Source organism: Phyllobacterium sp. (assembly GCF_037994405.1).
Classification (GTDB): domain Bacteria; phylum Pseudomonadota; class Alphaproteobacteria; order Rhizobiales; family Rhizobiaceae; genus Phyllobacterium.
The window spans coordinates 57,672-111,190 of record NZ_JBBNAN010000120.1; the positions used below are offsets into that span (position 1 = coordinate 57,672).

The 53,519-nt window shown below is 56.5% G+C and carries 44 protein-coding genes and 5 pseudogenes; 23 read left to right on the plus strand and 26 right to left on the minus strand.

Annotated elements, in window-relative coordinates; translation table 11 throughout:
- Positions 1–18: 18 nt before the first annotated feature.
- Together AAAC48_RS07315 and AAAC48_RS07320 are read left to right on the plus strand one after the other, a co-directional pair.
- Positions 19–330, plus strand: coding sequence for a type II toxin-antitoxin system prevent-host-death family antitoxin (locus AAAC48_RS07315; protein WP_340653552.1), 312 nt, complete (start codon positions 19–21; stop codon positions 328–330).
- A 320-nt stretch (positions 331–650) separates the two neighbouring features.
- The gene (locus tag AAAC48_RS07320) at positions 651–926 is read left to right on the plus strand and encodes a hypothetical protein (RefSeq protein WP_340653553.1); all 276 of its coding nucleotides are present in this window, start codon (positions 651–653) and stop codon (positions 924–926) included.
- Between the two features lie 195 nt (positions 927–1,121).
- On the opposite strand, the gene ptsN is transcribed toward AAAC48_RS07320, so the two are convergent.
- The 6 genes and pseudogenes from ptsN to lptC all read right to left on the minus strand — a co-directional run bounded on the left by ptsN (position 1,122) and on the right by lptC (position 6,570).
- On the minus strand, positions 1,122–1,586 hold the full coding sequence (gene ptsN, locus AAAC48_RS07325; RefSeq protein ID WP_340653554.1) for a PTS IIA-like nitrogen regulatory protein PtsN: 465 nt from the start codon (positions 1,584–1,586) through the stop codon (positions 1,122–1,124).
- Positions 1,587–1,670: 84 nt separating this feature from the next.
- Positions 1,671–2,261: a ribosome-associated translation inhibitor RaiA gene (raiA, locus tag AAAC48_RS07330; protein WP_340653555.1), complete on the minus strand. Its 591-nt coding sequence runs from the start codon at positions 2,259–2,261 to the stop codon at positions 1,671–1,673.
- A 215-nt stretch (positions 2,262–2,476) separates the two neighbouring features.
- On the minus strand, positions 2,477–4,126 hold the full coding sequence (gene rpoN / locus AAAC48_RS07335) for an RNA polymerase factor sigma-54 (protein WP_340653556.1): 1,650 nt from the start codon (positions 4,124–4,126) through the stop codon (positions 2,477–2,479).
- 167 nt (positions 4,127–4,293) lie between these two features.
- Positions 4,294–5,022: pseudogene (lptB, locus tag AAAC48_RS07340) on the minus strand (LPS export ABC transporter ATP-binding protein); the annotation flags it as partial.
- Between the two features lie 118 nt (positions 5,023–5,140).
- The gene (locus AAAC48_RS07345) at positions 5,141–5,776 is read right to left on the minus strand and encodes an LptA/OstA family protein (protein WP_340653557.1); all 636 of its coding nucleotides are present in this window, start codon (positions 5,774–5,776) and stop codon (positions 5,141–5,143) included.
- A gap of 56 nt (positions 5,777–5,832) precedes the next feature.
- Entirely contained in the window at positions 5,833–6,570 is a 738-nt protein-coding gene (gene lptC, locus AAAC48_RS07350) for an LPS export ABC transporter periplasmic protein LptC (RefSeq protein ID WP_340653558.1), read from the minus strand.
- A 239-nt stretch (positions 6,571–6,809) separates the two neighbouring features.
- On the opposite strand from lptC, the gene sppA reads away from it, so the two are divergent.
- From sppA to AAAC48_RS07425, 15 genes and pseudogenes are all read left to right on the plus strand, one after another.
- The gene (sppA, locus tag AAAC48_RS07355) at positions 6,810–7,796 is read left to right on the plus strand and encodes a signal peptide peptidase SppA (RefSeq protein WP_340653559.1); all 987 of its coding nucleotides are present in this window, start codon (positions 6,810–6,812) and stop codon (positions 7,794–7,796) included.
- Positions 7,797–7,888: 92 nt separating this feature from the next.
- Positions 7,889–8,173: an integration host factor subunit beta gene (locus AAAC48_RS07360; RefSeq protein ID WP_340653560.1), complete on the plus strand. Its 285-nt coding sequence runs from the start codon at positions 7,889–7,891 to the stop codon at positions 8,171–8,173.
- Between the two features lie 44 nt (positions 8,174–8,217).
- Positions 8,218–8,550 (plus strand): LapA family protein, encoded by a 333-nt coding sequence (locus AAAC48_RS07365; RefSeq protein WP_340653561.1) that lies wholly within the window; start codon positions 8,218–8,220, stop codon positions 8,548–8,550.
- Positions 8,551–8,573: 23 nt separating this feature from the next.
- Complete coding sequence (locus tag AAAC48_RS07370; RefSeq protein ID WP_340653562.1) at positions 8,574–9,548, plus strand: ornithine cyclodeaminase family protein; 975 nt, start codon at positions 8,574–8,576, stop codon at positions 9,546–9,548.
- Between the two features lie 186 nt (positions 9,549–9,734).
- Positions 9,735–10,715, plus strand: coding sequence for a class I SAM-dependent rRNA methyltransferase (locus AAAC48_RS07375; protein ID WP_340653595.1), 981 nt, complete (start codon positions 9,735–9,737; stop codon positions 10,713–10,715).
- Positions 10,712–11,581 (plus strand): RNA methyltransferase, encoded by an 870-nt coding sequence (locus tag AAAC48_RS07380; protein WP_340653563.1) that lies wholly within the window; start codon positions 10,712–10,714, stop codon positions 11,579–11,581. The genes AAAC48_RS07375 and AAAC48_RS07380 overlap by 4 nt, the downstream gene beginning before the upstream one ends.
- An 11-nt stretch (positions 11,582–11,592) precedes the next feature.
- Positions 11,593–12,096 (plus strand): signal peptidase II, encoded by a 504-nt coding sequence (gene lspA / locus AAAC48_RS07385; RefSeq protein WP_340653564.1) that lies wholly within the window; start codon positions 11,593–11,595, stop codon positions 12,094–12,096.
- 212 nt (positions 12,097–12,308) lie between these two features.
- Positions 12,309–13,094: pseudogene (locus tag AAAC48_RS07390) on the plus strand (GNAT family N-acetyltransferase); the annotation flags it as partial.
- A 182-nt stretch (positions 13,095–13,276) separates the two neighbouring features.
- Positions 13,277–15,937 carry a DNA mismatch repair protein MutS gene (gene mutS, locus AAAC48_RS07395; protein ID WP_340653596.1) on the plus strand — a complete coding sequence of 887 codons (2,661 nt, stop codon included), beginning with the start codon at positions 13,277–13,279 and terminating at the stop codon, positions 15,935–15,937.
- A gap of 82 nt (positions 15,938–16,019) precedes the next feature.
- Positions 16,020–18,833 (plus strand): [protein-PII] uridylyltransferase, encoded by a 2,814-nt coding sequence (locus tag AAAC48_RS07400; RefSeq protein WP_340653565.1) that lies wholly within the window; start codon positions 16,020–16,022, stop codon positions 18,831–18,833.
- A gap of 7 nt (positions 18,834–18,840) precedes the next feature.
- Entirely contained in the window at positions 18,841–20,427 is a 1,587-nt protein-coding gene (gene murJ, locus AAAC48_RS07405) for a murein biosynthesis integral membrane protein MurJ (RefSeq protein ID WP_340653566.1), read from the plus strand.
- Between the two features lie 14 nt (positions 20,428–20,441).
- Positions 20,442–20,814 (plus strand): annotated as a pseudogene (locus AAAC48_RS07410) (VOC family protein).
- A gap of 108 nt (positions 20,815–20,922) precedes the next feature.
- The gene (gene trpS / locus AAAC48_RS07415; protein ID WP_340653567.1) at positions 20,923–22,002 is read left to right on the plus strand and encodes a tryptophan--tRNA ligase; all 1,080 of its coding nucleotides are present in this window, start codon (positions 20,923–20,925) and stop codon (positions 22,000–22,002) included.
- A 44-nt stretch (positions 22,003–22,046) separates the two neighbouring features.
- Positions 22,047–22,535, plus strand: coding sequence for a universal stress protein (locus AAAC48_RS07420; RefSeq protein WP_340653568.1), 489 nt, complete (start codon positions 22,047–22,049; stop codon positions 22,533–22,535).
- Positions 22,536–22,635: 100 nt separating this feature from the next.
- Entirely contained in the window at positions 22,636–23,214 is a 579-nt protein-coding gene (locus AAAC48_RS07425; RefSeq protein WP_340653569.1) for a NifU family protein, read from the plus strand.
- Positions 23,215–23,266: 52 nt separating this feature from the next.
- Here the strand turns inward: AAAC48_RS07425 and AAAC48_RS07430 are convergent, their stop codons facing one another.
- The 3 genes from AAAC48_RS07430 to xylF all read right to left on the minus strand — a co-directional run bounded on the left by AAAC48_RS07430 (position 23,267) and on the right by xylF (position 26,497).
- Positions 23,267–24,046 carry an ATP-binding cassette domain-containing protein gene (locus AAAC48_RS07430; RefSeq protein WP_340653570.1) on the minus strand — a complete coding sequence of 260 codons (780 nt, stop codon included), beginning with the start codon at positions 24,044–24,046 and terminating at the stop codon, positions 23,267–23,269.
- A 13-nt stretch (positions 24,047–24,059) separates the two neighbouring features.
- Positions 24,060–25,367, minus strand: coding sequence for a sugar ABC transporter permease (locus AAAC48_RS07435; RefSeq protein WP_340653571.1), 1,308 nt, complete (start codon positions 25,365–25,367; stop codon positions 24,060–24,062).
- Between the two features lie 86 nt (positions 25,368–25,453).
- Entirely contained in the window at positions 25,454–26,497 is a 1,044-nt protein-coding gene (xylF, locus tag AAAC48_RS07440; protein ID WP_340653572.1) for a D-xylose ABC transporter substrate-binding protein, read from the minus strand.
- A gap of 206 nt (positions 26,498–26,703) precedes the next feature.
- On the opposite strand from xylF, the gene AAAC48_RS07445 reads away from it, so the two are divergent.
- From AAAC48_RS07445 to xylA, 3 genes are read left to right on the plus strand one after another with little or no spacing between them, the layout of a single operon-like run.
- Complete coding sequence (locus AAAC48_RS07445; RefSeq protein WP_340653573.1) at positions 26,704–27,951, plus strand: ROK family transcriptional regulator; 1,248 nt, start codon at positions 26,704–26,706, stop codon at positions 27,949–27,951.
- 24 nt (positions 27,952–27,975) lie between these two features.
- Positions 27,976–29,430 (plus strand): xylulokinase, encoded by a 1,455-nt coding sequence (gene xylB, locus AAAC48_RS07450; RefSeq protein WP_340653574.1) that lies wholly within the window; start codon positions 27,976–27,978, stop codon positions 29,428–29,430.
- Positions 29,427–30,737 (plus strand): xylose isomerase, encoded by a 1,311-nt coding sequence (gene xylA, locus AAAC48_RS07455; RefSeq protein ID WP_340653575.1) that lies wholly within the window; start codon positions 29,427–29,429, stop codon positions 30,735–30,737. The genes xylB and xylA overlap by 4 nt, the downstream gene beginning before the upstream one ends.
- Positions 30,738–30,779: 42 nt before the next feature.
- Here xylA and AAAC48_RS07460 read toward each other — a convergent pair whose 3' ends face one another.
- A complete protein-coding gene (locus tag AAAC48_RS07460) occupies positions 30,780–31,529 on the minus strand; it encodes an SDR family oxidoreductase (RefSeq protein WP_340653576.1) in 750 nt (249 codons plus the stop codon).
- Positions 31,530–31,650: 121 nt separating this feature from the next.
- On the opposite strand from AAAC48_RS07460, the gene glpK reads away from it, so the two are divergent.
- Entirely contained in the window at positions 31,651–33,141 is a 1,491-nt protein-coding gene (gene glpK, locus AAAC48_RS07465; protein ID WP_340653577.1) for a glycerol kinase GlpK, read from the plus strand.
- An 8-nt stretch (positions 33,142–33,149) separates the two neighbouring features.
- Here the strand turns inward: glpK and AAAC48_RS07470 are convergent, their stop codons facing one another.
- The gene (locus tag AAAC48_RS07470; RefSeq protein ID WP_340653578.1) at positions 33,150–35,345 is read right to left on the minus strand and encodes a transglycosylase domain-containing protein; all 2,196 of its coding nucleotides are present in this window, start codon (positions 35,343–35,345) and stop codon (positions 33,150–33,152) included.
- A 663-nt stretch (positions 35,346–36,008) separates the two neighbouring features.
- Here AAAC48_RS07470 and AAAC48_RS07475 point away from each other — a divergent pair.
- On the plus strand, positions 36,009–37,124 hold the full coding sequence (locus tag AAAC48_RS07475) for an acyltransferase family protein (RefSeq protein WP_340653579.1): 1,116 nt from the start codon (positions 36,009–36,011) through the stop codon (positions 37,122–37,124).
- A gap of 5 nt (positions 37,125–37,129) precedes the next feature.
- Here AAAC48_RS07475 and AAAC48_RS07480 read toward each other — a convergent pair whose 3' ends face one another.
- Together AAAC48_RS07480 and AAAC48_RS07485 are read right to left on the minus strand one after the other, a co-directional pair.
- Positions 37,130–37,747 (minus strand): ribonuclease D, encoded by a 618-nt coding sequence (locus AAAC48_RS07480; protein ID WP_340653580.1) that lies wholly within the window; start codon positions 37,745–37,747, stop codon positions 37,130–37,132.
- Positions 37,748–37,764: 17 nt separating this feature from the next.
- On the minus strand, positions 37,765–39,153 hold the full coding sequence (locus AAAC48_RS07485) for a dipeptidase (RefSeq protein WP_340653581.1): 1,389 nt from the start codon (positions 39,151–39,153) through the stop codon (positions 37,765–37,767).
- Positions 39,154–39,574: 421 nt separating this feature from the next.
- Here AAAC48_RS07485 and polA point away from each other — a divergent pair, with 421 nt between their 5' ends.
- A complete protein-coding gene (gene polA / locus AAAC48_RS07490; RefSeq protein WP_340653582.1) occupies positions 39,575–42,535 on the plus strand; it encodes a DNA polymerase I in 2,961 nt (986 codons plus the stop codon).
- Between the two features lies 1 nt (position 42,536).
- Here polA and AAAC48_RS07495 read toward each other — a convergent pair whose 3' ends face one another.
- The 13 genes and pseudogenes from AAAC48_RS07495 to ubiA form a co-directional block, all read right to left on the minus strand.
- Positions 42,537–44,123 (minus strand): FGGY-family carbohydrate kinase, encoded by a 1,587-nt coding sequence (locus AAAC48_RS07495; protein ID WP_340653583.1) that lies wholly within the window; start codon positions 44,121–44,123, stop codon positions 42,537–42,539.
- Positions 44,120–44,806, minus strand: a complete 687-nt coding sequence (locus tag AAAC48_RS07500) for an HAD family hydrolase (protein ID WP_340653584.1) — start codon at positions 44,804–44,806, stop codon at positions 44,120–44,122. Before AAAC48_RS07500 ends, AAAC48_RS07495 begins: the two co-directional genes overlap by 4 nt.
- Entirely contained in the window at positions 44,806–46,284 is a 1,479-nt protein-coding gene (locus AAAC48_RS07505) for a mannitol dehydrogenase family protein (RefSeq protein ID WP_340653585.1), read from the minus strand. Before AAAC48_RS07505 ends, AAAC48_RS07500 begins: the two co-directional genes overlap by 1 nt.
- Positions 46,285–46,348: 64 nt before the next feature.
- On the minus strand, positions 46,349–47,125 hold the full coding sequence (locus tag AAAC48_RS07510; protein ID WP_340653586.1) for an L-iditol 2-dehydrogenase: 777 nt from the start codon (positions 47,123–47,125) through the stop codon (positions 46,349–46,351).
- Between the two features lie 18 nt (positions 47,126–47,143).
- Positions 47,144–48,142 (minus strand): ABC transporter ATP-binding protein, encoded by a 999-nt coding sequence (locus AAAC48_RS07515; protein WP_340653587.1) that lies wholly within the window; start codon positions 48,140–48,142, stop codon positions 47,144–47,146.
- 16 nt (positions 48,143–48,158) lie between these two features.
- On the minus strand, positions 48,159–48,989 hold the full coding sequence (locus tag AAAC48_RS07520; RefSeq protein ID WP_340653588.1) for a carbohydrate ABC transporter permease: 831 nt from the start codon (positions 48,987–48,989) through the stop codon (positions 48,159–48,161).
- A gap of 4 nt (positions 48,990–48,993) precedes the next feature.
- Complete coding sequence (locus AAAC48_RS07525) at positions 48,994–49,866, minus strand: sugar ABC transporter permease (protein WP_340653589.1); 873 nt, start codon at positions 49,864–49,866, stop codon at positions 48,994–48,996.
- Positions 49,867–49,967: 101 nt separating this feature from the next.
- Positions 49,968–51,278 (minus strand): sugar ABC transporter substrate-binding protein, encoded by a 1,311-nt coding sequence (locus AAAC48_RS07530; RefSeq protein ID WP_340653590.1) that lies wholly within the window; start codon positions 51,276–51,278, stop codon positions 49,968–49,970.
- A 121-nt stretch (positions 51,279–51,399) separates the two neighbouring features.
- Positions 51,400–52,356: a sugar-binding transcriptional regulator gene (locus tag AAAC48_RS07535; protein WP_340653597.1), complete on the minus strand. Its 957-nt coding sequence runs from the start codon at positions 52,354–52,356 to the stop codon at positions 51,400–51,402.
- An 82-nt stretch (positions 52,357–52,438) separates the two neighbouring features.
- Positions 52,439–52,711, minus strand: a pseudogene (locus tag AAAC48_RS07540) (SelT/SelW/SelH family protein); the annotation flags it as partial.
- Positions 52,708–52,992, minus strand: a complete 285-nt coding sequence (locus AAAC48_RS07545; RefSeq protein ID WP_340653591.1) for a hypothetical protein — start codon at positions 52,990–52,992, stop codon at positions 52,708–52,710. The pseudogene AAAC48_RS07540 and the gene AAAC48_RS07545, both read right to left, overlap by 4 nt.
- Positions 52,993–52,998: 6 nt before the next feature.
- Positions 52,999–53,166 carry a hypothetical protein gene (locus tag AAAC48_RS07550; protein WP_340653592.1) on the minus strand — a complete coding sequence of 56 codons (168 nt, stop codon included), beginning with the start codon at positions 53,164–53,166 and terminating at the stop codon, positions 52,999–53,001.
- 210 nt (positions 53,167–53,376) lie between these two features.
- Positions 53,377–53,519, minus strand: a pseudogene (ubiA, locus tag AAAC48_RS07555) (4-hydroxybenzoate octaprenyltransferase); the annotation flags it as partial.

The window sequence follows — 53,519 nt, forward strand, 5'->3', positions numbered from 1 at the left end:
TTCAAAGGGAGGGCTATTATGCTGACATTCTCGTCAATCGAGCTTCAAAAGCAAATAGGTGATGTTCAAAGGGCTGCGTCTAGAGACGCTGTCGTCATCACTTCACACGGAAAACCGCGGAACATATTGCTGTCCGTGGAAGAATTCCGTCGCCTGAAAGAAGCTGCCGGCGAAGTGGTTCCGAGCGACTTAAACACTAAACGAGCTGCAACGGTCCGCCATCTCCCCGATCCGCTTGGATATGACGTATCCGATCTGAAAGCGGCCGCCCGAAGAATGGCAGATGATGTTGCGTCTGGCAGAACGAGAGATGCAGTCGATCAGGAATAGCAGCCGTACGCGCACGCTTTCCTAAGTTGAGAGCGAAATGATCGATAATCCAGATCCTGAGGATGTACGGTCTCCAAAATTTCTTATAATGGACAACACACCGTTGTCACTGCCCGGGGCTATTGAATCTCTCGACTGGTTGTTTGTCCCAGGCTGCGAAGTCTCGATCACGGATCTCGTTCTGGAAGAGGCAACACGCGAGCCTGGCGAAGGGCGCGATCAGCGCCGTGGAACAAGGAGTGATATCTCTGGCTGGATAAACTAATCGTCATCGCTTGAATGTTTTGGTTACGCCAAAGGGCGAGAGATATCATCGCGACATGGAACTTTGGGAACTGGCTGGCCGACCAGAACAACTTCGACCGGCTTGGAAAGATAGAGGCGAAGCGAGTCGTCTGCAGAGCGTACAAACGATCAAAGCCGCACTTCAAAGGGACGAGGCAATTGTCGTTCTAGTCGATGACAAAGATGCCCGGGACGCCATCCGCGCTGTTCGAGCTGACATTGATATGATGGGCACTCAAACATTCATTGCGTGGATGTCTGAAGATTTCGGAATTGCTCAAGCTGAAACGGCGTGTGGGCATCTATATTAATGGCTACTGGAAACACTGCCGATCCTGGCGAGGATGAAGATCCGGTATATATCAGAAACGTCCCCTAACCTCCAACCTGCATTGGTCTAACCGCCAACGATGCTAGCCAATACGACAGCGACGACATCCTGACCCTAAGCCATCCCAATGAAAAAGCCGCTCTGCGGCGGCTCTTCATAGGGGAAACGGCAAATGTCAGGCCGCGTTTGACGTCGGCTGAGCTGTCAGCAATTCATAAATCAGGCTCGCATCATGAGCGGTCCGCAATTTTGCAATACGCTCCGGATCACGCAACATACGCGCGATGCGTGACAATGCCTTCAGATGATCGGCACCGGCATTTTCGGGCGCCAACAACAGAAACACGATATCGACCGGCTGGTCATCAAGCGCTTCGAAATCAATGGGTGTTTCGAGCTGTGCAAACACGCCTGCAATACGTTTCACGCTATTAATCTTGCCGTGGGGGATGGCAATGCCATTGCCGACGCCAGTCGAGCCCAGTCGTTCGCGTTGCAAGACAGTATCAAACACCTCCCGCTCGCTCAGACCCGTCAAGGCAGCAGCCTTTTCCGACATGATCTGCAGAAGTTGTTTTTTGGAATTGACTTTCAATGCAGGCAGGACAGCGTCGGGCTGAATGAGATCACCCAGATCCATTATCTCTCTTCCTTCCAGTTACCGTCCGCGCCCCTATTTTAGCGCGAACGGCAGTTCAATTTGGCTATGAATCCGTTTCGTTCATTACCGGGCAGCGCTTTGGCCTTCTACCGCCGATGGATCGATCCAGCCGATGTTTCCGTCAGGGCGGCGATATACAATATTAACCTGCGTACTTCCAGAGTTACGGAAGACAACCACAGGACTATCTTTCAGGTCGAGTTCAACGACCGCTGAAGCTACACTCATGCTCCTGAGTGCCATGGACGTTTCCGCAACGATGGTTGGCGCATAGTCTTCCGGAAAATCCTCATCATCATCCGGTGCAGGCGCCATGACGCGGTAGGAAATGTCATCAAATACCCCGTTCGATCCAGGAGCCTGATGCGATTTGAGGCGACGCTTGTAGCGGCGAAGGCGCTTGTCTACGCGCTCACCCGCGGCGTCGAAGGCAAGCAAAGGATCCTGCGCCTCGCCTGCTGCCTGGAGTACCGTGCCGGTATCCAGGCGAACAAGACAGTCTGCGATAAATCGAGATCCCTGCTTTTCCACCGTGACGTGGCCGGTATATCCGCCATCGAAATACTTGGTCACCATCTCCCCGATCCGCTCCTCAATCCGAATGCGGAAAGCGTCACCAATGTCCATATGTTTCCCAGATACACGCAGACTCATGATACCTCACCTTCATTGTGATTTTCATTGCCCGACCCAATCTACACTGTTGTTGGGAGACGAGCAAAGACATCCCGCACAAACAGTGCGAGCGCCTCATCACATTTCGCCTTCTGATTCTTCATGTCCAAACGCGCGCTTTCGCTGCAATTGTCGCAAATTACCGGCGCTTCTCTCTCCCCGACCGAGCTTCTTTGGCCCGGTTCATTGCCCACTCAAAACGATTCTACACCCGCGTGACGGATGAATCTAGACTTTCCCTCGCCCTTGCGCACAGAAGCCTGAGCTTTCTTCTCCCGCCGCCGTTGCACTGAGGAGGCGATGTTCATTGCTTCCCGATATTTAGCAACCGTGCGACGCGCTATATCAACGCCTTTCTCCTTCAACAGATCGACTATCGTATCGTCCGACAGAATGTCGTCCGGTGTTTCGGCATCTATGAGCTGCCTGATCTGATGACGTACCGATTGTGACGAATGCTGCTCAGCGCCCTCAGTTGCTGCGATGGCTGCGTTGAAAAAATAGCGCAGTTCGAAAACGCCGCGCTTGGTCAGCATGTACTTGTTTGCGGTAACGCGGCTTACAGTCGATTCGTGCATTCCGATCGCATCGGCGACATTGCGAAGATTGAGCGGTTTCAGGTAAGCAACCCCATGCACGAGGAACTGCTCCTGTTGACGCACTATCTCGCTGGCGACTTTCAGGATCGTCTGCGCGCGCTGATCGAGGCTGCGCGTGAGCCAGTTGGCATTCTGCAAACAGTCACTGAGAAACGTCTTTTCCGCCGCGGATGTCTTCGCCTTCGAAATGGTTGCATAATAGCTATTGTTGACAAGCACACGCGGTAGCGCATCTGGATTGAGTTCAATCCTCCAGGTCCCATCTGATGCCATTTCCACCAGCACGTCCGGAATAATGCTATCAGCCATGCCTGACGAAAATGCGGTTCCAGGCTTGGGATCGAGAAGTTTTATCTCCTGCAGCATGTCGAGAATATCGCCGTCTGCCACTTGGCATAGTTTCTTCAAACTATGGAAGTCCCGCTTCGCCAGGAGTTCCAGATGCTCCAGCAGAACTTTCATGGCTGGATCAAGGCGGTTCTTCGCACGCAGCTGAATGGACAAACACTCTGCCAGATCACGCGCGAACAGGCCGGCCGGCTCAAACCCCTGCATGATTGCAATCAGCTTTTCAATATGGGCGATCTCAACGCCAAGCCTTTCGGCCATTTCGCCCACATCGGCGCGCAGGTATCCCATCTCATCGAGATGATCCGCGAGCTCGGCTGCAATCAGGCGATCGGCTGCCTTTTCGAAGGCAAAAAGAATCTGCTCGCCCACGTGATCCCGCATGGTGAGCGGAGATGCTGTAACCTGTTCGAGATTATACCCTTCGCCTCCAGAGGAAACATAGCCATCACCTGACGACGATTTCCATTGCGAAGCGAGATCGCCTGCAATGAAATCGTGCGTACCGGGATCGTCTGGAAAAATATTCTCGAGCGAACTGTCGAAAGTATCCGACATGGAATCTGAACTGGTCGCTTCACCGCTTTCAAGCCAGTGATCACTTTGGCCGCTCGAGCTGGAGTGGTCTTCCCGCGCGTCAGTATCGCCTATTACTCCTCGACTGAACTCGCCCTCATCGCCGGAATTGCGGTCAGCGTCGAAGCCCCTTTCATCAAACAGGAAGTGCTCATCATTGGCTTCATCACGCTCAAGAAGGGGGTTTTTTTCGATTTCCTGCTCGATAAATTGCTCCAGCTCCACATGTGTCAGTTGCAACAGTCGAATCGACTGCATAAGCAACGGCGTCATCACCAGTGCCTGGGTTTGCCTGAGATCGAGTTTTGGCGACAAGGCCATGATGGATGCGGATACTCCTGTACGAAATTCCTTGGAATGTACAGAACTGGCCCAATCCTTGCTTGTCAATTGCAGGACGGCAAAAAACCACTAGCTGCGGCAATTTTCAACCAAACCGCGCCCGGAAAATGCACTTTCTTACCCACAGGCAGCTGAAAATTACAAATTCAGAGCCTGAACTGATCCCCGAGATAAAGGCGGCGGACATCAGGATTAGCAATAATTTCATCCGGTCGGCCATGGGTGAGTACCTGGCCGGCATGAATGATGTAGGCCCGGTCAATGAGCTTGAGGGTCTCGCGCACGTTGTGGTCCGTGATGAGCACACCAATCCCGCGACCCGTCAAATGTCTCACCAATTGCTGGATATCAGCGACTGCAATCGGATCCACGCCAGCAAAGGGTTCGTCAAGCAGCATGAAATTCGGCCGCGACGCCAAAGCACGGGCAATTTCAAGACGCCGACGCTCGCCGCCGGACAGGGACATCGCGGGCGCTTTGCGCAAGTGAGCGATATGAAATTCCTCAAGCAGAGAATCGAGTTCCTGAGCCCGAGCACCCCGATCTTTTTCGACCACCTCGAGAACGGCCTTGATGTTGTTTTCAACAGATAGACCGCGGAAAATCGAGGCCTCCTGCGGCAGGTAGCCGATGCCCAGCCGTGAACGGCGATACATCGGCATTGTCGTCACATCGAAGCCGTCGATTTCAATGGTGCCTTTGTCGACGGGCACCAGACCTGTCACCATGTAAAAACAGGTCGTTTTGCCTGCTCCATTTGGCCCAAGAATGCCAACAGCCTCACCCGAGCGTACTCCGAAGGAAACGCCGTTGACGACCTGCCGGCCATTATAGCTCTTGGTGATCCCGCGCGCGACGAGCGTCCCTTTCATGCGATCTATGGCTGCCGGATCGGCGGGCCGCATCTCATGCGAAAGGCTGGAATCTGGCCGTGCGGCGATATTGCTGGGTGAGCGACGTGAAAACAAGGACACTTAAAGCTTTTCCGCCCGTTCAGTTCTTAGGTTCATTCTTAGGCGAGACGACAATAGAAACACGACCTGTCTGTCCGCTCTTGCAGCTTTCAAGCTGGGCTTCGCCCGTTTTGAGCTGTGCGGTCAGTTTGCAGCCGACAGCGACATTGTCGCCCTGGGTCAAAACAACTTTATTACCGGTCAGAACCAGCACTTCGGTTTTCATGTCAAATGTACCGTGATCCCCGGTCGCGACCTGATCCTCAGATTTGACGTAGACCTTGTCATTGACCTCGAGATGATCAATATCCTGAGCTCCCGCCCCCGCAACGCCCGTTGTTTTCGGGGCATCAGCCGCTTTCGTCGCGTCAGGCGCCGTCGTGTCTTTGGCGTCCTTCTTGGGAGCCTTGACATAATAAACGATCATGGACCCGGCCTTCAGGAGCGTTCCTCCCTGCACAACCGTAACATTTCCAGTAAACGTTGCTGTGCCTTCCTTGTCGTGAACCACCAGCTTGTCCGCGTCGATCTGGATCGGCTGATCGCCGGACAATTTGATGCCTTTGCTGGCTCCGCCAGCGGCATCCTGCTGCGCGGCGGCGGGAACGATCATCGAAGATACCAGTATGCCCAATGCTACAGTCGAAATGCTGATCAATCTTGCCGCGCACGACATCGTGTTCTCTCCTAAATCCAGGATATTCCCTCAAAGTCAAAAATCGCGTGTTGGTCTCACTGGGCCGATTTGACTTCCTTGCCACCTTCTTGCAGCTTTGTAGGCTGAATGACAAGCCTTACACGCTTTTCAAAAGTCATTACTTTCCCGCTTTCAGTGATCTGCATGCTGTCTGCGGTAATGCTTGATGTGCTGTTGTGGATGCTGACCGGTTTGTTGGTCGACATCGAGTTCCCTGCAATGTTGATATCTGCCGATTGCAGGTTGGCAGTGATGCCATCGGATGTTGTCAGGCTTATGTCGCTGTCAAGCGTCAATTGTCGGTTTGCATTGTCGAAGACCCCTGACTTTGCCTTGACCTGAGCGCGCGACTCGCTGCCGAGTGGGAGTTCTGCGTCGATCCCCTCGAGCGAAATCACATTGCTGTTGCCTACCTCCTGCAGCGCCCGTACCGCACTCATTTTATAAGGCAGCTTGTCCTTGGTAAATCCATCGAGCTTGGGATTGGTCATCACCAGCTTGCCATTCTCGATCCCGGCATTGTCGAGCGAAATATTGCTTGGTACGCTGGAGGTCGAAAAGAACGTAAACCAGGAGAAGACTGCCGCACCAATCAGTGCCGCTGCCGGAAGAGCAAACTTCAAGAAGCGTACCCGTCGCGAATGACGCTCCGCAGCGCGGAAAACGGTAGAATCCTTATCGGAGGCAGCAAACTGCCGCGCCACCTCGGCGTGGTGGTCAGCATCAGCGGTGGCATCACGTTCCTGATGCGTATCGTTTCTTTCGATTGACATAAGTCTGGCTGCGTTTACCGATTACAATATTATGGCTACTTGAACGCCAATATGGTTATTTTTCGATGAAGTGGGCGTGTACCTGTCGCGCAAGTTGCATTCGACCACAAGTATGCCGTCATTCGACGAGATACAAGGTCCAAGTGCCTATCAAACCACGGAGTTTCAAGTCTGGACTTCAAAGAAATGTTGTCGCAGAAGTGTATGCGAGCTGAATTTGAGAGCGAATGGACAGGACGATGGCTAACACTGCTGACGCAATTATCGACAGACGCCGGCTTCGCAGGAAGCTCACATTCTGGCGTGCTTTCACACTCCTGCTCATTGGCTTCGCGTTGATTTCACTTTACTTTTTTACGGCGGGCTTGGACGGTTTTGCCGGCAAGTCTGCGCCGCATATTGCCAAGGTTCGCGTCGAAGGAACAATCTTTGAAAACGAGGAATTGCTCAAGCGTCTAAAGGATATTGAGGATTCTGATGCAGTGAAAGGTGTAATCCTCTCCGTTGATTCTCCAGGCGGAACGACAGCTGGTGGCGAGGCGATCTACGAAGCCGTGCGCAAGCTTGCCACCAAGAAGCCCGTCGTAGCGCAGGTTGGTACACTGGCCGCCTCGGCGGGCTATATGATCGCAAGCGCGACCGATCACATTGTGGCGCGTCAATCGTCGATTATCGGCTCGATTGGCGTGCTTTTCCAGTATCCGGACATCTCGGAACTTCTCACCAAGCTTGGTGTCAAGGTCGAGACAATCAAATCAAGCCCGCTCAAAGCGGAGCCCAATTTCTTCAATCCCGCAAGTGAAGAAGCCAAGGCGATGATCCATCGCATGATTATCGATTCCTATGACTGGTTTGTCGGGCTGGTCCAGGAGCGGCGGAAATTCAGCCACGAGCAGGCGCTCGCCCTGGCAGACGGATCGGTTTTCACCGGGCGACAGGCTATTGCAAACAAGCTCATTGACGAACTGGGCGGCGAAGACAAGGCCATTGGCTGGCTCAAAACCAAGGGCGTCAACGACAAGCTTCCTGTCATTGAGTGGAAACCGGTAGAAAAGTCCTCCCTTGGCCTGTTCTTTTCGCAATCGGCCATGAAAATGCTGACCCGATACCTCGGCCTTCCGGAGGAAAGTGCCGGAATGCTGCGTGAATTGACAGGAGATCGTATGTTCCTTGACGGACTCGTTTCTGTTTGGCACGTTGACGGCAAGCCTGTCGGGGCGCAATAAAGATATTAAACACATAAGATCAGTGACATAGTCTTCAGGTCCGTGCCTTTTTGACCATGTCCTCCTGATCTTGAACCGGAAGGGATTTCGCTGTGATCAAATCAGAGCTCGTGCAGATCATTGCCAACCGCAATCCGCATTTGTTTCAGCGTGATGTGGAGAATATCGTCGGCGCTATCTTCGATGAGATCACCGATGCGCTGGCCGAAGGCAATCGGGTCGAGCTCCGTGGTTTCGGTGCATTCTCGGTTAAGAACCGCCCAGCACGCAGCGGACGCAATCCCCGCACCGGCGAAAGCGTGGATGTCGAGGAAAAGTGGGTACCTTTCTTTAAAACCGGCAAAGAACTGCGCGACAGGCTCAATTCCAACGGTTAAGAGGCTTCCAACACGCGTTTCAAAGCGGCGCCCAGGAGGGAAATATGGTCAATCGCATTGTCATCGTCCTCATTCTTGTGCCGCTTGCCATCATTCTGATCGCATTGTCAGTGGCTAACCGAGCGGCTGTATCTTTTACGATCGATCCGTTTAATCCGGGCAATCCAGCCCTTTCCTATTCGGCCCCACTTTTTGTCTGGCTCTTGGCTGCGCTTATCGTCGGACTCATTCTTGGTAGCTTTGCAACATGGTACAATCAGGGGAAGCACCGCAAATTGGCCAGGCAACGCAAGCTGGAGGCCGAGCTTTTGCGTAAGGAGGCACGAAAAGCCTCGGCCGAAACAACCTCTACCCCGAATCTGCCCTCGCTGTACTGAATGACAATAACTAAGGAATTGAAATGAAACTGATCTCCCCGGCCGAGGTCGACGGGCTGCTGAACTGGCCGGACATGATCAATGCGATCGAACAGGCCTTCCGCCAGGGCGTTGTTCAGCCCGTACGCCACCACCATACTATTGAACGTCCCGACGGTGCTGCATCAACATTGCTGCTGATGCCCGCTTGGTCGGATTTCGACACCCTGGGCGACTCCTCGAAGGGTTATATGGGCGTCAAGATCGTCACCGTATCGCCAGATAATGGTGCCGTCTCGAAACCGGCTGTCATGGGCGTTTATCTTCTGCTCGACGGCAAGACCGGTGAGCCCAAGGCGTTGATCGATGGGCAACGCCTCACGCTGTGGCGGACAGCGGGGGCGTCAGCCCTCGCGGCTCGCTATCTTGCGCGCGAGGATGCATCAAAGCTCGTCGTGCTTGGTGCCGGCGCCCTCTCCGGCTTCCTCGCGCGAGCGCATAGTGCCGTTCGGCCGATCACGGAAATATCAATTTGGAACCGCAACTTGGCCGGCGCAGAAAAAATTGCTGCCGAGCTTGTTGCCGATGGCTTCAATGCCAAGGCCGTCAACGACAAGGACGCGGCGATTGCAAATGCTGACATTATCACCGCTGGAACGCTTTCCACCGAACCACTTATCCTCGGCAAGCACCTGAAGCCAGGCGCTCATGTGGACCTGATCGGTGCGTTTACGCCCACAATGCGAGAGAGCGACGATGAGTGCGTGAAGCGCGCCCGGGTCTTTGTCGATACCAAGGACGGTGCCCTGAAAGAAGGTGGCGATATCGTGCAACCGATCAAGGCGGGTGTTGTAACGGAAAGCCATGTGATCGGAGATCTGTTCGGCTTGGCTCGCGCCACAACCGAGGGTCGTCGATCGGCGGATGAGATTACGCTGTTCAAATCGGTAGGCGCAGCATTGGAAGACCTCGCCGCCGGTATTCTCATCTACGAAAAGGCAATTGCAGCCTCACTTTGAGCGTTTTTGCTTTCGCCTTTCCTCGTCTTGGCATAGGAAACCTCCGAAGTATCACGAGGAAAGCAAGATTTGAAATCGTCTGGCGGAAAAATCCGGAAAGCCAAGAGCGAAAGTAGCGCGGCGAAAGGCGTTCCTTTCCGGCAGAGCGCGACAAAGCCGCGTCCGCAATTTGCCAAGCCTGCACACATGGCCGATGGCGAAGTGCAGAAAAAGACAGCACCGCGCTTAGAGCCGATGCCGAAACGGGTGGTCGTTCGCCGCACCGGCCAGCGTCCGCAAGAACAGACCGGCCTCATTCTCGAAACATTGCCTTCCGACGATTATGCGTTGCTCGACAGCGGCAACGGCCTGAAGCTCGAACAGTACGGCCCCTACCGTGTCGTCCGGCCTGAAGGCCAGGCCATATGGCTGCCTGCATGGGACAAGGCTGAATGGGACAAGGCCGATGCAATTTTTACAGGCAATACGGATGAGGAAGGTGTCGGCCGTTGGCATTTCCCAAAAGTCCCTCTCGGCGAAACCTGGCCCCTCGCCTTTGACGGCATTCCATTTCTTGGTCGCTTCACCTCTTTCCGGCACGTGGGGGTGTTTCCGGAACAGGGTACGCACTGGTCCCATATGGACCGTTTGATCCGCAATGCGAAGCGCCCCGTGAAGGTGCTCAATCTTTTCGGCTATACGGGCGTTGCCTCGCTGGTTGCGGCGCGCGCCGGCGCCGAAGTCACCCACGTTGACGCGTCGAAGAAGGCCATCTTATGGGCGCGGGAAAATCAGGAAATGGCCGGGCTTTCGAGCAAGCCCATTCGCTGGATCTGCGAGGACGCAATGAAATTCGTTGCGCGCGAGGAGCGGCGCGGCAGCGGCTACGACATTATTCTCCTCGACCCGCCGGCCTATGGGCGCGGACCGAATGGCGAAGTCTGGCAGTTGTTCGACAATCTGCCAGACATGGTCGATCTTTGCCGTTCTATCCTTACACCAAACCCGCTCGCTGTCGTTCTGACGGCCTATTCAATCCGCGCATCGTTCTTTGCCATCCACGAATTGATGCGGGATATGTTTACTGGCCTTGGCGGTGAGGTACAGTCAGGGGAGCTCATCTTGCGCGAGCGTTCATCGGGACGAGCGCTTTCTACGTCTCTTTTCAGCCGCTGGGGTGCAAAATGAGCAGACACGATGATCACCAGCGGGGCAGCGGACTTGCGCGACCCGGCAAGGTGAAAGAAGTCACCAGCCTGACCAACCCGATCGTCAAGGATTTGCGTGCGCTCGCAATGAAGAAATTCCGCGACCAGCAAGGCGTTTTCATTGCAGAGGGCCTGAAGCTTGTCATTGATGCGCTCGATTTGGGCTGGATCATCAAGACACTGGTCTATTCCAAGGCAGGCAAGGGCAACGCCTTGGTGGAGCAGGTTGCTGCGCGGACGATTGCCAAGGGCGGCGATGTGCTGGAGGTCAGCGAGAAGGTGATTGCTGCCATTACCCGGCGCGATAACCCGCAAATGGTCGTTGGTGTTTTCGAGCAGAAGACCCAGTCGCTTTCCGCGATCAAGCCGCATGGTAGCGAGGTCTATATCGCGCTAGACCGGGTCCGCGATCCCGGTAATCTCGGTACTATCATCCGTACCGCCGATGCCGTGGGTGCAAAGGGCATCATCCTGATTGGCGACACGACGGACCCTTTCTCGCTGGAGACGGTTCGCGCTACAATGGGCTCGGTTTTTGCTGTTCCGCTAGCGCGTGCTAGCGAAACCGAATTTCTTTCCTGGCGAAAGGGGTTTTCGGGGCTTGTCGTTGGAACCCATCTCAAAGGAGCTGTCGACTATCGCACAATCCCTTATGCCAACAAGCCGGTTATTCTGATGATGGGTAATGAGCAGCAGGGGTTGCCGGATCAGCTGGCTTCTGCCTGTGATAGGCTTGCGCGTATTCCGCAGCAAGGCCGGGCCGATTCGCTTAATCTTGCCATTGCGACTGGAGTCATGTTGTTTGAGATCAGGCGTGACGCGCTGAAGCTCAATGGCAGAACTTAGAAAAAAGCCTTATGAGAAGCAAAGCCTTTTACAGCCTTTTTGCCGTCATTGCCTTCGCTGTGATCAGCGATCAGATCGTGAAATATCTGATCGAAACGGGTATGGACTATCAGCAACAGATTGACGTTTTGCCCTTTCTGGCGCTTTTTCGCGTGCACAACAATGGCATTGCTTTTTCGATGCTCAGCAATCTGCACGACCTTGCTCTTATTGGACTGACTTTAGTCGTCATTGGATTTGTCAGCTACCTTTGGTGGACCACCGCGTCAGCCCGCTGGATATCGCGCGTCGGCTTTGCCCTGATCATCGGCGGTGCAATTGGCAATCTCATCGATCGCAGCCTGCATGGCTACGTCATCGACTATATTCTTTTCCACCTGCCTTCGTGGTCGTTTGCCGTCTTCAATCTGGCTGATGCCTACATATCCATTGGCGCAGCATTGGTGGTGGTTGAAGAAATTTTTGTCTGGCTGCGTGACAGGCGGGCCGGGGGCGGACAACGCGGCGAAAACTGAAGCAGAAACTGCAATTTAGCCTGCATCTCACGTCATGTAGCCGTCATCCAATTGTTGTATTCAGAGATGAATGAGTACCGATTAACCTCCTGTGAGAGCGAATCGACATGGGCATCGCCTTGCTTGAACCTGCATCAGCTACTAAAGATCAGCGCATGATGTCGCAGGTAGATTCAACACCCTCGCCGTTTACGGCGCCACCCCTTGTTTCGGTGCTCGGCCGCATCGGCACAATGGAAGTGTGCCTTGCACAAACCGAGGATGAGATCGCTTCGTCGCAACAGCTGCGTTTCAAGGTGTTTTTTGACGAACTCGGAGCAAGGGGTTCTGCGACATTGGAACAGCGCGACGCCGATCGTTTCGATCCCGTTTGCGACCATCTGCTCGTCTATGACACATCCATTCCGGGGCCAAAGCACAAGCAGATCGTCGGCACATACCGGCTCCTGCGCTCCGAGAGAGCTTTCGAGACAGGTGGCTTCTACTCAGCCAGCGAATATTCCATCGATCGCCTCGTTGCTGCGAAGCCGGAACTGCGCTTTCTTGAACTCGGCCGTTCCTGTGTCCTGCCGGAATACCGTTCGAAACGGACCGTTGAATTGCTGTGGCAGGGTATCTGGAGCTACTGCCGCTATCATTCCATAGGCGTCATGTTCGGTTGCGCTTCCTTCCAGGGTACTGTCCCGGCTGCGCACGCGCTTCCATTGTCGTTTCTACAGCACAATTGCCGCGCCACGCCCGACTGGGACGTTCGCGCCTTGCCAGCGCTGTACCAGCCGATGGACCTCGTCCCGAACGAGGCAATCAATGCGAGGGTTGCACTGTTTGCCATGCCGCCGCTGATCAAAGGCTATCTGCGTCTTGGCGCGATGATCGGCGACGGCGCCGTGGTCGATCATGATTTCGGCACCACCGACGTCTTTATCATCCTGCCCGTCAGCCGCATTTCAGAACGTTATGTGAGCCACTACGCCGCCGAAGCAAAGCGCGTCGTTTAGCCTTTATCTGCTTTATCGCATCCATCTGTGGAGAAAAGTCGTGAATGGGCTACGGAGAGGTGTGTAAATCCCGCGATACCGAATAGATTGCTCCTGAATATCAGGAGAACGTCTTGGCCGAATTGGCATCCATCATCGATCCGTCCCCCTATGAGGTTGAACCATTGGCGCGCCCAACGCCGATGATGGAGCAATATATCGAGATCAAAGGGACGAATCCGGACAGCCTGTTGTTCTATCGCATGGGCGACTTTTACGAGCTGTTCTTTGATGACGCTGTCGAGGCCTCGCGCGCTCTTGGCATCACGCTGACCAAGCGTGGCAAACATCTCGGCGAAGACATCCCGATGTGCGGCGTACCCGTCCATGCGGCTGATGACTATCTGCAAAAGCTGATTGCGCGCGGTTTTCGTGTTGCCGTCTGCGAGCAGATAGAAGATCCAGCCGAAGCTCGGAAACGCGGGGCAAAATCTGTCGTCAGGCGTGACGTCGTTCGGCTGGTTACTCCAGGAACGATCACCGAGGAGAAACTCCTCGACCCAGCAGAAGCCAACTATCTGATGGCGCTCGGCCGCATCAAGGGATCGGGTCAGGGTCAGTTTGCGCTTGCCTGGATTGATATTTCTACCGGCACATTTCGCGTTGGTGAAACCGATCCCTCCCGGCTCCTTGCCGACATCCTGCGCGTTGATCCGCGTGAATTGATCGTTGCCGATCCGTTATTCCATGATCCGCAATTGCGACCGGTTTTCGACGTCGTCGGCCGTTCTGTAACCCCGCAGCCGCCGAACCTGTTTGACAGCGCCACGGCGGAAAACCGCATCCAGCGCTATTTCGACGTCAGCACGCTTGATGGTTTCGGCCAATTCTCGCGTGCCGAGCTCTCTGCTGTTTCTGGCGCCATTGCCTATGTCGAGAAGACGCAGATCGCCGAGCGCCCGCCACTGATGCGGCCGGAGCGCGAGTCCGAAGGCTCATCTCTTTTCATTGACCCTGCGACCCGCGCCAACCTTGAGCTCCTGCGCACGCTTTCCGGCAATCGCGATGGAAGCCTGCTCAAGGCGATTGATCGCACCGTCACCGGCGGCGGGGCGAGGCTTCTCGCAGAGCGGCTGACATCCCCTCTTACCGATCCAGTTGCAATCGCCGAACGGCTGGATTCGGTGTCCTATTTTCTTACACGTCAGTCACTGGCTGATCTGACACGAGAGGCATTAAAGAGTGTCCCGGATATGCCCCGCGCCTTGTCGCGACTGGCAGTCGGGCGAGGAAGCCCCCGCGACCTCAGCGCCCTTGCCCGCGGCTTTGACGCGGCAGGTGAAATATTGCAACTCTTCCAAAAGGAGGAATTGCCAGCAGAACTTGCGCTGGTCCGCGACCGTCTTGATGAACTGCCATCAGATTTTGCAACGCTTCTCGACCGGGCGCTTGCCGATGAATTGCCGTTACTCAAACGCGACGGCGGGTTCGTGCGGGCGCAATATAATGGCGAGCTCGACGAAATGCGGGCACTACGGGACCATTCGCGCCGTATCATTGCCGGCCTGCAAGCTGACTACATGGACATGACCGGCATCAAGTCGCTGAAAATAAAGCACAATAACGTGCTCGGCTATTTCATCGAAGTAACGGCCAATAACGCGTCCACGATGACCGATACCGATGACGCCAAGGGCAAATTCATCCATCGCCAGACCATCGCCAATGCGATGCGGTTTACGACGACGGAGCTGGCGGAACTCGAAACCAAGATCGCCAATGCCGCCGAACGTGCACTCGCGATCGAGCTTGGTATTTTCGATACGCTGACCAATGAAACCGTTGCCAATGCTGATGCAATACGTGCCGGTGCCGCGGCTCTGGCGGCCCTCGATGTTTGCGTATCGCTGGCAGCGCTTGCGGAGGAGCAGGGTTATTGCCGTCCGATTGTTGATGACAGCTTGGCTTTCGAGATTGTTGCGGCCCGCCACCCGGTAGTCGAGCAATCCCTGCGCCGGCAAGCGGCCAACCCGTTCGTTGCCAATGACTGCGATCTCTCACCGGATGGTGTGGGCAAGGGCGCGATCTGGTTGCTGACTGGCCCGAACATGGGCGGTAAATCGACATTTTTGCGTCAGAATGCACTGATCGCGATCCTGGCGCAGATGGGTTCCTTCGTTCCAGCTGGCTCAGCACATATCGGCATTGTCGATCGCCTGTTCTCGCGGGTCGGGGCTTCCGATGACCTGGCGCGCGGGCGCTCCACTTTCATGGTCGAGATGGTGGAAACGGCCGCCATCCTTAATCAGGCCAGCGACCATTCACTGGTAATCCTCGACGAAATCGGGCGCGGCACAGCGACCTTTGACGGCCTGTCAATTGCTTGGGCGGCGGTCGAGTATCTGCACGAGAAGAACCAGTGCAGGGCGATCTTCGCTACCCACTTCCATGAAATGACGGCGCTCTCGGAAAAACTCGAACGGTTGAGCAATGTGACGATGCGGGTCAAGGAATGGGATGGTGATGTCGTCTTCCTGCACGAGGTCACCAAGGGTGCAGCGGACCGCTCCTACGGAGTGCAGGTGGCTCGCCTGGCTGGACTGCCAGAAGCAGTCGTCAATCGCGCCCGCGATGTCTTGCACCAGCTCGAAGCGGGAGAGACCTCAGGCAAGGCCGCCAAGCTGATCGACGACCTGCCGCTTTTTTCGGTCGAAGTGAAGCACCAGCCGCCAAAACCGGTTCAAGGCAGGGATAGCGCCCTCCTGTCTACGATATCCGCCATAAACCCCGATGACATGAGCCCACGCGAAGCGCTTGAGGCGCTCTATCGCTTGAAAGCCCTCGCAGCGAACCCGACATCCTGAATTTGCCTGCTTCAAATGTAATCATTTCGTTTGCAGTAAATTCGCGCTATAGCGTGCGGCCATCATTCATAAAGACGTGTTCATGAGCGCCTCAGACCTGAAACTGGAACAGATCGTCAACCCAACCAAACTTCACCGTCAATTTGAAGATTTGGTCAAGTTGTCGAAGAAACAAGGCGCAGCGTCCGTCGATCGCAATGACGTGTTGCAGTTGGTAAAGCAGACGCTGAGCGCGGGCCGCAAAACTGCGGAAGAGTTGCTGATGAAGGACGCGGGAGGCACAACATGTGCAATTCGTCTTTCCTGGCTAATGGACCAGATTATCTCCGCGCTCTATGAGTTCGCCGTCACCCATGTCTATCCGGCGACAAACCCATCCATAGCGGAACGCATGACCATTGTCGCAGTCGGCGGCTATGGTCGTGGCACCCTCGCCCCCGGATCGGACATAGATCTACTCTTCCTTTTGCCCTACAAGCAGACACCTTGGGGCGAACAGGTCGTCGAATATATTCTCTACATGCTCTGGGATGCGGGGCTTAAGGTCGGCCACGCCACGCGAAACCTCGACGAGTGCATCCGGCTGTCGCTGTCCGATATGACGATTCGCACCACGATTCTCGAGGCCCGTTATCTTTGCGGCAACGACGAGCTTTTCACCAAGCTGGAGCAGCGTTTTGACGATGAAGTCGTCAAAGGAACCGGTCCTCAATTTATCGAGGCCAAGCTTGCGGAACGTGATGCACGCAACCGCAAGGCGGGCGCGACGCGCTACCTGGTTGAGCCGAATGTCAAAGAAGGTAAGGGCGGGCAGCGCGATCTGCACACACTTTTCTGGATCGCCAAATATTACTACCGCGTGAAGACGAGTGATGAATTGGTAACGCTTGGCGTTCTGTCTCCTGCCGAGCATAAAATCTTTCGCAAGGCCGAAGACCTTCTGTGGGCAGTGCGCTGCCATATGCACTTTATTTCAGGCAAGGCCGAAGAGCGGCTTTCCTTTGATATTCAGAGCGAAATTGCGCGGCGGCTAGGCTATACGGCCCATCCCGGCCAGCGCGATGTCGAGCGCTTCATGAAACACTACTTCCTTGTTGCCAAGGAAGTAGGCGATCTCACCCGCATCATCTGTGCGGCATTGGAAGAAGAACAGGCCAAGCACGTTCCGGGTTTCAACCGGATTTTCCTTACCTTCTCACGCCGCAAGCGCAAGCTTCCGGGCACCAGCGACTTTGTGGTCGACAATCACCGCATCACCATCGCCAATGACGGCGTGTTCCATAAGGATCCAGTCAATCTTATCAGGCTGTTTCATTTCGCAGACGAGCACGGTTTGGAATTCCATCCTGATGCGATGCAGTTGGTGACGCGCTCGCTCTCGCTCATCAAGACCGAACTGCGCGAAAATCCCGAGGCAAACCGGCTTTTCCTGGAAATCCTAACCTCGGAACGCAATCCCGAACTCATTCTGCGTCGCATGAACGAATCCGGTGTCCTCGGCAGGTTCATTCCCGACTTCGGCAAGATCGTCGCAATGATGCAATTCAATATGTATCATCATTATACTGTTGACGAGCATCTGTTGCGTTGTATCGCAGTCATGTCGGAAATCGATCACGGCGATCTTGGCCAGGAGCATCCGCTCGCCAATCAGATCATGCCCGGGCTGAAGAAGGACCGAAAACTGCTCTACGTCGCGCTGCTGCTGCACGATATTGCCAAGGGCCGGCCGGAAGACCATTCCATGGCCGGTGCCCGCATCGCAAGACGCATCGGCACGCGTCTTGGCCTGTCGAAGTCCGATACCGAAACGGTCGCCTGGCTCGTCGAACAGCATTTGACGATGAGCATGGTGGCGCAGTCACGCGATCTCAACGACCGCAAGACGATCGAGGATTTCGCCGAGATTGTGCAGACGCTTGACCGGATGAAACTACTGCTCGTCCTCACCATATGCGATATCAAGGCGGTCGGCCCAGGCGTCTGGAATGGCTGGAAGGGCCAATTGCTGCGCAATCTCTTCTATGAAACCGAATTGCTCCTGACAGGCGGCTTCTCGGAGGTCTCGCGCAAGGAACGCACCGATCATGCCCGTGCGCAACTCGATCACGCGCTGTCGTCATGGCCGCAGATCGAGCGCCAATCCTATCTTGCGCTCCACTATCAAAACTATCTTTTGACGGTCAGCCTTGATGATCAGATTAGGCACGCCAATTTTGTGCGCGAGTCCGATGCAAGCGAGACAGCGCTGGCAACCATGGTGAAGACCCATGATTTTGAGGGTGTGACCGAGATTACCGTTCTGTCGCCGGACCATCCACGTCTGCTTTCCATCATCGCCGGCGCCTGCGCTGCGGCCGGGGCAAATATCGTCGATGCGCAGATCTTTACGACCAGTGACGGACGGGCGCTTGATACGATTCTCATCAGCCGCGAATTTCCGACTGATGACGATGAACGGCGGCGTGCGATGCGGGTTGGCCGCCTAATCGAGGATGTGCTTTCCGGAAAGTCCTATCTGCCGGAAATGCTTGCGGCCCGTACCAAGCCGAAGCGTGCCGTCAAGGCGTTCCGGATCACGCCGCGCGTCGAAATCAACAACACGCTTTCTAACAAGTTTACCGTTATCGAAGTGGAAGGGCTGGATCGCCCCGGTCTTCTTTCGGAAATAACCGGCATCATTTCCGATTTATCGCTCGATATTGCTTCCGCGCATGTGACGACCTTCGGCGAAAAGGTCATTGACGTATTCTATGTCACTGATCTCGTCGGCCATCAGATCACCAATACGACAAGGCAAAACCGTATCCGCAAGAAGTTGCTGGCCCTCTTCGGCGAAGGCGACATCACGACAGCGCAGCTGCAAAGGCAAAATATCCTCATGACGGCGGAATGAACCTGAGATGAGCCTGGTCAAGAAATTTGCGACGGTCGCGTCCGGCACATTGATGAGCCGCGTCTTCGGCTTCACGCGAGAGATGCTGATGGCCAGTGCACTCGGCACCGGGCCGGTGGCCGATGCTTTCAATGCGGCATTTCGCTTTCCCAACACATTCCGGCGCCTCTTTGCAGAAGGTGCGTTCAACGCTGCCTTTGTCCCATTGTTTGCCAAGGAAATCGAAGCCAACGGTCTTGATGGTGCGCGGCGTTTTTCAGAGGAGGTGTTCGGTGTGCTCTTCACCGTTCTCCTCAGCCTGACGATCCTGATGGAGCTAACGATGCCACTGATCGTGCGCTTCGTCATTGCGCCGGGTTTCGTTGAAGATGCCGTGAAATTCGACAATACGGTGTCAATGGCGATCATCATGTTCCCCTATCTTGCCTGCATGTCGCTCGCGGCAATGATGAGCGGAATGCTGAATTCCCTGCATCGCTATTTCGCCGCTGCAATCGCGCCGGTCTTTCTGAACGTCATTCTGATCGGCGTGCTCGGTTATGCGTGGCTGAAGGGCCAGGATGGCCGCACCGTCGGCTATGCCCTGTCCTGGGGCGTGATGGTTTCGGGTGTGGTTCAGCTAGCCATTGTCTGGTTCGCTGTGCGCAATGCCGGCATTTCCATCGGATTGCGGTTGCCGCATTTAACTGCCAACGTCCGACGCCTGCTGGTGCTCGCCTTCCCTGCAGCTGTTACCGGCGGCATCACTCAGATCAATCTTCTGATCAATACAAATATTGCGTCGGCCAAATCCGGCGCTATCTCGTCGCTCGCCTATGCTGACCGGATCTATCAATTGCCGCTCGGGGTCGTTGGCATCGCTGTTGCGACCGTCCTTCTGCCGGAGTTGGCCCGGGCGCTGCGATCCGGCAATGTGAGGGAAGCCGGCAGCCTGCAGAACCGATCGGTGGAGTTTACCCTGTTCCTGACGCTTCCCGCTGCAGCGGCATTGCTGGTCATGTCGGAGCCCATCGTTCGCATGCTCTATGAACGCGGCAATTTCTCCACCACGTCCACGCATACCGTTGGCAATATTCTTGCCATTTACGGATTGGGTCTTCCTGCGTTCGTGTTGATCAAGGCGTTTCTGCCAGGGTTTTTCGCGCGCGAAGATACGCGAACACCGATGATCTTTGCGGCGGTCGCGGTCGTTGTAAACGTTAGCTTGGCGTTGACGCTCTTTCCAGTCATAGCGGAGATGGGTATTGCAACGGCTGAAGTCGTTGCCGGTTGGACCAACGCGCTTTTGCTGTTCGCGACGCTGGTTTGGCGGGGCCATTGGGGGCGAGACATTCCACTGCTCACACGTATCCCACGCCTTATCCTAGCCGCTGGGCTCATGGGAGTTGCGCTCTATTATGCCATCATCTGGATGGGTCCCGCACTTGCGCCGCACGCTCCGCTGCACACACAGGCAATCGCCGTGATGTCGCTGGTTGCGCTATCGATGATCCTTTATTTCGCACTCGCCTTCGGCACCGGCGGTGCCAGCCTTGGAATGATCCGGCGCAATGTGAAACGGGGAGTAAAGGCACCAGAGGACGCGGCATCTTGAGCCGACAAATTGGCATGATCACACTTCTGGTCCGCGACTATGATGAGGCGATCGCCTGGTACACCAACGTGCTTGGGTTTTCCCTCATTAGCGATGCGCCACTTTCCGATACCAAACGTTGGGTCGTCGTGGCACCCGAAGGGAGTGGCGGCTGCCGGCTGCTTCTGGCTAAGGCCGACGGAGATCTGCAGAACGCATGTATTGGCAACCAGAGCGGCGGCCGCGTCGCGTTGTTTTCTTTACGCGGAGCATTTTGCGAAGGAATACGCGGCGCTGGTGAAAGCCGGCGTGCGCTTCCTCGAAGAGCCACGCCACGAGGCCTATGGCAGTGTCGCCGTATTCGAAGATCTCTATGGCAATAAATGGGACCTGCTTGAGGTTATATAGGCTGTGGCGTTCGATAAGGCTTGAATACGACCGCTCGCTCTGCCAAAACCGCGACTTCATTACAATCGGCGCCTGCAAGCCCGATCCCCGAAAGATCAAGGACGATTTATGAGCACGTTTGAACCGCTCGTCTTTTCCGGTGTCCAGCCAACCGGCAACCTGCATCTTGGTAACTATCTGGGGGCGATCCGCCGCTGGGTTGCGCTGCAGGAAAGCAACAATTGCATCTACTGCGTTGTCGATCAGCATGCGATCACGCAGGCTTTATCCGTCTGGGGCGGCCCTTTAGAGTTGATGCGCAATACGCGGGAAGTCACGGCTGCCTTCCTTGCCGCGGGTATCGATGCAAAAAAGCATATCGTATTCAACCAGAGCCGTGTGCATCAGCACGCGGAACTCGCATGGATCTTCAATTGTGTTGCCCGCATGGGCTGGCTGAACCGCATGACCCAGTTCAAGGACAAGGCAGGCAAGGATCGCGAGAATGCTTCTGTCGGCCTCTTCACCTACCCCAACCTGATGGCTGCCGATATTCTTGCCTATCGCGCAACCCATGTGCCGGTTGGCGAGGACCAGAAACAGCATCTGGAACTGACGCGCGACATTGCCCAGAAATTCAATACCGATTTTTCGGACCGGATTGCCGAACTTGGCCTCGGGGTAGAGACGCAATCGGGTGACGAAACCATCGCCAGTTTCTTTCCGCTGACGGAGCCGGTTATCGGCGGGCCCGCCGCGCGCGTTATGAGCCTGCGCGACGGCACCAAGAAAATGTCGAAGTCCGACCCTTCCGATCTGTCGCGCATCAATTTGATCGATGACTCGGATACGATTTCAAAGAAGATCCGCAAGGCCAAGACAGATTCCGAGCCATTGCCATCTGACGTTGACGGCCTCATGGAACGGCCAGAGGCCGATAATCTTGTCGGAATATATGCCGCGCTGATAGACAGCGACAAGGAGAGCGTCATCCGCGATTTTGGAGGCCAGCAATTCTCCGTGTTCAAGCCTGCTCTTGCTGACCTTGCTGTCGAAAAGCTGGCACCGATCGCGGCCGATATGCGGCGTATTTCAGCCGATCCCGGCTATGTCGACGCAATCTTGAGAGACGGCGGCGAACGCGCAAGCGTCCTTGCCGAGAAGACGATGCGCAAGGTCCGTGATATTATAGGCTTTCTGCAAGACTAGTCTTGAGCATTGCGGATAAACAACGGTTAGGGCAGGTTGGGCACATGGTATCAAAACGTCTGAGCCGCGAGGCGGGCCACCGCCGCAAATTTCTGGCCGTCATCGACGAGACGCCGGAGTGTGAACGGGCTGTCGCCTATGCCGCACGCCGAGCCAAGACCACAGGCGGCGTGCTCTTGTTGCTGTTCGTCATCGACTCAGCCGATTTTCAAGCATTTCTTGGCGTCGAACAGATCATGCGCGCGGAAGCTGAGGAGCGCGCCAATTCGACGCTCAGCAAGTTCGCCGCTAGCGTTCGCGAAACGATCGGGATCGAGTCGGAGCTCGTCGTGCGCGAAGGCATTACATCCGAAGAAATACAGAAGCTGATCGAAGAGGACCAGGATATCGCCATTCTCGTGCTGGCGGCTGGCTCTGGCAAGGAAGGCCCTGGTCCCCTTGTCCAGTCACTGGCTGGACGCGAATCCTTTTCCATCCCCGTCACGGTGGTGCCTTACAATCTTTCCGATGAGGACATCGACGCGATTACGTGATCGCGCGGCATAATCGTGCTACAATCTTGACTTGAAGAGTTGGGTTTAAAGGCCTATATCCCCCTTTGAATGGTTCTAAACTATACACGCGAGATCCGCCATGTTCATCCAGACTGAAGCAACGCCCAATCCGGCGACCTTGAAGTTCCTGCCTGGAAAGGTGGTGCTTGAGGAAGGCACCGCCGATTTCCGCGATGCGGCGAGCGCCGGCGAAGCGTCACAGCTTGCGGGCAAAATTTTTGCCATTCCCGGCGTTACAGGCGTGTTTTTTGGTTATGATTTCGTCACTGTCACCAAGACCGAAGGACCGGAGTGGCAGCACCTTAAGCCTGCCATCCTCGGCGCGATCATGGAACATTTCATGTCCGGTGCTCCGGTCATGGCCAATGCGACGCAGGTTGCCGACACGGCACAACGCGAGACAGATGGCGAGTTCTTCGACAGTGCAGACACGGAAATAGTCGACACGATCAAGGAATTGCTTGAGACCCGCGTCCGTCCCGCTGTAGCTCAGGATGGCGGCGATATCACGTTCCGCGGCTACGAAAACGGCACCGTTTTCCTGCACATGAAAGGCGCCTGCTCAGGCTGCCCATCATCCACGGCAACATTGAAACACGGTATCCAGAACCTCCTGAGGCATTTCGTTCCGGAAGTTCAGCACGTGGAATCGATCTGACTTCTCTTTGCCCGCATATAAGAAAGGCCGCTTCGAGCGGCCTTTTTTATATTCAATTTATAGCCCCAGGTCCTGGTATGGCGCCGGGCGGGCATTTGCCCAGAATGATCATGCCGAGCACTTCGTCCTCATTGACATCACCTACCTTTGCGGTGCCGACAACCTGGCCGTTCTTCATCACCGCCACGCGGTCGGCGAGGTGGAAGACGTCATGAATGTCATGGCTGATGAGAAATATGCCGATGCCTTCGCTCTTAAGCTGCATGATGAGCTCACCAACCTGTGCCGTTTCCTGCGGTCCGAGCGCAGCGGTCGGCTCGTCCATGATCAGGATGCGCGCATTGAAGAGGATGGCGCGGGCAATGGCTACCGACTGCCGCTGACCGCCGGAGAGCGCCTTGACGGGGTCCTTGAATCGCTGGAAGCGCGGGTTAAGTCTACCCATCACTTCACGAGCGCTGTGCTCCATCGCAACATCATCAAGCGTACCCCAGGGCGTCATCAGCTCCCGGCCGAGATAGAGGTTGGCTGCTGTATCGACATTATCGGCCAGCGCCAATGTCTGATAGATGGTCTCGATCCCATAGGCTTTGGCCTCACGCGGATTACTGATCGACGCCTCTTCGCCGTTGACCTTTATCGTTCCACTGTCACGCTTGTACGCACCTGACAGGATCTTGATAAGCGTCGATTTGCCGGCACCATTGTGGCCAAGAAGGGCCACCACTTCGCCCGGATAGAGATTGATCGATGCCGCATCGACCGCGCGAATGCCACCAAACGCAATCGAGATGTTTTCCATGTCGACGAGAGGTGCTTGTGTGCTGCTCATGATTGTTCCTCCCTCAAGCGGTACGACGGCGATAGATCGTGTCGAGCCACACGGCAACGACAAGAACGAGACCGACAACAATATTCTGTAATGGCGTATCGAGCCCAAGCAGCACCATGCCGGAGCTCAACGACTGCATCAGCAAGGCACCAATCATGGCGCCGGCAATCGTACCAACGCCGCCGGCCAGCGACGTACCACCGATAACAGCTGCCGCGATCGTCAGGAGTTCGTCGAGGGTACCCTGCGCGTTGGTTGCGGCGTTCAGGCGCGCGGTGGAGATCGCGCCGGCAATGGCGCAAAGAATGCCCATGATGATAAAGATCTTCATCGTCACCCAGCGCGTGTTGATACCGGCAAGGTCGGCCGCCTCGGGGTTGCCGCCCATGGCGAAGACATAGCGGCCAAAACGTGTGCGGGTCGCTACGAAGGTCATGATGATGCCGGTCGCGACGGCAATGAGCACCGGAACGGCGATGCCGTGCGAGATGAACAGGCCGCCATCGGGGATCGTGATGTTGTTGGCTTCGGCATATTTGCGCACGATGCCGATCGGCCAGTAATAGGCATTGGCAAGGGCGATTGCCCCGATCACAAGGCCGCAGCTGATGGCCGCCATGAATATTTCTGCCCAGACGGGCCTGCGCGGGAAATTGAAGCGCTTGCGCTGGCGACGGCTGTTGATGATCATACCGACAACTGCAAGGCAGGCAACGATACCGACGACCCAGCTCCAGGTTGCGCCGATCGAACCTTCCGGACCGCCACCGATGAGCCGGAAGGTCGAGTCCATGGGCGCGACTGTGCGTCCGGATGTGACCCACCAGGCGGCGCCGCGCCATACGAGAAGGCCACCGAGCGTAACGATGAAGGCCGGGACGCCAAGAAAAGCGATGATGAAGCCCTGGAAGCCGCCGATCAACGCACCGGTCACGATGCCAATGCCGAGGGCGATGATCCAGGTCGCCGGATGTTCAAAACCGATCAGCTTTGGCAGGAATTCAGCCTGCGTCACACCCATGATCATGCCGACAAAGCCAAGGACCGAGCCGACTGAAAGGTCAATGTTGCGGGTGACGATGATCAGGACCATTCCCGTCGCCATCACGGCAACCGATGACGTCTGAACCGAAAGGTTCCACAGATTGCGCGGCGTCAGAAACTGACCGCCGGAGAGAAACTGGAAGGCAAGCCAGATGATGACCAGCGCTCCGATCATGCCGAGAAGGCGGGTATCGAGCTCCGTCGCCTTGAAGAACCTGGCAACCATGCCGAGTTCGGAAGCGCGGGCCCGGTCGAGACTGATGGCCGGATCACTCATATTATTCTCCCAGTTTCAATTTTCTTTTTAAAACGCCGCTGATCCAGTGGACCAGCGGCGCCCAATCTTAACAGATTTCGGCAATGTCACTTGCAGGCCGGTACAGCACCTGCCTTGACACCCTGGCAGACAACGTCCTTCTTCACCCAGCCAGCATCGATGACGACATCGAGATTATCCTTCGTGACTGGAACTGGTGTCAGGAAGACAGCGTTGACTTCAACCTTGTTGACGCCGCCGGCAAACTTCTGAACGTTCGGGATTTCTTCCATCTTCTTGCCATCTGCAAGAGCCGAGGCGATGCCTGCAGCCTGCGCACCAAGTTCACGGGAGTCCTTCCAGATCGTAACAGTCTGCGAACCGAGCGCGACGCGGTTAAGCGCAGCGAAATCAGCGTCCTGGCCGGAAACGGGAACCGTACCGGCAAGACCCTGCGCCTGCAGCGCAGCAATCGCGCCACCTGCCGTGCCGTCATTTGCGGCAACAACAGCGTCGACCTTGTTGTCATTGGCCGTCAGGAACTGCTCCATGTTTTTCTGGGCGTTAGCGGGGAGCCAGCCGTCCGTATAGGCTTCACCGACATTCTTGATCTTGCCGGAGTCGATTGCTTCCTTGAGTACTTCCTGCGCACCCGAGAAGAGGAAGTCAGCATTCGGATCAGCCGAGCTGCCCTTGATGAAGACATAATTGCCTTCCGGCTTCGCAGCGAAAACGCCGCGTGCCTGCATGCGGCCAACTTCCTTGTTGTCGAAGGTGATGTAGAACGCATCCTTGTTTTCGATCAGGCGGTCGTAGCCGACGACCGGAATGCCCTCAGCAACCGCCTTTTCGACAGCCGGTCCAATGGCGCTCGAATCCTGCGCCAGGATGATCAGGGCATTGGCGCCCTGGGAGATCAGGCTTTCAACGTCGGTCAGCTGCTTGGAAGCGGAAGACTGTGCGTCAGCCGAAATGTACTTGTCGCCATTGGCTTCAAGCGCCTTCTTGATGGCTGCTTCGTCCGTCTTCCAGCGCTCTTCCTGGAAGTTCGACCAGGACACACCAACGATCTTGTCTTTCGCCAAAACAGGTCCGGCAAACGACACGGCAAGAACAGCAGCGCCCGCCAAAGCGGTTGCATATTTTTTCATGGTAACCCTCCCAGTGCATGCAGCACGTTGACTGATCGATGCGGCCTTTCACCTCCGGCCAACACCTAAACCTCTTTATTTCGAGGCTCGAAAAAAATAGTGACTTAAAACCATTTCCATGTCAACTTGGTTTTGCGTAGGATAACCTATTGCAACGCAACAATATTTTTGCGACGCACAAAAAAAGATTTCGGGAGGAAATCATTTTGCTGATCGATGAGATCGCGCGACCGGACGATGTCAGGCGCCAGAATCGCAGACTTGTTCTGACGGCGCTGCGCCGCCATGGACTGTTGTCGCGTACGGATATTGTTGCCCAAACCGGCCTGAGCCCGTCGACGGTTTCGGCCATCACGACGGCGCTTATTGCGGAGGGAATCATTCGCGAAAGCCGCGACGGTGACCTTACGTCAAACCGGCGCGGACGCCCCCAGGTTGCCCTGACGCTGAACCCGGAGATTGCGACGGTTGCGACCGTCGAACTCGCGCTCAATCTCGTTCATGCGGTTCTATATGATTACAAGGGTCAGATGATTGCCGAAGAGTTCAGGCGCCTTGCGACACTCGAAGCGACTACAAATGAACTGATCAAATCCGTATGCCTGATGCTCGACAATCTCCTCGACAACAGGTTGGCCACTAAGGGTCGGCTCATGCATATTTCGATGGGTGTGCAGGGCGTGACCGACGCGGCAAGTGCAACCATGCTATGGTCGCCGATCACACCGGATAACAATATTTGTTTTGGGGATGCCCTCTCGCAGCGGTATGGCGTTGCAGTCGCTGTTGCCAATGACTGTAACATGATTGCCGAGGCGCTGCGCTGGATCGATCCCGCGCGCTATGCGGAGGACTTTGCGGCAATCCTGCTCTCCCACGGTATCGGCATGGGCCTCTACCTGAAAGGTCAGCAATTTGTTGGCGCGCATTCCTCCGCTGCTGAATTCGGTCATATGCTGCACGTACCCAATGGCGCACTCTGCCGGTGTGGCCGGCACGGCTGCATCGAAGCTTATGCCAGCGACTATGCCATCCTGAGGAGAACATCCGGTCAGGACGAAAACACCCAGCCGGCGCAGGATGTCGACGCAGCGACTTTCAATGATGTCGCAGACCGCGCCCGTGCTCGCGACGGCGACGAGCGGGCAGCATTTCGCAAGGCCGGGCAGGCGATTGGCTCCGGATTGCGCAGCCTGTTCTCCCTTATTGACCCGGTGCCTGTAGCGCTGGTCGGACCAGGCGCCGGCGTTTTTGACCTCATCGAAGGTGAATTGCGCAACATGATTTCCGGCACTTCAGGCTGGGGCGCTACCCAGAACCTCAGTATAAATTGCTATCCGGATGAACATCCGCTCATCCTGCAAGGTTGCATGATGACATCATTGCTTCATCTCGATACGCAAATCTTTGCGCCCGGCGACAGCAAGGATGCGCCGCTCAAGCGCGCGATTTAGGCAAATATTCAGGAGAAGTATCCCATGTATCTAGGTCTCGATTTGGGCACGTCTGGCGTCAAGGCATTGCTGATCGACGAGGACCAGTCCGTTGTCGGTTCCGGCACCGGTACGCTCGATGTTTCACGCCCGCATTCCGGTTGGTCGGAACAGGAGCCGTCACACTGGATCAAGGCAACCGAGGACGCAATCCAGGCGCTCAAAGCGACGCACGGCAAGGAACTCTCGGCGGTGAAGGGCATCGGCCTGTCCGGCCAGATGCACGGGGCCACCCTGCTCGGCGCTGAAGATCAGGTACTGCGTCCCTGTATCTTGTGGAATGATACACGCAGCCACGAGGAAGCTGCTCACCTCGACAGCGATCCAAAATTTCGTGCGCTCAGCGGCAATATTGTTTTCCCGGGATTTACCGCACCGAAGGTAGTGTGGGTCAAGAACAACGAACCTGAGATTTTCGCAAAACTACGCCGCGTACTCCTGCCGAAGGACTATCTGCGGCTTTGGCTGACTGGCGAATATGTATCGGAAATGTCGGATGCAGCGGGTACCTCATGGCTCGATGTCGGTAAACGCGTATGGTCAGCGGACTTGCTGGCCGCAACCGGGCTCGATACCAGCCACATGCCGTCACTGGTCGAGGGAACCGACGTGTCCGGTGCATTGAAAGCTCAACTCGCTGCGCAATGGGGCATGGGCAACAATGTAGTGGTCGCCGGCGGTGCCGGCGACAATGCAGCCTCTGCTTGTGGCATGGGGACCGTCGGCGAAGGCCATGCCTTTGTCTCGCTCGGCACGTCCGGCGTGCTTTTTGCCGCCAACAGTGCCTATCTGCCCAACCCGGAAAGCGCGGTCCACACCTTCTGCCACGCGCTCCCCAACACCTGGCACCAGATGGGCGTCATCCTTTCGGCAACAGATGCGTTGAACTGGTATGCGGATATCACGTCGCGCAAGCCGGCAGAACTCACCGGCGAGCTCGGCGATCAATTGCGCACACCGTCCGGCGTGACCTTCCTTCCTTACCTTTCTGGTGAACGAACACCACTGAACGACTCCACCATTCGTGGTTCCTTTCATGGCCTCGAACATGCCAGTGATCGCGCTGTGCTGACCCAAGCGGTACTTGAAGGCGTTGCCTTTGCCTTCCGCGACTGCCTTCACGCGCTCGCTGCCGCCGGCACGAAGCTTGATCGAGTAACTGCCGTCGGCGGTGGCTCGCGCTCGACCTATTGGCTCAAGGCAATCGCAACGGCGCTCAATATTCCAGTCGATGTCCCGGCCGACGGTGATTTCGGTGCGGCCTTTGGTGCCGCGCGGCTCGGACTTATCGCGGCCGAAAGGGCTGACGCGCGGGCCGTCTGCGCCGCACCTGCAACCGATTACACTATCGAGCCGGAGATCAGACTCACCGGCGATTTCGATGCGGCGTATAATCGCTATCACAACCTCTATCCAGCATTAAAAGGAGTTCAGTCATGAGCAGCGGATTTTTTGGTGATACAAAACCAGTCAAATATGAGGGGCCGGACAGCACCAATCCGCTTGCCTATCGTTTCTACAATCGGGACGAAGTGGTATTGGGCAAGCGGCTTGAAGACCATTTGCGCTTTGCCATCGCCTATTGGCATTCCTTCGTCTGGCCGGGCGGTGATCCATTTGGCGGCCAGACCTTCGAACGCCCCTGGTTCAACGACACGATGGATGGCGCCAAGCTGAAGGCCGACGTGGCCTTCGAGATGTTCTCGATCCTCGGCGCTCCCTATTTCTGCTTCCACGATGCAGATGTGCGTCCGGAAGGCGATACGATCGCGGAAAGCAACAAGCGTCTCTATGCGATCGCCGACTATTTTGCCGGCAAGATGGAAAAGACCGGCACGAAGCTGCTCTGGGGCACGGCCAACCTCTTCTCAAACCGTCGCTATATGTCGGGCGCCGCAACCAATCCTGATCCGGACGTCTTTGCCTATGCTGCCGCCACCGTCAAAACCTGTATCGACGTGACACAGAAGCTGAAAGGCGACAATTACGTCCTTTGGGGCGGCCGCGAGGGCTATGAAACCCTGCTCAACACAGACATGAAGCGCGAGCTCGACCAGATGGGGCGGTTCCTCAGCCTCGTCGTCGACTACAAGCACAAGATCGGTTTTAAGGGCGCGATCCTCATCGAACCAAAGCCGCAGGAACCGACCAAGCATCAGTATGATTACGATGCGGCAACGGTGTTCGGCTTCCTCAAGCGTTTCGGCCTCGAGAATGAAGTGAAGGTCAATCTCGAACAGGGTCACGCAATTCTTGCCGGTCACTCCTTCGAACATGAAATTGCAACGGCGGCCGCGCTCGGTATTTTCGGTTCCATCGACATGAACCGCAACGACTACCAGTCTGGCTGGGACACGGACCAGTTCCCGAACAATGTTCCGGAAGTGGCACTGGCCTATCACGAAATCCTCAAGGCTGGCGGATTTACGACGGGCGGTACAAACTTCGATGCCAAGCTGCGTCGTCAGTCGCTTGACCCGCAGGATTTGCTGACCGCCCATATCGGCGGCATGGATACCTGTGCGCGTGGCCTCAAGGCCGCAGCAAAGATGATCGAAGACAAGGCTCTCACCGGCTTCGTCGACGATCGTTACGCGGGCTGGTCGAAGCCGGAAGCCCAGGCGATGCTGTCGGGTAAAGTTTCGCTCGAGGACATTGCAAGGCAGGTCGAGGACAGGAATATCCAGCCACAGCCGCGTTCTGGTCGCCAGGAATATCTGGAGAATGTCGTCAATCGCTACGTTTGACTATCGAGTGCTATGCCCTCCCCTCACTGGGGAGGGCTGATCCTAAACGTGCTGTCCGCCGTTGATGTGAATTTCCGAACCGGTCACATAGGACGACGACTCTGTGCAGAGGAAATAGATCGTCTCGGCGACCTCAGCTGTCTTGCCGAGCCGGCGGAGCGGCAGATGTTCGACCAGCTTGTCTGTGCCAGGAGACAGAATTGCCGTATCGATCTCGCCTGGCGCAATGGCATTGACGCGTATCCCGTGCGGACCAAAATCCGACGCCATTTCACGTGTCAGCGAGGCGAGCGCTGCCTTGGACGTGGCGTAGGCGGTGCCGGCAAAGGGATGGACGCGGCTGCCGGCAATCGATGTCACGTTGACCACCGATCCCTGCGCAGCCTCAAGTTCCTGGAACAGGCCCCGCGCCAGCATGATCGGCGCAAAGAAATTTACTTGAAACACCGTCATCCATGTCTGCATCGGCGTCTCGATCGAATCGAGCCGGTCGCCCGAACTGTTCTTCGGTGAAATACCGGCATTGTTCACCAACGCGTTCAGCTTGCCGCCCTCGGCCGCGAGTCTTTGGCGAATCTCTAAGACCGCATGGTCGACATCGGCAGGATCGGCAAGATCCACCTTGATGTGATCCTCGGGACCTGCCGGCCAGGGGCAATTATCATCAAAGCTCTGGCGTGAGCAGGTAATGACGCGCCAGCCGGCGCGGGAAAAACGTTTGACAGTAGCGTGGCCGATCCCTCGACTCGCACCGGTCAGCACAAGCACCTTGCGTGGTTCATCGTTTGTCATGCGAATACTCCGTTGCCACAGCAATATCCTATCGCACTGCAAAATTCGAGGCATATCATGTCGCAACGATTGATCTGCCGGGATCAAATACATATCGTGGCGCGCAAATCAGGGGGGAAGCATGAACGGATACGTCCTGGCCATCGATCAAGGCACCACGTCGAGCCGTGCCATCATTTTTGACAAGACCCGTAAGGTCGCTGGCAAGAGCCAGCAGGAATTCACGCAGATCTATCCGCAATCCGGCTGGGTGGAGCACGATCCGGAGGAAATCTGGCAGTCCGTGCTCAGTACATGCCAAGTGGCGATCGAGAATGCCAAGATCCAGGCAGGCGATGTGGCGGCAATTGGCATAACCAATCAGCGCGAGACTGTTATCGTTTGGGACAAGGCCACCGGAAAGCCGATCCATAATGCCATTGTCTGGCAAGACAGACGAACGGCTTCCCTTTGCCAGAAATTGAAGAAGCAGGGTCTCGAAAAGAAATTCAGCAGGAAGACGGGTCTCCTGCTCGACCCCTATTTCTCTGGCACAAAGCTGTCATGGATACTCGACAAGGTGCCGGGAGCACGCAAGCGAGCGGCGAATGGCGAATTGCTGTTCGGGACGGTCGACTGTTTCCTTATCTGGCGACTGACCGGTGGCAAGGTGCATGCAACGGATGCCACCAATGCGTCCCGGACGCTGCTTTTCAATATCGCGACGAACGAATGGGACGACGAACTGCTTGAAATTCTTCGCATCCCGCGCGCCATGCTGCCGGACGTCAAGGATTGCGCTGCCAACTATGGAGCAGCCGAAGCCGATCTATTTGGCGCTGCTATTCCCATTCTCGGCGTTGCCGGCGACCAGCACGCAGCTGCGATCGGACAGGCCTGTTTCGAACCCGGCATGTTCAAATCCACCTATGGGACGGGCTGCTTTGCACTTCTCAACACCGGCAGCGATATGGTCCTTTCCAAGAACCGTCTCCTGACAACGATTGCCTACCGGCTCAATGGGAAAACGACCTATGCGCTGGAAGGCTCGATCTTCATCGCCGGTGCGGCCGTGCAATGGTTGCGGGACGGGTTGAAGATCATTGGCTCGGCTCCGGAAACCGGAAAGCTCGCCGATCAGGCGGATCCCAGCCAGAACGTATATTTGGTACCGGCCTTTGTCGGGCTTGGCGCTCCGCATTGGGACGCCGAAGCGCGGGGAGCGATCTACGGCCTAACGCGCAATTCCGGCCCCGCCGAATTTGCCCGCGCGGCGCTCGAATCGGTCGCGTACCAGACGCGCGACCTGCTCGATGCGATGCGTAAGGACTGGAAGTCCGCCGATACGAGGACCGTCTTGCGTGTCGATGGCGGCATGGTCGCTTCGGACTGGACCATGCAGCGTCTTGCCGACATTCTCGATGCGCCAGTCGATCGCCCGGTCATCCTCGAAACGACGGCCCTCGGTGCTGCCTGGCTTGCCGGATCGAAGGCCGGCATCTGGCCGAACCGCCGCGAGTTCTCCAAGACTTGGGAACGCGACACGCAATTCACCCCGAAAATGGACGAGAAAACCCGCAAGACCAAGATTGCGGGGTGGAAATCGGCGGTGAAGCGCACGCTCACATATTGAACGCGCGCTTAATTTCCCATGATCAGATCGAACAGGGTCGTCTTGCGTCCCTTTTGACCATTGCCACCGACGTTGGCTGGAGGGACCGGACGGGTTGAACCGGTCTGATCGCCAAGATCGGCCGGCGGCATAGGTCCAGCCGGATCGAGCTGCGCGGAAGGCACGCCTTCGGCCGCTGGAACAGCTGGATCGCTGCCAGAGGGGAGGATGTCGTTGCCGTCATTGACCTGCTGATGCAGCTGGTAGTCCCCTGGCAGCTGGGCAACCGGCACACCCTTGTGCGCGGCAACCATGAAGTCTTTCCAGGCGATCGCAGGCAGAGATCCGCCGGTGATCTTCTTTGTCGGCTTGCCGTCATCGTTGCCGAACCACACACCGGTCGTCAGGTTTGACGTATAGCCGATGAACCAGGCATCGCGGAAATTCTGACTGGTGCCGGTTTTACCGGCCGCTGGCCAGCCGAACTTCGCCTTCGTCGCGGTACCGCTTTCCACCGTCTGGCGCAGCATCGCATTCATCATCCCGACATTACGCGGGTCGATGACCCGACTCGGCGCGGGGCTCTTATATTCGTAAAGCACTTTGCCCTCGTTGGTGGTCACGCGGCGGATGATGTGAATCGGCGCCTTGTAACCGCCATTGGCAAAGGGCACGAAGGAATCGGTCAGTTCGAGCAGCGTGACTTCCGATGTTCCGAGCGCGAGCGACGCATTTGAGGTGAGGTTGGATTCGATGCCAAGGCGGTGGGCCGTTGAAACGACCGTGTTTGGCCCGACTTCCATGACCAATTGCGCCGAAACCGAGTTCAATGAGCGCGCCAGAGCCTCTGCAAGTGTGACCTTGCCGAAATACTTGCCGTTATAGTTTCCGGGTGTCCAATTGCCGATGCGGATAGGCGCATCATTACGGATCGATTCCGGGGTAAACCCCTGTTCCAGTGCCGAAAGGTATACGAACGGCTTGAAGGCCGAGCCCGGCTGGCGCTTGGCCTCGCTTGCACGGTCAAATTGGCTGTTGGCATAGTCGTAACCGCCGATGAGCGCTCGCACGGCTCCGGTGCCATCCACCGAGACCATTGCCCCTTGCGAAACGTTGAGCTTATCGCCGTTCTTGCTGATCAGGTCACGAATCGATGCTTCGCCGAGCTTTTGCAAGCCAAGATCGACCGTTGTGTCGACGATGACATCGCTGCGCACGTCACCGATCAGGCCAGGCAGTTCCTCCATTGCCCGGTCAGCCACATACTGTTCCGAACCACTCCAATAGGAAGCAGCCCGAGTGGCCGGCTGCTTCATCGCGAAGTTCAGCTCCTTCTCGCCAATCATGCCTTGTTCGCGCATGGCCGCTAGAACGAGCTGCGCACGTTCGCTGGCGGCTTTAGGATCACGGGCCGGTGATAGCCGTGATGGCGCTTTCAGCAGACCGGCGATCAGCGCCGCTTCCGGTAACGTGACTTCCTTGGCTGATTTATCGAAATAGCGCCTGGACGCAGCAGCTACACCGTAGGAACCCGAGCCAAGGTAGACCCGGTTCAGATACATCTCCAGAATCTGGTCCTTCGTATATTTATGCTCCAGCCACAGGGCGAGCAAAACCTCCTGTACCTTGCGCTCGATCGTGCGGTCTGGCGTCAGGAACAGGTTTTTCGCCAACTGCTGGGTAATGGTCGAACCACCCTGCACCAACCGTCCGGAGATGACATTTGTTGCCATGGCGCGGGCAAAACCGATCGGGTCGACGCCGAAATGCGAATAGAAGCGACGATCCTCAATGGCAACCACTGCTTCCGGCAAGTAGGGCGACATGTCATGCAGGCGAATCGCTTCACCCCCTGATGCGCCGCGATTGGCGATCAAATCGCCTTGGACTGAAACGATCTTCACGTTTGGCGGACGATCAGGGATCGACCATGTAGTGGTCTGCGGCATCTTCGCCGCGAAGTAGATAACCGTTCCCGCCAAGGCAATGCCGCCCCAGATGCACAGCACGAATGTCCAGTAGACCGCACGCCGCAAGAGTGCCAGAAAGCCGCCCCCAGAACTGCTGCGGCGGGACCTTCCACGTTTCGATTTGGTGGATTTGCGGGTGGTCTTGCGTTTCGCCACGGGCCTGTCCTCCGGATCTGCGCGCAAATCATCGCCCGAACGGCGGTCCGAACTGAACCCCGGCTCGATGCGTTGTTTGCCCCTATCGCGTGATGCCATTAATAAGAAGTCCCGCCCTAACAGCTGCAAGAATGATCCGCGACCCGTTGCAGGGTAAATGCGGCGATTTAAGGTGCAGTTAAAGTCTGGAATATTCGACTTCGGGTCATCTCATGCGTGATTGAGAAATCGTTTAAGCAAAGCTAATTTGACCTGATCAATCACGGGGTAAACCGATGCGACTTGTCGTTCTTGCAGGCCTGATGGCGATATTAAGCGGTTGCGGCGGTGGCGCCATCGAACGACTCAATCCGGCTCCGGCATCGGAAGCCCAGTATCGCCTCGGCGGTTGCCAGCTCCGCGGCCATGGCGTTTGCAAGGATATACAAGGCGCACAAACAGGCACTCTGGCCAATTAGAGCCCCCTAAAACTGCCTAAGCTGATTAAAAAATGATCGCACGCGTAAAATATTATCTTGCAGCCCTTGAAAAGCGGCTGAGCCAGTCCTATTTTCATCCTTGCGTAACGAGCGGTTCTCCTCCCATTTTTCGCTCGTTGCGTGTTCCCCTCTGGACGCTTTAGCGTTCACAATTCGCCGGGCTTATGCCCGGCTCTTTTGTTTTTGGGCTCTGCTGGCGTCTTCAGACCGTTAATCACTCGAATTTAACTTCCCCTTCTCTAATTTCACCTACGTAGGAACTGGTTTGGGGGAACAAAAACGTATGAGCACCGGCGAAAAGGCACGCGTCTATTGGGTCGATATAGCCAAGGGCATCTGCATCATCTTTGTGGTCATGATGCATTCGGTTCTTGGTGTCGAGAACGAAGCTGGCGCGCGCGGCTGGATGCACGCTGTCGTTGCTTTCGCACAACCCTTCCGTATGCCCGATTTCTTCCTGATTTCTGGCCTGTTTCTTGGTCTGGTTATTGACCGCTCCTGGCTGCGCTACGCCGACCGCAAGGTCGTGCATTTTGCCTATTTCTACGTTCTTTGGCTGACGATCCAGTTCCTGTTCAAGACCCCTGGCATCGTTGCGGAAAGTGATTTGGGCGGAGCCATCTCGGCCTATCTTGTAGCCTTTATCCAACCCTTCGGCACTTTGTGGTTCATATACCTCTTGCCGGTGTTTTTCGTGGTCACCCGCCTTCTGAAGGGCGTGAATGTTTGGCTGATCCTGATTATTGCCGCAGCTCTTGAGACTTTGCCGATCCATACAGGTTGGCTGGTGATCGACGAATTCTGCAGCCGCTTCGTCTATTTCTTTGCCGGCTACGCCTTTGCGCCAATGATTTTTCGGCTCGCCGAATGGTTGCGGCAACGCCCGCAGACAGCATTGGCAATTCTCGGCATCTGGGCTGTCCTCAACGGATGGCTCGTGTTCCATCCTGCGCCCGAGCCATTTTCGGCGTGGATACCGGAAGAAAGTTACACGTCCGGTGGGCTTGGCGGCTGGAGCAGCGTCCCTTTGATCTCATTGGCTGCGGGTTTTGCTGGGGCATTGGCGATTGTGTCGGTTTCCGCGCTCATTGCAGGTTCGCATTCCGCTTGGCATAGGATTGTGGTGCCGCTGCGCTGGCTTGGCGCCCACTCAATTGTGGTCTACCTCGCCTTCTTCCTGCCCATGGCGATTGCTCGCACGATCCTGCTCGAGAGCGGCATGATTACTGATATTGGGACAGTGTCACTCTTGACCGTAGCAAGCGGCGTGGTTGGTCCGGTCATCCTCTACGGGCTTATTCAATGGAGCGGCTACGGTCAGTTTCTCTTCAAACGGCCGCAATGGGCCCATATCGATCGAGTTACGGCTCCAAGAAAGGCATTTGCGTCGGCCGAATAACTATCTCAACTATGCGCGAAAATGTCCTGCTCATCCCAACCCATAAGATCAAGTTTGGCGCGGGTTGGGAGAAACTCGAAGCAAGCTGCAGCTTCGTCAGCACGTCCGTCTCGAACCAGCCGCTGTTGCAGAATCGCCCGGAGGCGATGCAGATAGAGAACATCGGACGCGGCGTATTCAAGTTGGGCCTGACTGAGTTCCGGTGCTGCCCAGTCCGATGACTGCTGCTGTTTGGAGAGGTTTACATCCAGCAATTCACTGCAGATTTCCTTCAAGCCATGCCGATCCGTGTAGGTGCGCACCAGACGAGAAGCGATTTTTGTGCAGAAGACGGGCTTCGGCGTGACGCCGAAGGTATGGAAAAGCACTGCAAGGTCGAAGCGGCCGAAGTGGAAAATCTTGGTGATGGCGTCATCACCAAGAAGCTTTACCAAATTGGGCGCTGCTTTCTGGCCCTTGTCGATCTGGATGACATCCGCAGAGCCGTCACCCGGGGAAATTTGCACGACACAGAGCCGGTCACGATGCGGATTTAGCCCCAGCGTCTCCGTGTCGATTGCGACGGCATCGACCTGATAGTGCTTCAGGTCAGGCAGATCATTTCGGTGAAAGCGAATGGTCATCGAATTTTCCCTTTCAATTATTTGGCAAGCGCCGAAAGGATACGCGCCCAAGACCGCTGACCCTTATGGAAGGAGTTTAGCTCATATTTCTCATTCGGCGAATGAATGCGGTCATCTTCCAGGCCATAACCCACGAGGAGTGAATCCATACCGAGCAGGCGCTGGAAATCGCCGACGATCGGGATCGATCCGCCCATGGCAATGAGCACCGCTGGTTTCGGCCACTCATCGCTCAAGGCGTTCTTGGCTTTGGTGAGCAATGGTGAATCATAGGATAGCTGGATCGCCGGCGAGCCGCCGTGCTCATGGAACTCTACCGAGCAATCGGCGGGAATACGCTCCCGGACGAAAGCCCTGAAGGCTTCGCGGATCTTCGCCGGATCCTGCTTGTGTACCAAGCGGAACGACACCTTCGCCGACGCCTGTGCCGCGATGACTGTCTTGAACCCCTGACCGGTATAGCCACCCGTAATGCCGTTGATTTCGGCCGTCGGTCGCGCCCAGATCAGTTCCAGTATTGAACGTCCCTTTTCGCCGGACGGAATGGAAAGCCCTACTGGACCAAGAAAGTTTTCTGGTGTCGAACCAAGGCCTTCCCATGTCTGTAGTATCTGCGTTGGCGTTTCCTCAACACCGTCATAGAATCCCGAAATGGTAATGGCGCCGTTTTCATCGTGCAGGTCGGCAAGGACTTTCGTAAGAACATGGATCGGATTGGCTGCAGCACCGCCGAACATTCCCGAATGGAGGTCGCGATCAGCTGCCTTGACGACAATTTCCTCGCCGACGAGGCCACGCAGACCGACCGAAATTGCCGGTGTTTGTGCGTCCCACATACCGGTATCGCAGACGAGGGCGAAGTCTGCCTTCAATTCTTCCTTGTGAGCGTTGAGAAACGGCTTCAGTGATGGCGAACCAGATTCTTCTTCGCCTTCGAACAGGATGGAGACCTTTACCGGCAACCTGCCGTGCACCTCCTTGTAAGCGCGGCAAGCTTCGACAAAGGTCATCAACTGTCCCTTGTCATCGGACGTGCCGCGGCCGGTCAGTATCTTGCGTCCATTGCCCATCTCCTTGATCGCCGGCGCGAACGGGTCGTTCTCCCACAACTCCAACGGATCGACTGGTTGCACATCGTAGTGACCATAGAACAGCACATGCGGGGCATCCGCGCTCGGACCCTCGTGGTGGGCAACGACCATCGGGTGTCCCGGTGTATCGCGCACGCTCGCCTCAAAACCGATGGATTTCAGATCGGCAACAAGCCACTCGGCGGCTTTGCGGCATTCGGCTTTGAAGGCCGGATCAGTCGAGATGGACTTGATTTTCAACAGGTCGAAAAGTCGCTCCAGACTGTTGTCGAGGTTTGTATCAAGTGCATTCAAGACAGGTTCGAGAGCTGACATGGTATTTCCTGATTTTTTGTAAGCCGGATTCGTGAAGGGAGTACTTCTTAGCGCATTTTGGCGATGGCGGCATAAAAAAGTGCCAACAACTTGGCCACAAAAGAAATGGCCGCCGTGGCGGGGGGACCACAGGCGACCAGATCACTACACTCATTTGCGGTCAGCCCTGGAGAGGGGGATGAGGCTGGCCACAAGTCCGGGGTCAGGCGGGGGACGAGCCTTCATTCCGGACATCGATCTAACGTCGACACCCTGGATTTGGGGGTCAAACCGTGGCAATTCAAGGGCACCGCAGATTACATCTTTGTAACAAACGCGTGATGCACATTTGTCAGGATAAAGACCCGTCCAAGCGATCTTCCGTTGAAAGAAAAAGACAGATCATTCCCTTTTTGCTGATGATCATTTAATCGTAGGCACCATGAAAAAAGGTGATCATCTCTTCCTCGTCGACGGCTCCGGTTACATCTTTCGGGCCTATCACGCACTCCCCCCACTGACACGCAAATCCGACGGTTTGCCGGTGGGAGCCGTCTCCGGATTCTGCAACATGTTGTGGAAGTTGCTCCGAGAGGCGCGGGATACCTCGGTTCGCGATACGCCAACGCATTTCGCAGTGATCTTCGACTATTCATCGCATACATTCCGCAAGGAAATCTATCCCGAATACAAGGCCAACCGCTCAGCGCCGCCGGAAGATCTGATCCCTCAATTCGGTCTCATCCGCCAGGCCACCAGGGCCTTCAACCTGCCCTGCATCGAAAAGGACGGTTATGAGGCTGATGACCTGATCGCAACTTATGCGCGCATGGCTGAGGGAGCAGGCGCAGAGGTCACCATCATCTCCTCCGACAAGGACCTCATGCAGCTCGTCACTCCAAACGTGTCGATGTATGACAGCATGAAGGACAAGCAGATCGGTATTCCGGATGTCATCGAGAAGTGGGGTGTGCCGCCGGAGAAGATGATTGATCTCCAGGCGCTGACTGGCGATTCGACCGACAATGTGCCAGGTATTCCCGGTATCGGACCAAAGACTGCCGCACAATTGCTGGAAGAGTTCGGCGATCTTGACACGCTGCTTGCCCGCGCTGGCGAGATCAAGCAGCAGAAGCGACGCGAAAACATCCTTCAATATGCCGATCAGGCACGCATTTCGCGCCAACTGGTGACGCTGAAGAAAGACACGCCAATCGATGTCGGTATCGAGGACTTCAGCCTTGAGCCGCAAGACGGGCGCAAGCTCATCGCTTTCCTGAAGACCATGGAATTCAACTCATTGATCCGTCGCGCGGCAGAAGCCACCGGAGTGGATGCGAGTGAGATTGAGCCTGCACGCTTGAAAGTCGAAGCAGTCGCCGAGGCACATGGACCGGACGTTGATGTGCCCCCTGCCGAAGGTCAAGCTCCGAGCCGCCAAGCATTGCCAGAAACAAACCTGGCGGTGGGTTCACCCAAGCAATCCGCATCGAATGTCGCCGCGACTCCGGCTGACCTTGTGAAATCGCGCACCGACGAGACGCTCGCCGCCAAATTCGATCGAAGCGCCTATATCACCATTCGCGATGTCGCGACGCTTCAGATCTGGATCGATGAGGCGATGGCATCGGGTGTGATCGCCTTCGATACGGAGACCGACTCTGCGGATCCGATGCAGGCCGACGTGGTAGGATTGTCGCTTGCCACTCGCCCAGGCCGCGCGGCCTATATCCCAATCAGTCACAAGTCGGGCGATGGCGACCTCCTTGGCGGTGGTCTGAGAGAACATCAGATACCCGAACGCGAAGTCTTCGATATGTTGAAGCCGCTTCTCGAAGACCGCTCGGTTCTCAAGATTGCGCATAGCATGAAGTTTGAGTGGCTGGTCATGCATCGCCATGGCATCGATCTCCACCCGCTCGATGACACGATGCTTATCTCCTACGTGCTCGACGCCGGCGAAGGCAGTCACAGCATGGACAGTCTTTGCGACCGCTGGCTTGGACACAAACCCCTCGCCTACAAGGACTTGACCGGTTCGGGTAAGGCTTCGGTTACATTTGACAAGGTTGCGATTGAACGTGCCACTGAGTATGCAGCCGAAGACGCCGACGTGACTTTGCGTTTGTGGCGCCTACTAAAGCCGCGTCTTGTTGCCGATGGACTAGTGTCGGTCTACGAGCGGCTGGAACGCCCGCTCATCCCCGTGCTAGCCCGTATGGAAGAGCGCGGCATTTCCGTCGACCGGCAGATCCTTTCGCGGTTGTCGGGCGATCTCGCCCAATCGGCCGCCGCCATTGAGGAGGATATCTACCGGCTCGCCGGCGAAAAAATCAATATCGGTTCTCCCAAACAGATGGGCGATATCCTGTTTGGCAAGATGGGCCTGCCCGGTGGTTCAAAGACCAAGACCGGTCAATGGTCAACCTCTGCACAGCTTCTTGAAGACCTCGCCGCTGAGGGCCATGAGCTACCGCGCAAGATCGTCGATTGGCGTCAGCTTACCAAACTCAAGTCCACCTATACGGACGCGTTGCCGGGCTATATCAACCCACGCACCAAACGTGTCCACACCTCCTACGCCATGGCAGCCACTTCTACGGGACGTCTCTCTTCGTCCGAGCCGAACCTGCAGAACATTCCGGTACGCACCAGCGAAGGCCGCAAGATCCGCACTGCCTTCATTGCGGAGCATGGCAAGAAGCTGATTTCAGCCGACTACAGCCAGATCGAACTGCGTGTGCTCGCACATGTGGCCGAAATTCCCCAACTGACCCAGGCCTTTGCCGACGGCATCGATATTCATGCCATGACCGCGTCGGAAATGTTCGGTGTCCCGGTCAAGGACATGCCTTCCGAGGTGCGGCGCCGCGCCAAGGCGATCAATTTTGGCATCATTTACGGTATTTCCGCCTTCGGTCTTGCCAACCAGCTGTCGATTGCGCGCGAGGAGGCCGGCCAATATATCCGCACCTATTTCGAACGTTTTCCCGGCATCAAGGATTACATGGAATCGACGAAGGCCTTTGCCCGCCAGCATGGTTATGTCGAGACGATCTTTGGGCGGCGTGCGCACTATCCGGAGATACGTTCGTCCAATCCACAACACCGGGCATTCAACGAACGGGCCGCAATCAACGCGCCGATCCAGGGTTCCGCGGCAGATATTATCCGCCGCGCCATGGTGCGCATGGAGCCAGCTCTCGACAAGGCTAAACTCTCGGCGCGCATGCTCTTGCAAGTGCATGATGAATTGATCTTCGAGACCGCTGAAGACGAGGTGGAGGCGACTATCCCGGTCATTCGTGAGGTCATGGAGAACGCGGCAATGCCAGCGATTTCTCTTTCAGTCCCGCTGCATGTCGACGCGCGCGCCGCTGACAACTGGGACGAGGCTCACTGACTTATTGAAGCGTGTCCAGTACTTTGCGCTGGGCATGCATCTCAAGGAAAATGCGGTAATCGCGGTCGAAGCGCTTGCGCGCGTCTGGATTTGGTTGGCGCGGTCGGCCCCCCTGTTTCATCGCGATACAGGCCGAGGGCAAATCAGCGTAGAGCCCCGCTGCTGTTGCTGCCACCATGGCGGTGCCAAGCAGCACCGCATCCTCCGCGGCCGACGTGATCACCGTGCAGCCTGTTGCATCGGCATAAAGTTCCATCAGCAGCGGGCTCTTCGTGTGCCCGCCCGTGACATGCATGGTGTCGATCGCATAACCCTTGTCGTTCAGCGCTTCGAGAATATGGCGCACGCCAAGTGCAATGCCGACTGACGTACGCCAATAGAGCCTGCAGAGGCTGTCGAAGGATGCATCCAGCGTCAGACCACTGATCACACCGACCGCGTGCGGATCGGCGAGCGGGGAGCGGTTGCCATGAAAATCGGGAAGGACATGCAGCCGGCCGGCTAGATCAAGCCCCTCCTTTTCACGCAGTTCCATGACCCGATCGGTGATCTTCTTGTGCAAGGCCGTGTTCGGCTCACCAACCGCTCCGTGCCAGCGAATAACATGATCCAGCAAGGCACCAGTTACCGACTGGCCACCCTCGCTTAACCAGCAATCCGGCAAGGCCACACCATAATATGGTCCCCAGCCGCCGCTGAAGGAAATTGGCTCCTGCGAAAGAGCCATCAGACAACTAGACGTGCCCGCGATCAGAGCGAGATGCCTGTCGATCTGCGAAAGATCGCCTGCAAAGCCGCCCAGTACCCCAAGTGCACCGGCATAGGCGTCGATCAACCCGGCGCCAACACGGCATGTCGTGGTCAGTCCCAATGCCTTGGCCGCTTCCGGCGTCAAAGGACCCACAAATGCCCCCATTGGACTGGCGTGATCAGGGAGATTCCCATGCGCTATCATGTCCTCCAGGCCGATGGTCTCTAGATAGTCCGGCTGCCAACCCTCGCTTTCATGCGCGAGATATGTCCATTTACAGGTCAGCGTGCATTGCGAGCGAGCGAGTGAACCTGAAGCTTTCCAACTCAGATAGTCCGCAAGGTCGAAGAGGTAGCCGGCTTTGTTCCAGCTATCCGGCAAGTGCCGCTTTAGCCACATCAACTTCGGGGTCTGCATTTCGGGGGACATCACACCGCCAAGATAGCTCAGCACCTTGTGGCCGGTCGCCGTGCACTCATCCGCTTCATCCAGCGCCCGGTGGTCAAGCCACACGATGGTATCCCAGCGCGCCTCGCCCGACGTCGAGACAGTCAGCGGCATGCCGTCTTTGTCGCGCACGACGAGTGAACAAGTTGCATCGAAGCTGATACCCACAACTTGCGATGGATCGACTTCGGAGGCTGCTACGGCGCCCTTTACAGCGATACAGACAGATTTCCAGATGTCCTGCGAATCGTGCTCGGCATGATCGGCAATTGGTCTATTCATCAAAATGGGATGTTCAACGCGGCCAAGAAGATTTCCGGCTGAATCAAGAATGCCCGCACGGGCGCTCCCTGTCCCAACATCGACCGCACAGACGAATTTCGGCATCAACGAGCTTTCGGTGTGGCTTCCTGCGAGGCGAGCAAGCCTGGTAGTTCCAACATGTCGTTGAATATACGGTCTGGCTTTAGAGACGCAAGTGCCGCTTCCAGCCGTCCGCCGCGCGAATGCGTACCGCCGGTAAACGCGAAGACACGCATCCCCGCACTCTTCGCCGCTTCGATCCCGGCCGGGCTGTCTTCAATCACGACACAATCTTTTGGTGGCGTTTTCATTGTTTTCGCCGCGAGCAAAAACAGATCTGGTGCTGGTTTACCACGTTTTACCATGGTTGCGCTGAAGATATGCGGATCAAGCAGATCAATCAGTCCCGTGAGTCTTAGGGACAAGCGAATGCGGTCCGGCTGGCTCGAAGAGGCAACGCAGCGCGGCACATCAAGTGTTCGCAAGGTTTCGGCGATCCCGGGGATAGGTTTCAGATCTAGCTCGAAGCGCGCAAAAAGATTGGCGCGCATCTCGTCGAGGTCGGCCTCACTCGCGGCAAAACCGTATTCCTCATGCAATATCTTGCTGATAGTCGTCATACTACGCCCGAGAAAGCGATCATAGGCGTCGTCTTCGGACAATGTGGTTCCGCTCTTGGAGATCATGTCGAGCAGGACAGCAATGGAAATTGGCTCGCTATCCACGAGGACACCGTCACAATCGAAGATGACCAGCGCCGGTTTGGACATCAGAGCTTATCGGCAAGGTAGAGTTTCAAAGTCTCGCGTGCGCCATTATCCCAGAGGGTTCGGAGGATTCGTGAGAACGATTCCACAAAGATTGGATTTGTTCCAACATCGCCGAAAATATCGTTCATCGCGAGAAAAGCCTTCGGATCGTCCTTTGCCTTCAGGGCTTCAACCTTCAATCGTTCAGCGCTGGCGTCAAGATAGTTTGTCGGCTTTCCGGTATCTGTGGTTCCGGCACAGAAGCGGCTCCAGAGTGCTGAGACAAGCGAGAGTCCTGTGATACTTTTGCCCGCCTCCAGCCGATCTGCCGTGGTCGGCAGGATGAATTTCGGCTGGCGATTAGAGCCGTCCTGGCAGAGGCGCTGGATTGTGTCACCAATCTTCGGATTGGAGAAACGCCTGACGATGAGATCAAAATACGCGTCGAAGGGCATGCCAGGGACCGGCGGCAGAACGGGAATGATCTCCTCGCGTTCAAGTTTCGTCAGGAAGTTGCGGATCAAGGGCTCTTCCATGGCTTCATGCACGAAATGGATATCCATCAACGCCGCCGGATAGGCGATGGCCGCGTGGCCTCCATTGAGAATGCGGATTTTCATCAACTCATAAGGTGCAACGTCTTGCACGAACGTAACACCCACCTTCTCGAGTGCCGGACGTCCGGTCGGGAAATAATCTTCCAACACCCATTGCTTGAATGGTTCGCAGAAGACCGGCCAATTATCCTCGACACCGAAGTCGGTGACGAGCAGGCCCCGTTCCCGGTCGGTGGTAGCCGGTGTGATGCGATCGACCATGCTGTTTGGGAAAGCGACATCGTCCTTGACCCACTTGGCCAAATTCGCGTCGATCAACGCGGCAAGCCCGCTGACGGCGTCGCTCGTCACATGACCGTTGCCGGGAATATTATCGCAAGACATGACGGTGAATGGTGCAGTGCCTTCATCGCGGCGGCGGATAAGGCCGGCAAGGATCAGGCCAAACACGGTTTTCGGGTCTTTGATATTGGCCGCGTCGGCCACGATTGCCGGATGTTTCGGATTGAAAACGCCGGACGCCGGATCAATGAAATAGCCACCCTCGGTGATGGTCAGAGAAACAATGCGGATTGCAGGATCAGCAAGGCGGGCAATGGTGTTAGCCGTTTCGCCCGGATTCAGGTAGTCGATCATCGACGCAGTGACATGGGCAGTTCTGTGGCCGCTATCCTGCTCGACAACAGTGGTCAGCCAGTCCTGTTGCTGCAATTTCTGCCGCATGGTTTCGTCGGAGGCGAGGACACCGGCGCCGACGATAGCCCATTGGTGATCAGCTCCTGCATTGAATAATTCGTCCAGATAGACCGCCTGATGCGCGCGGTGAAAATTCCCGATACCGAAATGGATGATCCCGGCTTTCAGATCGGACTGGCTGTAGCCAGGAACGCCGACATTCTTCGGCAGTTGCTGCAACGCGGCTTTGGAGAGTTTAACAGTCATCGGGCCTAACCCCTCTTTTCATGTAAGGTGTACCTGCGCCGTATCTGATGCGGCGCCGGGAAAGTCAGCTCATCCAGTTGCCGCCGTCCACGTTATAGGTCTGGGCGACGACATAATCGCTCTCGCTGCTTGCCAGGAAAATCGCCATGCCGGTCAAATCTTCTGCAGTGCCCATGCGGCCATAGGGAACGGCTTCGCCGACGAGGCGCTTTTTCTCGCCGCGTGGTCTGTTCTCATATTTGGCGAAAAGCGCGTCGACGCCTTCCCAGTGCTCGCCGTCGACCACACCGGGCGCAATCGCGTTCACATTTATGCCGTGCTCGATCAGGTTGAGCCCCGCCGATTGGGTCAGGCTGATCACGGCTGCCTTGGTGGCGCAATAGATCGCCACAAGCGGCTCACCGCGCCGTCCGGCTTGGCTCGCCATATTGATGATCTTGCCGCCCTTGCCGCGTGCGATCATTGCCTTGGCAACGGCCTGCAATGTGAACAACGTGCCGGAAAAATTGACTGCAAAGAGCTTGTCGCAACTTTCGCGCGTGATTTCGACGATCGGAGCCAGATCGAACAGCGCAGCATTGTTGATGAGTACGTCGATGCCGGCAAACTTGTCGACGGTTTCTTTCACCGCCGCATCAATCGACGCCTGGTTGGTCACGTCGAGGCTGACCGCATATGCCCCGGCTCCCAACTCCTTCGCGGTTTCTTGCGCGCTTTCGAGATTGATGTCGGCAATCACCACATGGGCGGCGCCTTCACGCAGGTACGCTTCGGCAAAAGCACGGCCGATACCGCGTGCGGAGCCTGTAATAAATGCTGTCTTGCCTGCAAGTCTGTTCATTTCAAATTGCCCATCATTTCAAATTGCCTGGCCGTTCGCATCAAATCGGTGCAGGCGCGCTGGCTCCGGCGTGAGATACACCTGCTGGCCGAACTCGGTACTGAAATCGCCATCGGTTCGCACGGTGATCTTGCCAACGCCATCAACCTGCACGTGGATGAAAGTGTCGGAGCCAAGATGTTCCGTGACGCCGACCGTCCCTTTCCAGGTACCTTCAGTCTTCGAGATGCGAATATGTTCCGGACGCACGCCCAGTGTCACCGCATTCTGCTTGGCGGCTTCCAGGCCTTCGATAAGGTTCATGCGCGGGGAGCCAATGAAGCCGGCTACAAAAACATTCCTCGGGCTCCGGTAGAGATCGAGTGGCGATCCGACTTGTTCGATACGCCCGGCATTCAGCACCACGATCTTGTCGGCCATGGTCATGGCTTCCACCTGGTCATGCGTTACATAGATCATCGTCGTCTTCAGCTGATGGTGGAGGTCGCTGATCTCAAGGCGCATGTTACCGCGCAGCGCCGCATCGAGATTGGACAAGGGCTCATCGAAGAGGAACGCCTTTGGCTGGCGCACGATCGCCCGGCCAATGGCCACGCGTTGGCGCTGACCGCCGGACAATTGTCCCGGACGACGGTCGAGATAGTTGGTGAGGTTGAGGATATGCGCCGCGTCCTTGACCTTCTTGTCGATTGCGCCTTTGTCCTGGCCATCCATCTTCAGCGGAAAGGCAATATTGCCGTAGACGCTCATATGAGGGTAGAGCGCGTAGGATTGAAACACCATCGAAAGACCGCGCTTGGCGGGTGCCTCGTTGGACATGTCCTTGCCGTCAATGACGATCCGACCGCCGCTCAGATCTTCGAGGCCTGCGATCATGCGCAGCAAGGTCGACTTTCCGCAGCCCGAGGGGCCGACGAAAACAACGAACTCGCCATCGTCGATTTCAAGGTCAATTTCAGGAATGACCGAGGTGGTTCCAAATGACTTCGATACTTTTTGGAGCGTAATACTTCCCATAATATCCTCCCTGAAATTACTTGACGGCGCCGAAGGTCAGGCCACGAACCAGCTGCTTTTGCGAGAACCATCCCATGATCAGGATAGGAGCAATCGCCATAGTCGATGCGGCCGACAACTTGGCCCAGAACAGGCCTTCGGGACTCGAGTAGGATGCGATAAAGGCCGTTAGCGGCGCGGCGTTGGAGGCGGAAAGGTTCAGCGTCCAGAAAGCCTCGTTCCATGCAAGAATGATGTTGAGGAGCATGGTCGATGCGATACCGGGCACCGCCATGGGCGTCAGCACATAAACGATCTCCTTCATCAGTGATGCGCCATCCATGCGCGCCGCTTCAAGGATCTCGCCCGGTATTTCCTTGAAATAGGTGTAGAGCATCCAGACGATGATCGGCAGATTGATCATTGTAAGTACACCAACCAAACCAATGCGCGTATCCAGCAGGCCCCAATCACGGAAGATCAGGTACAGCGGCACCAGCACCCCGACTGGCGGCATCATCTTGGTGGACAGCATCCACATCAGGACGTCCTTGGTGCGCTTGGTCGGCGAGAACGCCATGGCCCAGGCAGCCGGAATGGCGAGCGCCAAGCCAATCAGGGTCGATCCAACCGAAATCACAATGGAATTGGTGACGTGCTTCATGTAGTCAGAACGGCTTTGCACCTCGCGATAGTTCTCGAGCGTCCAGTCGAAGAACAGGAACTGCGGCGGCGTTGCAACCGCGGTCCCTTCAGTCTTGAAGCTGGTCAGAAAAGTCCACAGGATCGGGAAAAAGATCAGGAAACCGATTGCCCAGCCGAGGATCGTGAATGTCATCTTGCGGCGTGTGGTGATTGTGCGGGCCATGGCTCTACCTCTCGAGGTTCTTGCCGATGAGGCGAATGAGGAAGAAGGCGACGATATTGGCGAGAACAACTGCAACGATACCGCCTGCCGAGGCACCACCCACGTCGAACTGCAGCAAGGCTTGTGCGTAGATAAGATAGGTGATGTTCGTCGTCTGGATGCCCGGGCCACCATTGGTTGTCACCAGGATTTCGGCGAAGACGCTGAGCAGGAAAATCGTCTGGATCAGGATAACGACAGTGATCGCGCGCGACATGTGCGGCAATACCAGATAGAAGAAGCGCGAGAGCGCGCCAGCGCCATCCATCTCCGCCGCCTCGATCTGTTCGCCGTCTAGCGATTGCAGGGCAGTCAGCAGGATGAGCGTGGCGAAGGGCAGCCATTGCCATGCAACGATGAGGATGATCGAGAAGAGTGGCAGTTCTGCAAACCAGTCGATGGGCTGGAGCCCGAATGAGCGGGCAATCCATGCAAACAAGCCGTTGACTGGATGCATCAGCATGTTTTTCCACACGAGCGCGGAAACCGTCGGCATGACGAAGAACGGCGCGATAACCAGCAGCCGGACGATGCCCTGCCCGAAAAATGGCTGATCAAGAACGAGCGCCAGCAGGATACCGCCGATAACCGTGATCAACAGCGTGCCACCGACGAGGGTCAACGTATTGGCAAGAGCCGTGAAGAATGAAGGGTCGGTCAGAAAATACTGATAGTTGAGAAAGCCGATAAATTCCTCGGTCCCCGGCATCAACAGATTGTAGCGCAGGAACGAAAAATACAGCGTCATGACAAGCGGCACGATCATCCACAGAAACAGGAGGATGACGGCGGGCGACATCATGAAACGGGCAGTTGCGCGTGTCTGAAGCGTGGCCATGGTCGGGTTCCAATGCAGTAATCATTAAAAGTGAGAATGCAAAAGGAGGCCCGGGCGGCCCCCGACATTTGCGTCGCGAGCCGTCCGGAGCCAGGAGGATTCTACTTGATGTAGCCGCCCTTGGTCATCTCCCGGATCGTCAGCTGCTGCGCACTTTGCAACGCCTGATCCACACTGACAGAGCCGGCAAGTGCCGCCGAGAACTGCTGGCCGACGGCCGTGCCAATGCCCTGGAATTCAGGAATGGCGACGAACTGGCCGCCCGTATAGGGCACCGGCTTGACCGTTGGCTTGGTCGTGTTCGCCGCATTCATCGCATCGAGCGTGATCTTGGCGAAGGGAGCAGCCTTCTGATATTCCGGATTGGCATAGAGCGACTTGCGTGTGCCCGGAGGAACATTGGCCCAGCCCTCCTTGCTGGCGACGAGCTCGGTATAGGCCTTGTCCGTCGCCCAGGAGACGAACTTTTGCGCAGCTTCCGCCTTCTTGGTGCTGGCCGGCACGCCGAGGTTCCAGGCCCAGAGCCAATTTCCGTGGTTCTCGACGCCGCCGGTCGGGAAGAGCGCATAGCCCACCTTGTCGGCAACCTTTGACTCCTTGGGGTTGGTCAACATGGATGCAGCAACCGTCGCATCGATCCAGATGCCGCACTTGCCGGTCTGGAACAAGGCCAGGTTTTCATTGAAGCCATTGGACGATGCTCCGGGAGGGCCGGCTTCCTTCATCAGGTCGACGTAGAATTTGAGTGCTTTCTTCCATTCCGGCTGGTCGAATTGCGGGTGCCACTTCTCGTCGAACCAGCGGGCACCAAACGAATTGGCAGTCGCGGTCAGGAGCGCCATGTTCTCGCCCCAGCCGGCCTTGCCGCGCAGACAAATGCCGTAGGTCTCGGTCGACTTGTCGGTCATCTTCTTCGCAGCTTCGGCGATCTGGTCCCAGGTCGGCTTCTCGGGGATCTTCACGCCGGCCTTTTCGGCGAGATCTGTGCGGTACATCACCATGGCGCTTTCGCCATAGAAGGGCGAGGCGTAGAGCTTGCCGTCAACGGAGACGGCCGCGTCGATAGCCGGCAAAAGGTCGGACTTGTCATAATCCTTGCCGAGACCGTCTAGCGGCAGCAGCCAGCCCTGCTTGGCCCAGATCGGCACTTCATAGGTGCCGATGGTCATGATGTCGTACTGTCCGCCCTTGGTGGCGATGTCGGTGGTGACGCGCTGACGCAGCACGTTTTCTTCAAGCGTCACCCAGTTGAGCTGAATGTCCGGATTTTTCTTGGCAAAGTCGTCGGTCAATTTCTGCATGCGAACCATGTCGCTATTATTGACGGTGGCGATGGTCAGCGTTTCGGCATGGGCGAAACTCGCCATGGCGAGCGCAGACACGGCGCCGAGCAGAAGCGTTCTCGTTAACATCTCATTCCTCCCGAATGTTATGAGCAATTGCTTGTCTTCTGGGCAAATACTCACACAACGGCGAAACAAGTCAAGTGCAATTCGTTGCTGCACTGCAGCAATGGTTGTCAGGAGGGGATATTCATTTACCGGAGAGAAGTGCTTCCGCGGTCTGCTCGTCCGTAATCAAACCGTTGATAAGTTTACCCTTTATCGCGGCGACGATGCCAGGAAGCTTTTTTGCACCCTTGGCGGTGGCAATGACGGTCGCCGTATCGCGTGACGGGATCTGCGCGCTGGCGACGCGGGCATTGGTGAGGCCCTCGATGGGCTCGCCATTGCGATCGAAGGCGCGACCGATGATTTCGCAGACCGCGCCGGCCTGGCGCAGCGCGTTCAGTTCCTCGCGCGAAATGAAGCCGTCGATGAACAGCGGCGCGTCTTCGCCAAGATCGCCGATGCCGAGAAAAGCGACATTCGCCCGCGCCGACAGTTCCAGCACCGGGCGGATCATCGCCTGGCTGTGCAGGAGCTCGCGCTCCTCCGGCGAGGAGGCGATGACCGGCAGCGGCATCGGGAAGGAGCGCGCCTTGATCTTGTCGGCAATGTTGAAAATGACGTTGTAGAAAGCCGCCGAACCATCCGGCGAGATATTGCCGGTCAGCGACACCACCTTGTGCTGCGGACACTCGATCGGCGACAGCTGTTCGATGGCCGCCTTCAGGGTGCGGCCGGTGCCGATACCGAGAACGATCGGTTCTTCCGATTTGAGCCAGCGCGTCATTTCCGCCGCCGCCGCATCGGCCACACCGAGCGTCGTCGAGCTGGAGCCCGGATCGGTCGGCACCACCTCCGCCATCTTGAGATCGAAGCGTGCTTTCAGCTGCGCGGCGAGATCGAGACAACGGGCAATCGGATGGTCGAGCCTGACCTTGACCAGCCCCTCCGACACCGCCAGCGACACCATGCGCTGTGCCGATTGCCGCGAAATGCCGAGCTTGGCGGCAATCTCGTCCTGCGTGTTGCCGGCGACGTAGTATAACCAGCCGGCACGCGCGGCGTCGTCCAGCTTCGTTGTCGTAACTTCCGGCTTACTCATCTTGATTCCGTGGTTCGCCGTTCGACAGCTCACGAGGCTCACCATGAGGGAGGTGGACGCTTTCTTCGGACTTCTTATGCCCGTCGGAATGGCCGAGATCGCGCTCGGGCCAGACGATATCGCGTACCTTCTGCTTCAGGACCTTGGCCTCGGGAAAACCGCCATCGCGCTTGCGCTCCCAGACAAGATCGCCGTTCACATGGATTTCGAAGACGCCGCCGGTGCCGGGGATCAGCGCTACTTCACCGAGATCGGCGCCAAACGTGGAGAGCAGCTCCTGCGCCATCCAGGCGGAGCGAAGGAGCCAGCTGCACTGCGTGCAATAGTGAATGGTGATGCGCGGTTTCGTTGTCATGTCTCGTCTTCTAACATTTCCGCGCCGGGATGTAAGCTGCCGTCTGCGGCAACCAGCACAACATGTTTCGTCTTCCGTATGCTGAACATCTCGCGCACGCCTGCGCGCACCCGCTCGGCCATGTCGATCGTACCGCAGAGAGGAAAAAGTGGAATCGGATAATTGTCCTTCGCACCTGGCAAACGTATTCCAGTGCAACGGCGCTTGCGGCGGCAACCGGGTTTGTTGCACGTCTTGTGATAGCCATAGGCCGTCGCCATTGCTTGGAAAACCGCCAGCATGATAATTCAGCGCCGGTGGGTCCGTTTGTTCATCTCCCATTCGGCCGCATATTGCTCGTCCGTCTGGTGGGCTCCTTGCGGAAATCTTTCCAAGGGAGCCGTCGGCAATGGGTCCGGTATGAAATCCAGGAAGGGCCACATCTTTGCCGTCGATCGCCGTTGCTTCTTGCGCATGCCTCACCTCCATGTCGTTGAGCCTTACCACGCCCGCTTTCGCGTCTGGCCATTGAATGATGGTGGGAAGACGGGCGGTCCTCGGATCGCATGCTTATCTACAAAGACGCGCTTCGATGACCGCCCGTTTTCCCAACCACTCAATGGCCAGACGCGAAAGCGGGCGTTGCAAGGGCAAGCCACACCCGGTTCTTTGACATTGCGATGGGTCTAGAAGAGTGGCTTGACCACGGTCCATAGACCGCCAAACACCAGACCGAGGAAAATCAGCCAGCCGACTACGGTATTCGATTTGAACAGCCGCAGGCATTCGGTCGGATTGTCGATGTCGAGGGTCATGATCTGTCGATACA

What these genes read in the sequence shown, in the direction of transcription:
- AAAC48_RS07315 (WP_340653552.1), top strand. Translation starts at nt 19, where the DNA reads ATGCTGACATTCTCGTCAATCGAGCTTCAAAAGCAAATAGGTGATGTT.
- AAAC48_RS07320 (WP_340653553.1), top strand. Translation starts at nt 651, where the DNA reads ATGGAACTTTGGGAACTGGCTGGCCGACCAGAACAACTTCGACCGGCT.
- ptsN (WP_340653554.1), bottom strand. Translation starts at nt 1,586, where the DNA reads ATGGATCTGGGTGATCTCATTCAGCCCGACGCTGTCCTGCCTGCATTG.
- raiA (WP_340653555.1), bottom strand. Translation starts at nt 2,261, where the DNA reads ATGAGTCTGCGTGTATCTGGGAAACATATGGACATTGGTGACGCTTTC.
- rpoN (WP_340653556.1), bottom strand. Translation starts at nt 4,126, where the DNA reads ATGGCCTTGTCGCCAAAACTCGATCTCAGGCAAACCCAGGCACTGGTG.
- AAAC48_RS07345 (WP_340653557.1), bottom strand. Translation starts at nt 5,776, where the DNA reads ATGTCGTGCGCGGCAAGATTGATCAGCATTTCGACTGTAGCATTGGGC.
- lptC (WP_340653558.1), bottom strand. Translation starts at nt 6,570, where the DNA reads ATGTCAATCGAAAGAAACGATACGCATCAGGAACGTGATGCCACCGCT.
- sppA (WP_340653559.1), top strand. Translation starts at nt 6,810, where the DNA reads ATGGCTAACACTGCTGACGCAATTATCGACAGACGCCGGCTTCGCAGG.
- AAAC48_RS07365 (WP_340653561.1), top strand. Translation starts at nt 8,218, where the DNA reads ATGGTCAATCGCATTGTCATCGTCCTCATTCTTGTGCCGCTTGCCATC.
- AAAC48_RS07370 (WP_340653562.1), top strand. Translation starts at nt 8,574, where the DNA reads ATGAAACTGATCTCCCCGGCCGAGGTCGACGGGCTGCTGAACTGGCCG.
- AAAC48_RS07375 (WP_340653595.1), top strand. Translation starts at nt 9,735, where the DNA reads ATGGCCGATGGCGAAGTGCAGAAAAAGACAGCACCGCGCTTAGAGCCG.
- AAAC48_RS07380 (WP_340653563.1), top strand. Translation starts at nt 10,712, where the DNA reads ATGAGCAGACACGATGATCACCAGCGGGGCAGCGGACTTGCGCGACCC.
- lspA (WP_340653564.1), top strand. Translation starts at nt 11,593, where the DNA reads ATGAGAAGCAAAGCCTTTTACAGCCTTTTTGCCGTCATTGCCTTCGCT.
- mutS (WP_340653596.1), top strand. Translation starts at nt 13,277, where the DNA reads ATGATGGAGCAATATATCGAGATCAAAGGGACGAATCCGGACAGCCTG.
- AAAC48_RS07400 (WP_340653565.1), top strand. Translation starts at nt 16,020, where the DNA reads ATGAGCGCCTCAGACCTGAAACTGGAACAGATCGTCAACCCAACCAAA.
- murJ (WP_340653566.1), top strand. Translation starts at nt 18,841, where the DNA reads ATGAGCCTGGTCAAGAAATTTGCGACGGTCGCGTCCGGCACATTGATG.
- trpS (WP_340653567.1), top strand. Translation starts at nt 20,923, where the DNA reads ATGAGCACGTTTGAACCGCTCGTCTTTTCCGGTGTCCAGCCAACCGGC.
- AAAC48_RS07420 (WP_340653568.1), top strand. Translation starts at nt 22,047, where the DNA reads ATGGTATCAAAACGTCTGAGCCGCGAGGCGGGCCACCGCCGCAAATTT.
- AAAC48_RS07425 (WP_340653569.1), top strand. Translation starts at nt 22,636, where the DNA reads ATGTTCATCCAGACTGAAGCAACGCCCAATCCGGCGACCTTGAAGTTC.
- AAAC48_RS07430 (WP_340653570.1), bottom strand. Translation starts at nt 24,046, where the DNA reads ATGAGCAGCACACAAGCACCTCTCGTCGACATGGAAAACATCTCGATT.
- AAAC48_RS07435 (WP_340653571.1), bottom strand. Translation starts at nt 25,367, where the DNA reads ATGAGTGATCCGGCCATCAGTCTCGACCGGGCCCGCGCTTCCGAACTC.
- xylF (WP_340653572.1), bottom strand. Translation starts at nt 26,497, where the DNA reads ATGAAAAAATATGCAACCGCTTTGGCGGGCGCTGCTGTTCTTGCCGTG.
- xylB (WP_340653574.1), top strand. Translation starts at nt 27,976, where the DNA reads ATGTATCTAGGTCTCGATTTGGGCACGTCTGGCGTCAAGGCATTGCTG.
- xylA (WP_340653575.1), top strand. Translation starts at nt 29,427, where the DNA reads ATGAGCAGCGGATTTTTTGGTGATACAAAACCAGTCAAATATGAGGGG.
- AAAC48_RS07460 (WP_340653576.1), bottom strand. Translation starts at nt 31,529, where the DNA reads ATGACAAACGATGAACCACGCAAGGTGCTTGTGCTGACCGGTGCGAGT.
- glpK (WP_340653577.1), top strand. Translation starts at nt 31,651, where the DNA reads ATGAACGGATACGTCCTGGCCATCGATCAAGGCACCACGTCGAGCCGT.
- AAAC48_RS07470 (WP_340653578.1), bottom strand. Translation starts at nt 35,345, where the DNA reads ATGGCATCACGCGATAGGGGCAAACAACGCATCGAGCCGGGGTTCAGT.
- AAAC48_RS07475 (WP_340653579.1), top strand. Translation starts at nt 36,009, where the DNA reads ATGAGCACCGGCGAAAAGGCACGCGTCTATTGGGTCGATATAGCCAAG.
- AAAC48_RS07480 (WP_340653580.1), bottom strand. Translation starts at nt 37,747, where the DNA reads ATGACCATTCGCTTTCACCGAAATGATCTGCCTGACCTGAAGCACTAT.
- AAAC48_RS07485 (WP_340653581.1), bottom strand. Translation starts at nt 39,153, where the DNA reads ATGTCAGCTCTCGAACCTGTCTTGAATGCACTTGATACAAACCTCGAC.
- polA (WP_340653582.1), top strand. Translation starts at nt 39,575, where the DNA reads ATGAAAAAAGGTGATCATCTCTTCCTCGTCGACGGCTCCGGTTACATC.
- AAAC48_RS07500 (WP_340653584.1), bottom strand. Translation starts at nt 44,806, where the DNA reads ATGTCCAAACCGGCGCTGGTCATCTTCGATTGTGACGGTGTCCTCGTG.
- AAAC48_RS07505 (WP_340653585.1), bottom strand. Translation starts at nt 46,284, where the DNA reads ATGACTGTTAAACTCTCCAAAGCCGCGTTGCAGCAACTGCCGAAGAAT.
- AAAC48_RS07510 (WP_340653586.1), bottom strand. Translation starts at nt 47,125, where the DNA reads ATGAACAGACTTGCAGGCAAGACAGCATTTATTACAGGCTCCGCACGC.
- AAAC48_RS07515 (WP_340653587.1), bottom strand. Translation starts at nt 48,142, where the DNA reads ATGGGAAGTATTACGCTCCAAAAAGTATCGAAGTCATTTGGAACCACC.
- AAAC48_RS07520 (WP_340653588.1), bottom strand. Translation starts at nt 48,989, where the DNA reads ATGGCCCGCACAATCACCACACGCCGCAAGATGACATTCACGATCCTC.
- AAAC48_RS07525 (WP_340653589.1), bottom strand. Translation starts at nt 49,866, where the DNA reads ATGGCCACGCTTCAGACACGCGCAACTGCCCGTTTCATGATGTCGCCC.
- AAAC48_RS07530 (WP_340653590.1), bottom strand. Translation starts at nt 51,278, where the DNA reads ATGTTAACGAGAACGCTTCTGCTCGGCGCCGTGTCTGCGCTCGCCATG.
- AAAC48_RS07535 (WP_340653597.1), bottom strand. Translation starts at nt 52,356, where the DNA reads ATGAGTAAGCCGGAAGTTACGACAACGAAGCTGGACGACGCCGCGCGT.
- AAAC48_RS07545 (WP_340653591.1), bottom strand. Translation starts at nt 52,992, where the DNA reads ATGCTGGCGGTTTTCCAAGCAATGGCGACGGCCTATGGCTATCACAAG.
- AAAC48_RS07550 (WP_340653592.1), bottom strand. Translation starts at nt 53,166, where the DNA reads ATGCGCAAGAAGCAACGGCGATCGACGGCAAAGATGTGGCCCTTCCTG.